At 44.3% G+C, this 57,671-nt stretch carries 53 protein-coding genes and 1 pseudogene (1 of these 54 running past the window's edge); 24 read left to right on the top strand and 30 right to left on the bottom strand.

Annotated features, from left to right (window positions below; translation table 11 throughout):
* Window positions 1-134, top strand: the final stretch of a protein-coding gene (locus F6K46_RS14985; protein ID WP_293053641.1) for a 3'-5' exonuclease. 427 nt of this gene lie to the left of the window's left edge; only the last 134 of its 561 coding nucleotides appear in the window; its start codon lies off the left edge, out of view; the stop codon is at window positions 132-134.
* Here the strand turns inward: F6K46_RS14985 and F6K46_RS14980 are convergent.
* Window positions 124-309 carry a hypothetical protein gene (locus F6K46_RS14980; RefSeq protein WP_293117119.1) on the bottom strand — a complete coding sequence of 62 codons (186 nt, stop codon included), beginning with the start codon at window positions 307-309 and terminating at the stop codon, window positions 124-126. The two genes, F6K46_RS14985 and F6K46_RS14980, sit on opposite strands and share 11 nt — an antisense overlap.
* Before the next feature lie 264 nt (window positions 310-573).
* Between F6K46_RS14980 and F6K46_RS14975 the strand changes: the two genes are divergently transcribed.
* Complete coding sequence (locus F6K46_RS14975; RefSeq protein ID WP_293053645.1) at window positions 574-1,170, top strand: RNA 2'-phosphotransferase; 597 nt, start codon at window positions 574-576, stop codon at window positions 1,168-1,170.
* On the opposite strand, the gene F6K46_RS14970 is transcribed toward F6K46_RS14975, so the two are convergent.
* Complete coding sequence (locus F6K46_RS14970) at window positions 1,124-1,423, bottom strand: hypothetical protein (protein WP_293053647.1); 300 nt, start codon at window positions 1,421-1,423, stop codon at window positions 1,124-1,126. The genes F6K46_RS14975 and F6K46_RS14970 overlap by 47 nt on opposite strands.
* A 16-nt stretch (window positions 1,424-1,439) precedes the next feature.
* Window positions 1,440-2,162: a phosphoribosyltransferase family protein gene (locus F6K46_RS14965; RefSeq protein WP_293053649.1), complete on the bottom strand. Its 723-nt coding sequence runs from the start codon at window positions 2,160-2,162 to the stop codon at window positions 1,440-1,442.
* A gap of 164 nt (window positions 2,163-2,326) precedes the next feature.
* Between F6K46_RS14965 and F6K46_RS14960 the strand changes: the two genes are divergently transcribed.
* From F6K46_RS14960 to F6K46_RS14950, 3 genes are all read left to right on the top strand, one after another.
* Window positions 2,327-3,025, top strand: a complete 699-nt coding sequence (locus F6K46_RS14960; protein ID WP_293053651.1) for a uracil-DNA glycosylase — start codon at window positions 2,327-2,329, stop codon at window positions 3,023-3,025.
* A gap of 429 nt (window positions 3,026-3,454) precedes the next feature.
* The gene (locus tag F6K46_RS14955; RefSeq protein ID WP_293053655.1) at window positions 3,455-3,580 is read left to right on the top strand and encodes a hypothetical protein; all 126 of its coding nucleotides are present in this window, start codon (window positions 3,455-3,457) and stop codon (window positions 3,578-3,580) included.
* 33 nt (window positions 3,581-3,613) lie between these two features.
* Complete coding sequence (locus tag F6K46_RS14950; protein WP_293053657.1) at window positions 3,614-4,078, top strand: NUDIX domain-containing protein; 465 nt, start codon at window positions 3,614-3,616, stop codon at window positions 4,076-4,078.
* Window positions 4,079-4,375: 297 nt separating this feature from the next.
* On the opposite strand, the gene sodC is transcribed toward F6K46_RS14950, so the two are convergent.
* The 9 genes from sodC to F6K46_RS14905 form a co-directional block, all read right to left on the bottom strand.
* Window positions 4,376-4,906, bottom strand: a complete 531-nt coding sequence (sodC, locus tag F6K46_RS14945) for a superoxide dismutase [Cu-Zn] SodC (protein ID WP_293053659.1) — start codon at window positions 4,904-4,906, stop codon at window positions 4,376-4,378.
* Window positions 4,907-5,266: 360 nt separating this feature from the next.
* Entirely contained in the window at window positions 5,267-6,016 is a 750-nt protein-coding gene (locus tag F6K46_RS14940) for a class I SAM-dependent methyltransferase (RefSeq protein ID WP_293053662.1), read from the bottom strand.
* 182 nt (window positions 6,017-6,198) lie between these two features.
* Entirely contained in the window at window positions 6,199-6,540 is a 342-nt protein-coding gene (locus tag F6K46_RS14935; RefSeq protein ID WP_293053663.1) for a hypothetical protein, read from the bottom strand.
* An 85-nt stretch (window positions 6,541-6,625) separates the two neighbouring features.
* Window positions 6,626-7,177 (bottom strand): hypothetical protein, encoded by a 552-nt coding sequence (locus F6K46_RS14930; RefSeq protein WP_293053664.1) that lies wholly within the window; start codon window positions 7,175-7,177, stop codon window positions 6,626-6,628.
* A gap of 300 nt (window positions 7,178-7,477) precedes the next feature.
* Entirely contained in the window at window positions 7,478-9,037 is a 1,560-nt protein-coding gene (locus F6K46_RS14925) for a hypothetical protein (protein ID WP_293053665.1), read from the bottom strand.
* The gene (locus F6K46_RS14920) at window positions 9,034-9,396 is read right to left on the bottom strand and encodes a hypothetical protein (protein ID WP_293053666.1); all 363 of its coding nucleotides are present in this window, start codon (window positions 9,394-9,396) and stop codon (window positions 9,034-9,036) included. The genes F6K46_RS14925 and F6K46_RS14920 overlap by 4 nt, the downstream gene beginning before the upstream one ends.
* Window positions 9,397-9,430: 34 nt before the next feature.
* Window positions 9,431-13,591: a CHAT domain-containing protein gene (locus tag F6K46_RS14915; RefSeq protein ID WP_293053667.1), complete on the bottom strand. Its 4,161-nt coding sequence runs from the start codon at window positions 13,589-13,591 to the stop codon at window positions 9,431-9,433.
* 45 nt (window positions 13,592-13,636) lie between these two features.
* Complete coding sequence (locus F6K46_RS14910) at window positions 13,637-13,861, bottom strand: hypothetical protein (protein WP_293053668.1); 225 nt, start codon at window positions 13,859-13,861, stop codon at window positions 13,637-13,639.
* Between the two features lie 33 nt (window positions 13,862-13,894).
* On the bottom strand, window positions 13,895-14,233 hold the full coding sequence (locus F6K46_RS14905; RefSeq protein ID WP_293053669.1) for a hypothetical protein: 339 nt from the start codon (window positions 14,231-14,233) through the stop codon (window positions 13,895-13,897).
* A gap of 1,392 nt (window positions 14,234-15,625) precedes the next feature.
* Between F6K46_RS14905 and F6K46_RS14900 the strand changes: the two genes are divergently transcribed.
* The 3 genes from F6K46_RS14900 (at window position 15,626) to F6K46_RS14890 (ending at window position 21,484) form a co-directional block, all read left to right on the top strand.
* A complete protein-coding gene (locus F6K46_RS14900) occupies window positions 15,626-16,051 on the top strand; it encodes a hypothetical protein (RefSeq protein ID WP_293053670.1) in 426 nt (141 codons plus the stop codon).
* A 555-nt stretch (window positions 16,052-16,606) separates the two neighbouring features.
* Window positions 16,607-18,202: an efflux RND transporter periplasmic adaptor subunit gene (locus F6K46_RS14895; protein WP_293053672.1), complete on the top strand. Its 1,596-nt coding sequence runs from the start codon at window positions 16,607-16,609 to the stop codon at window positions 18,200-18,202.
* 54 nt (window positions 18,203-18,256) lie between these two features.
* Window positions 18,257-21,484, top strand: a complete 3,228-nt coding sequence (locus tag F6K46_RS14890; protein ID WP_293053674.1) for an efflux RND transporter permease subunit — start codon at window positions 18,257-18,259, stop codon at window positions 21,482-21,484.
* On the opposite strand, the gene F6K46_RS14885 is transcribed toward F6K46_RS14890, so the two are convergent.
* Window positions 21,458-21,607, bottom strand: coding sequence for a hypothetical protein (locus tag F6K46_RS14885; protein WP_293053676.1), 150 nt, complete (start codon window positions 21,605-21,607; stop codon window positions 21,458-21,460). The genes F6K46_RS14890 and F6K46_RS14885 overlap by 27 nt on opposite strands.
* A gap of 139 nt (window positions 21,608-21,746) precedes the next feature.
* On the opposite strand from F6K46_RS14885, the gene F6K46_RS14880 reads away from it, so the two are divergent.
* Complete coding sequence (locus tag F6K46_RS14880) at window positions 21,747-23,837, top strand: heavy metal translocating P-type ATPase (protein WP_293062319.1); 2,091 nt, start codon at window positions 21,747-21,749, stop codon at window positions 23,835-23,837.
* A 331-nt stretch (window positions 23,838-24,168) separates the two neighbouring features.
* Here the strand turns inward: F6K46_RS14880 and F6K46_RS14875 are convergent, their stop codons facing one another.
* Window positions 24,169-24,456 (bottom strand): hypothetical protein, encoded by a 288-nt coding sequence (locus F6K46_RS14875; RefSeq protein WP_293062317.1) that lies wholly within the window; start codon window positions 24,454-24,456, stop codon window positions 24,169-24,171.
* A gap of 140 nt (window positions 24,457-24,596) precedes the next feature.
* Between F6K46_RS14875 and F6K46_RS14870 the strand changes: the two genes are divergently transcribed.
* Complete coding sequence (locus F6K46_RS14870; RefSeq protein WP_293062315.1) at window positions 24,597-24,731, top strand: hypothetical protein; 135 nt, start codon at window positions 24,597-24,599, stop codon at window positions 24,729-24,731.
* Here the strand turns inward: F6K46_RS14870 and F6K46_RS14865 are convergent.
* Window positions 24,712-25,380 (bottom strand): adenylate kinase, encoded by a 669-nt coding sequence (locus F6K46_RS14865; RefSeq protein WP_293062313.1) that lies wholly within the window; start codon window positions 25,378-25,380, stop codon window positions 24,712-24,714. The genes F6K46_RS14870 and F6K46_RS14865 overlap by 20 nt on opposite strands.
* On the opposite strand from F6K46_RS14865, the gene F6K46_RS14860 reads away from it, so the two are divergent.
* On the top strand, window positions 25,369-25,587 hold the full coding sequence (locus tag F6K46_RS14860; protein WP_293062311.1) for a hypothetical protein: 219 nt from the start codon (window positions 25,369-25,371) through the stop codon (window positions 25,585-25,587). The two genes, F6K46_RS14865 and F6K46_RS14860, sit on opposite strands and share 12 nt — an antisense overlap.
* Here the strand turns inward: F6K46_RS14860 and F6K46_RS14855 are convergent.
* The 3 genes from F6K46_RS14855 to F6K46_RS14845 form a co-directional block, all read right to left on the bottom strand.
* Window positions 25,493-31,336: a tetratricopeptide repeat protein gene (locus tag F6K46_RS14855; protein ID WP_293062309.1), complete on the bottom strand. Its 5,844-nt coding sequence runs from the start codon at window positions 31,334-31,336 to the stop codon at window positions 25,493-25,495. The genes F6K46_RS14860 and F6K46_RS14855 overlap by 95 nt on opposite strands.
* Before the next feature lie 257 nt (window positions 31,337-31,593).
* Window positions 31,594-32,169, bottom strand: a complete 576-nt coding sequence (locus tag F6K46_RS14850; RefSeq protein WP_293062307.1) for a Uma2 family endonuclease — start codon at window positions 32,167-32,169, stop codon at window positions 31,594-31,596.
* A 113-nt stretch (window positions 32,170-32,282) separates the two neighbouring features.
* Window positions 32,283-33,581 (bottom strand): P-loop NTPase fold protein, encoded by a 1,299-nt coding sequence (locus tag F6K46_RS14845; protein ID WP_293062305.1) that lies wholly within the window; start codon window positions 33,579-33,581, stop codon window positions 32,283-32,285.
* A gap of 279 nt (window positions 33,582-33,860) precedes the next feature.
* Here F6K46_RS14845 and F6K46_RS14840 point away from each other — a divergent pair, with 279 nt between their 5' ends.
* Complete coding sequence (locus F6K46_RS14840; protein WP_293062303.1) at window positions 33,861-34,811, top strand: Rpn family recombination-promoting nuclease/putative transposase; 951 nt, start codon at window positions 33,861-33,863, stop codon at window positions 34,809-34,811.
* Window positions 34,812-34,851: 40 nt separating this feature from the next.
* On the opposite strand, the gene F6K46_RS14835 is transcribed toward F6K46_RS14840, so the two are convergent.
* A complete protein-coding gene (locus F6K46_RS14835; protein WP_143727844.1) occupies window positions 34,852-35,268 on the bottom strand; it encodes a transposase in 417 nt (138 codons plus the stop codon).
* A gap of 205 nt (window positions 35,269-35,473) precedes the next feature.
* A complete protein-coding gene (locus tag F6K46_RS14830; RefSeq protein ID WP_293062300.1) occupies window positions 35,474-35,851 on the bottom strand; it encodes a hypothetical protein in 378 nt (125 codons plus the stop codon).
* A gap of 721 nt (window positions 35,852-36,572) precedes the next feature.
* Between F6K46_RS14830 and F6K46_RS14825 the strand changes: the two genes are divergently transcribed.
* The 3 genes from F6K46_RS14825 (at window position 36,573) to F6K46_RS14815 (ending at window position 41,002) form a co-directional block, all read left to right on the top strand.
* Entirely contained in the window at window positions 36,573-37,649 is a 1,077-nt protein-coding gene (locus F6K46_RS14825) for a hypothetical protein (protein WP_293019821.1), read from the top strand.
* 347 nt (window positions 37,650-37,996) lie between these two features.
* The gene (gene secA, locus F6K46_RS14820) at window positions 37,997-40,813 is read left to right on the top strand and encodes a preprotein translocase subunit SecA (RefSeq protein WP_293062298.1); all 2,817 of its coding nucleotides are present in this window, start codon (window positions 37,997-37,999) and stop codon (window positions 40,811-40,813) included.
* A 57-nt stretch (window positions 40,814-40,870) separates the two neighbouring features.
* The gene (locus tag F6K46_RS14815; protein ID WP_293062296.1) at window positions 40,871-41,002 is read left to right on the top strand and encodes a hypothetical protein; all 132 of its coding nucleotides are present in this window, start codon (window positions 40,871-40,873) and stop codon (window positions 41,000-41,002) included.
* 2 nt (window positions 41,003-41,004) lie between these two features.
* Here the strand turns inward: F6K46_RS14815 and F6K46_RS14810 are convergent, their stop codons facing one another.
* Both F6K46_RS14810 and F6K46_RS14805 read right to left on the bottom strand, forming a co-directional pair.
* Entirely contained in the window at window positions 41,005-42,762 is a 1,758-nt protein-coding gene (locus F6K46_RS14810; RefSeq protein WP_293062294.1) for a protein kinase, read from the bottom strand.
* A gap of 431 nt (window positions 42,763-43,193) precedes the next feature.
* Window positions 43,194-44,027: a DUF3153 domain-containing protein gene (locus tag F6K46_RS14805; RefSeq protein WP_293062292.1), complete on the bottom strand. Its 834-nt coding sequence runs from the start codon at window positions 44,025-44,027 to the stop codon at window positions 43,194-43,196.
* 137 nt (window positions 44,028-44,164) lie between these two features.
* Between F6K46_RS14805 and F6K46_RS14800 the strand changes: the two genes are divergently transcribed.
* Window positions 44,165-44,488, top strand: coding sequence for a PepSY-associated TM helix domain-containing protein (locus tag F6K46_RS14800; RefSeq protein ID WP_293019827.1), 324 nt, complete (start codon window positions 44,165-44,167; stop codon window positions 44,486-44,488).
* On the opposite strand, the gene F6K46_RS14795 is transcribed toward F6K46_RS14800, so the two are convergent.
* The 4 genes from F6K46_RS14795 to argB all read right to left on the bottom strand — a co-directional run bounded on the left by F6K46_RS14795 (window position 44,489) and on the right by argB (window position 46,632).
* Complete coding sequence (locus F6K46_RS14795; RefSeq protein WP_158069568.1) at window positions 44,489-44,632, bottom strand: hypothetical protein; 144 nt, start codon at window positions 44,630-44,632, stop codon at window positions 44,489-44,491.
* Window positions 44,633-44,752: 120 nt separating this feature from the next.
* Window positions 44,753-45,268: a hypothetical protein gene (locus tag F6K46_RS14790; protein ID WP_075899460.1), complete on the bottom strand. Its 516-nt coding sequence runs from the start codon at window positions 45,266-45,268 to the stop codon at window positions 44,753-44,755.
* 10 nt (window positions 45,269-45,278) lie between these two features.
* Window positions 45,279-45,407, bottom strand: coding sequence for a hypothetical protein (locus tag F6K46_RS14785; protein ID WP_293062289.1), 129 nt, complete (start codon window positions 45,405-45,407; stop codon window positions 45,279-45,281).
* 331 nt (window positions 45,408-45,738) lie between these two features.
* The gene (gene argB / locus F6K46_RS14780; protein WP_075899458.1) at window positions 45,739-46,632 is read right to left on the bottom strand and encodes an acetylglutamate kinase; all 894 of its coding nucleotides are present in this window, start codon (window positions 46,630-46,632) and stop codon (window positions 45,739-45,741) included.
* A gap of 572 nt (window positions 46,633-47,204) precedes the next feature.
* Here argB and F6K46_RS14775 point away from each other — a divergent pair.
* The 4 genes from F6K46_RS14775 (at window position 47,205) to F6K46_RS14760 (ending at window position 51,975) form a co-directional block, all read left to right on the top strand.
* Window positions 47,205-47,858, top strand: a complete 654-nt coding sequence (locus F6K46_RS14775) for a hypothetical protein (RefSeq protein ID WP_293062286.1) — start codon at window positions 47,205-47,207, stop codon at window positions 47,856-47,858.
* A gap of 228 nt (window positions 47,859-48,086) precedes the next feature.
* Window positions 48,087-50,192, top strand: a complete 2,106-nt coding sequence (locus tag F6K46_RS14770) for a PAS domain S-box protein (protein WP_293062284.1) — start codon at window positions 48,087-48,089, stop codon at window positions 50,190-50,192.
* 20 nt (window positions 50,193-50,212) lie between these two features.
* Window positions 50,213-50,662, top strand: a complete 450-nt coding sequence (locus tag F6K46_RS14765) for a response regulator (RefSeq protein ID WP_075899451.1) — start codon at window positions 50,213-50,215, stop codon at window positions 50,660-50,662.
* Window positions 50,663-50,664: 2 nt separating this feature from the next.
* Complete coding sequence (locus tag F6K46_RS14760) at window positions 50,665-51,975, top strand: ATP-binding protein (protein WP_293062281.1); 1,311 nt, start codon at window positions 50,665-50,667, stop codon at window positions 51,973-51,975.
* A gap of 39 nt (window positions 51,976-52,014) precedes the next feature.
* Here the strand turns inward: F6K46_RS14760 and F6K46_RS14755 are convergent, their stop codons facing one another.
* Window positions 52,015-52,842 (bottom strand): ABC transporter permease, encoded by an 828-nt coding sequence (locus F6K46_RS14755; RefSeq protein WP_293062279.1) that lies wholly within the window; start codon window positions 52,840-52,842, stop codon window positions 52,015-52,017.
* 885 nt (window positions 52,843-53,727) lie between these two features.
* Here F6K46_RS14755 and F6K46_RS14750 point away from each other — a divergent pair.
* From F6K46_RS14750 to F6K46_RS14735, 4 genes are all read left to right on the top strand, one after another.
* Window positions 53,728-54,132 carry a hypothetical protein gene (locus F6K46_RS14750; protein ID WP_293062277.1) on the top strand — a complete coding sequence of 135 codons (405 nt, stop codon included), beginning with the start codon at window positions 53,728-53,730 and terminating at the stop codon, window positions 54,130-54,132.
* Window positions 54,133-54,137: 5 nt separating this feature from the next.
* Complete coding sequence (locus tag F6K46_RS14745) at window positions 54,138-54,422, top strand: hypothetical protein (protein ID WP_293030644.1); 285 nt, start codon at window positions 54,138-54,140, stop codon at window positions 54,420-54,422.
* Between the two features lie 98 nt (window positions 54,423-54,520).
* Window positions 54,521-54,805: a hypothetical protein gene (locus F6K46_RS14740; protein ID WP_293062275.1), complete on the top strand. Its 285-nt coding sequence runs from the start codon at window positions 54,521-54,523 to the stop codon at window positions 54,803-54,805.
* 213 nt (window positions 54,806-55,018) lie between these two features.
* The gene (locus tag F6K46_RS14735) at window positions 55,019-55,195 is read left to right on the top strand and encodes a hypothetical protein (protein ID WP_293062273.1); all 177 of its coding nucleotides are present in this window, start codon (window positions 55,019-55,021) and stop codon (window positions 55,193-55,195) included.
* Here the strand turns inward: F6K46_RS14735 and F6K46_RS14730 are convergent.
* The 3 genes and pseudogenes from F6K46_RS14730 to F6K46_RS14720 all read right to left on the bottom strand — a co-directional run.
* Entirely contained in the window at window positions 55,167-56,498 is a 1,332-nt protein-coding gene (locus F6K46_RS14730) for a TRAP transporter large permease subunit (protein ID WP_293062271.1), read from the bottom strand. The genes F6K46_RS14735 and F6K46_RS14730 overlap by 29 nt on opposite strands.
* A 4-nt stretch (window positions 56,499-56,502) precedes the next feature.
* Window positions 56,503-57,042 carry a TRAP transporter small permease subunit gene (locus F6K46_RS14725; RefSeq protein ID WP_293062269.1) on the bottom strand — a complete coding sequence of 180 codons (540 nt, stop codon included), beginning with the start codon at window positions 57,040-57,042 and terminating at the stop codon, window positions 56,503-56,505.
* Window positions 57,043-57,507: 465 nt separating this feature from the next.
* A pseudogene (locus tag F6K46_RS14720) lies at window positions 57,508-57,671 on the bottom strand (IS4 family transposase); the annotation flags it as partial.

The raw sequence follows: 57,671 nt of genomic DNA, 5'->3' as shown, positions 1-57,671 counted from the left end.
AAGTTGGTATGGCACAAGCTTTGGATTTACTCAATCTACCGCTGGAAGGTACTCACCACCGGGGAGGAGATGATGCTTGGAATATTGCTCGGATATTCTCAAGGTTACTTTCCCAATTAAGAACTACAGGATGATCTCGACTAGACTTGTTCCAGAAGTCGGGAATCGGGAATCGGGAATCGGGAATCGGGAATCGGGAATCGGGAACAGGGAATCGGGAATCGGGAATCGGGAATCGGGAATCGGGAACAGGGAATAATAATTGACGAAAAGCGATGCAGCGCGGTCTTTAATAATGTTTATCACCACTATTATAAAATAATAGCGATTTGCAGATAATTTAATTATGAAAATGAAGTTAAAAAAATAAAATCGACTTATTAATTTGCAATAATAAATAACTTAGTTTGCATACAAACTGCTCTATTCCCTGTTCCCGTCTTGATGCAGTCGCTCATGGGGGAAACCCCCAAGACCGCGCTGCATCGCTGTTCCCTGTTCCCTATTCCCTGTTCCCTGTTCCCTAAAAAAACCTAAATATGTACTTAAAAAATAGCAAACTACTATATCAATATGAATCCGTCTCGGTTAGTCAAAATTAGTAAATATTTGAGTAAGCATCTTCGGCACCAGCCTGAGGGAATTGGGATCACACTCGCTCCTGGTGGCTGGGTTGGTGTTGAGGAACTACTGGCGGCCTCTAAAAAGCATTCTTTTCGGATCAGCCGTGCTGATTTAAATGAAGTAGTTGCCAAAAATGACAAAAAGCGCTTTTCTTTCGACTCCACAGGTACCCGAATTCGTGCCAATCAAGGTCATACGGTTAAAGTTGATTTACAGCTAGAACTTTTGGTTCCACCAGATGTGCTTTATCATGGCACAGGTCACCGCGCAGTTGAATCAATTCTGCGCGAAGGTTTGTGTAAAATGTCGCGACACCATGTTCATCTATCGACGGATATGGCAACTGCAAAAAAAGTGGGAGCAAGGCATGGTCGCCCTGTAGTTTTTGCTATTGATGCTGCAGCTATGCACAAAGCCGGTCACAGCTTCTATTGTTCTGATAATGGCATTTGGTTAGTGGATTCGGTATCACCAGAGTATTTACAGTTTACATTTCAGTCTAGATGTAATCGACAAGGTGAGAAAAAGCATAAAAGCTGTAGATGATCAACAGGATAGCTATTACCTGCACCATACGGGAATTAGCGGAAGGCATGGTTGTACCCCTTACCCACATGGATACGGCTGCTCCCATGGCAAAGCTAGAACTGAGTACCAGATAGGGCCAGTCATCGGTATAATATCCCCAGGTGGCTAGTAAAGCCATTGCCAATGAGGTCATCATTAATTCAACGAACTCTGGTGGATTGTACTGGGTTGAAAGCACTAATGTTCGCCACCAAAACTGCCAAAGTCTCATAGATTAAAACAGCTAGTTAATGATCCAAGCTACCTTTGACTGAGGTCTCTGATATTTTAATATATTTATCCTGATAGTTATGCTCCTGTAAATAGCTTAGAGCTTCTTTGGTTTTAACTTGAGGAAAGTTGAGGTAGAAGCGGCTAACACTCAGAAAGGGTTCTGGTGTTTGTAAGATAACCATGCGATCGCACCACTTTGATAACCAGCCTATTAATCCTCCTGGTGCAACTGGTGTGCAAATCCAGACCTGTGCTGGATTGTGGGCTTTTACTGCTTCCGTTGCTGCTGCTATGGTCATGCCAGTGGCAATGCCATCATCAACCAGCAAGGCTAGGGAACCAGTAGGATTGGTTTTCGGGCAACCCGGTTGCAGTTGAGCTAGCTGAGCTTGGGCTTTTTCTTGAGCTTGAGCTAATACTATTTCCCGCCATTGAGCATTTTTGTTTCGCCATCGCCTTTGCCCAGACCAAAGTACAACTCCGGAGGAAGTCACTGCACCGATTGCTAATTCTGGGTTGCGAGCCGTGGTAATTTTTTTTGCCACCACAATATCTAGCGGACAATCCAGTGCCCGAGCTACTGGTGCTGCTACTGGGATACCCCCCCGAGGGAGTGCGTATACAATAGGCGTTGCATCAATACCTGTAGCGTGCAGCCTGCTCACCAAGGGGATAAGTGCTTGAGCGAGCTGCTCACCGGCATCAGCGCGATCGCTAAACAGCGGGGCAGTGTACATGGCTTCCTCCGGCATGAAGTTGCCTGATATATATTATAATTACGGATTTTTGTCAAGATTACTGTATCAGAAGAAATAATTGTAATAATTAGTTGCTCACAATCTCCTGAATCTACTATTAGTAGTAAGGTGCCTTATGCCTGCAAAAATTTCTGTGAGTCCTCATGTCCAACGGAGAACAACTTAGTCTTTTTGACGAGTCAGAGTTAACCCCATCACAACCCAATAATGTCCAAAGGGAGCTAATCCCCACTGATGCCAAAATCCCTATTCCTGCTGGCACTTACGACACCATGGAATCCTTGACAGAACACTGTCAATCTTGCCAACGCTGCGAATTAGGAGCTACCCGCACTCAGGCTGTTATTGGACGTGGCAACCCTAAAGCCCTAATTATGATTATTGGAGAAGGACCGGGTAAACAAGAAGATGAGACTGGTAAGCCCTTTGTAGGCAGAGCAGGGAAACTGTTGGAGAAAATTTTGGCATCTGTGAACATCGATAGTGAACAAGATGTCTATATTTGTAATATGGTCAAGTGCCGACCTCCTGGTAACCGCACCCCTACTCCTGATGAAATTGAAGCGTGCAAACCTTACTTGTTGGAACAAATTCGCCTAGTAGACCCCCAAATTATTCTGTTTACTGGTGCCACAGCGGTAAAAGGCTTAACTGGTAACAAGCAGGGCATTACTAAGATTCGCGGCACCTGGATGGAATGGGAAGGGCATAAGTGGTGTATGCCAATTCTCCATCCTGCTTACCTACTGCGGAATCCGAAACGAGATCCAGGTAGTCCAAAGTGGCTGATGTGGCAAGATATCCAGAAAGTGCGTGCTAAGTTAGACGAGATTCGATCTTAGATGCGATGGATATTAGGGAATAGGGAATAGGGAATAGGGAACAGGGAGTAGGGAGTAGGGAGTAGGGAGTAGAGATTAGTTGAGTGTTAATTGTTAATTGTTAAGTGGTAAGCATATGCGCTACGCGCAGGCTACGCCAACAGCCGTCAGCCGTCAGCCGTCAGCCATTCGCGTTCGCGCAGTGTGGCCACAGGCCAAGCGTGGCCTTTGGCCAATGTTCACGCTACTTGAGGTGCTCACGTAACATAAATTAAACCAATGCTTACTTGTTTTATTCAAAAGCACCTCAAGTAGCGTGCGCGTAGCGCATGAGCTGAGAGCTGAGAGCTGAGAGCTGAATGCTTATGTTAAGTGCTAATTGTTAATTGACAACTTTCAATGGTAAATTAACAATTTTCATTCCCATTTTAACTTCACGAACAACCAAGAATGATAAGTAGTCAACCGGATAGGATACAACCTCATTATACTATTTTTAATAGTAATGACGTAGAGTCAATTTTATTCCCCCTACTCCCTACTCCCTACTCCCTACTCCCTAAAACCCAGGACTAAAGTACCTCATAAGTAGGAAAAACGCTATATAAAATGATTATTGATGAAACTTGGTACCAACGACCACCTGGAGTTCCTGACGCTACCTCCGCTGGTGGTATTGTTGCCCGCCGTTGGGAGCAGCAGATATACATTGCTCTAGTTCAAGAAGGCAATAGACTGGAATACGTTTTACCCAAAGGTCATGTAGAACCAGGAGAAAGCTTTTTAGAGGCAGCAGAGCGAGAAATTGCGGAAGAAGCGGGCTTAAATGACCTGAAATTTATTGCTGAACTGGGAGTTAAGGAACGATTAGACTTTGCCAAACAGTGTTGGAAAAAGACTTACTATTTTTTGTTCATTACTGACCAAATTGACGGTACTCCTACTGATCCACATCTCAGTTACCAGCTGCGGTGGTTTCCAATAGATGAATTACCAACATTATTCTGGCCAGAACAACAAGAACTGATTAAAACCAATAGTAAGCTGATCCAAAAGTCTTTAGGGATTGAATAAGAAATGGGGAATATATAGCAATTATCATAGCTATGAGCGACATTGCTTATCCCTTGAAGGCAAGAGGCAAAAGGCAAAAGGCAATATTCATTCATGGTTTTAAGCGATGCAGCCTCAAATGAAACTGTACCTCATAAGTACGATAAACGCTATAATCCTCTTCTGTCATTTTGGGACAATCGAACGAATTTGCGTCATTTCAGCCTAAGAAAAATCAAGGTTTGACCCCAGTTTGACAGAACAGGGATAAAATCCTCCATGATTTATATCCGTTCACTAAAAAGCACAAGACTGTGGCTAAATCACACCGCAAGCCGCTCGAGCACCACCCCCTCCCAAGGGTTTGGGAGTATCTGAATAATTGTCACCTTGGGCGTGAATGATCAGAGAGTGACCCTTAAGGTTAGCAAGCTTTAACCGTGGGGCTACTACTGGAGTGTTAGCAACACCCTGTTGATTAACCACTAGCCGTGGTAAATCACCTAAATGACCATTACCGAATGGTCCTTCATGTTTGCCGGTATTTTCTGGATCATAATGACCACCAGCAGCTAAGCCAGGAACTACTTTACCCTCCTTCTGGGCTGTATCACAGTTGGGGTTTGTATGGACATGGAAGCCATGTTCTCCAGGAGTTAATCCAAACAGATTCGAGGTTAGCTGCAGACCCTTCTCGGTTTGGGTTGCTTCGACAATGCCAATCTCTTCACCAATGCCTTTGGTATCAGTCAAATGCATGGTCACCTTTAGTGGTGTTGACGCAGATTGATTTGAACAAGCCGAGATTAGAAATATTGCGATCGCAGCTAATAGGCTGATAATTTTCATACTCAACGACACCCCACTTACAGATAGGTCTCCAAGGATTTGAGATCCTTTGGGATTTCCGTTTCCCTATTCCCTACCCTACCTGATTTCTGAGGATTTATGAGCTTGAGCTTAGTTTTCTGGCGTTGCTGAATAATGCCACGATTTCAAGAGTGAGGTGGAATGGGCATCTTGCGTGGAAGCGATGCAGCGCGGTCTTGGGGAGGCAGCGCGGTCTTGGGGGTTCCCCCCATGAGCGACTGCCGTGGTTTCCCCCACTCGCTATTGCATCAAGACACTGGCATCTTGCCAGTTTCAATATATTTCCGAGCGGGCAGGATGCCCACTCTACTCCTATTCATTCAAAGCTTAGGTAAACTGTCACACAGCCCCTAGCTGGAGTGGGCTTTTAGCGCTACTTTTGTAAAAGCACAACACTTGGCTAGTGTTGAGGGGATCCCGATACAGACACTCAACCCGATTAAAATCATGTTTGTGGGCAAGGGATTGCAGGGTTGTTTGGGTTTCGGGAAAATCACTAGACAATATATGACCCTCGACCATGGAAACTTCTTCCGGAGTCAGTTGAGCCCAGTCTTGGTAAACACCCTCTAGGTAACGTCTTAGATAGGTGTCTCGGGTTTCTCCATCTGTGGAAACCATATCGATCAGAATAAAAACACCATCAGGTTTTAGGAGATGGCTCAGCTTAGCCATAATACTATCTTTTTGCTCAAAACTGAGGTGATGGAACGCAAAAGAACTGAAAATCCCGTCGAAGCTATCCTGCTGGTTTTGTGCCAACTCAGAAACTACTTCAAAGAAGTCGCCCTGGATCAATGTCTGTTCACAGGGGATAGAATTGATGTTATCACGAGCAATTTCTAGTGCTGGCTCAGACAGGTCAATGCCTTTGTAGGAAGCAATCCTGGTATTGGCTAAAGCCTGGGCCGTGAAGCTAGCATCACCGCAGCCGAGGTCAAGTATAGAGAAGGGGGTTGGAAAGTAGCTGACTAGAAATGCGTGCAAGATCCCGTAAATTTCACGGTGTTGCATGTAATTGTTAGTCAGTATTTTTTGATAGAGTTGCCACTGACTCTCAAAGATATTAGGTGACTGTTCTGTTTTCATAAAACACCTTTTTTGTACTTTGGTAAAACCACTTATGATAACTTCTTAAAAAACACATAGTGAAATCCAAACCCCAGCCAGGATTTGAGATTTCGTCAGCTATCAGCTTATGCGCTTTTAGCTGACGGCTGACGGCTGACTGCTGAGGGCTGACCGCTGACCGCTGAATGCTTACCTAAGTATTAATCCCGATCCAGGTTGGATAGTTCAGTGTTCACATAAGCTATATAGCTATAATCATTGATGGTTTCTGGGGATAATCTTCCTCTTTCAATAGCACTTGCTACTAGGTCTTTGGCGGTAATTCTCTTGGTTTTTACAGCGCTGATGAAACCAGCATTACTGGGAATACCTTGGTCAGCAAAGTAGCCTTGATAACCGAGATAGACCAGGTTAAACGGTTGAACTTCGACAATATTGTTACGGCTGGTGGTAGAATTGGCAGCGATTTCTGATGCTAAGACGGGAGTGGTAGCGGTAGCAATCAATAACGTGCCTAAACTGCCAAGTACAATACCTTTCATGTTTGTTTCTCCTAAGATTTATTTGCTTAATTGGTTAACGGCTTTTTTTTAATTACTAGAATGTAGCTCTTAACTTATGTAAGTATTAATCCCGATCCAGGTTAGATAGTTGACTATTCACATGAGCCAGATAGGTATAATCATTGATGGTTTCTGGGGATAATCTTCCTCTTTTAATAGCACTGGCTACTAGGTCTTTGGCGGTAATTCTCTTGGTTTTTACAGCGGTGATGAAACCAGCATTACTGGGAATACCTTGCTCAGCAAAGTAGCCTTGATAACCGAGATAGACCAGGTTAAACGGTTTAACTTCGACAATATTGTTACGGCTGGTAGTAGAGTTGGCAGCGATTTCTGATGCTAAGACGGGAGTAGTAGCGGTAGCAATCAATAACGTGCCTAAACTGCCAAGTACGATACCTTTCATGTTTGTTTCTCCTGGGGTTGATTCGCTTAACTGCTTTCCTGTAATTACTAGAATGCAGGTCTTAACTGAGGAGGCAGTGACCCTTAACTGAGAATTTGATAAGGTCTTGCTTAGGAAACTGAAAGGGAGTCGGGAATCGGGAATCGGGAGTCGGGAGTCGGGAGTCGGGAGTCGGGAGTCGGGACTTTGGGGAGGGTGAAGCTCGGCCATAGCATGCTTTGGCTCAGTAACATCATGTTTAGTTATAAAAAACCATTACCCTTGGAACCTTACTCCTTTACTTCTGCCTTCTGCCTTCTGCCCTCTGCCTTGCTTTCGCGCCTAGTATAGCGTTTCTAGGACTCATGAGGTACACATTATTTTTTCCCTCTTCCCTCTTCCCTCTTCCCTCTTCCCTGCTCCCTGCTCCCTGCTCCCTGCTCCCTGCTCCCTAAAAACCCTAAAATGTACCTCACAAGTCGTAGAATTGCTATATAAGTATTCAACCGGAAATGATATAACGCCCTGTTTTCAACCCCTGGGAGGCTTGGAAATTCCACTTCCCTTCGGCTTTCTTCGCCACCACCAAAGAATAATGCCTACAGGAGTTGCTAAGATAACTCCTACTAGGAGATGAAATACTATATCTAGGGAACTGCAGCCCAAATAACTGGGAAGATTAGGGTCTTTAGCGTCTTTAGCTTGTTGGCAAGCTGGTAAAATTTTCTCGATAGCATCAGAGGCAACTTGGGACGAAATACCGCTGACCGCTAAGCCTGTACCAACTGTGGTAATCACTAGTTCTAATTTTTGTTCCCGTTTTTGGGCAGCCGCTTCGTTAGCTTGTAAGGTTTCCTGTAAATTGCGATCGCTTTCTGCTTGCTTAACCTCGATCATGCCGCGAATCGTGGCAGTCATCTGCTCAAATAAATGTTGAGTAGGTCTAAGGTAGTTGAGGTCTACTTGAATCTGAGTTTGAAATTGCTTGCAGGTGCGGTCAAGGAAGGTTTGTAGAAATGCCAGGTTATCCTTTGGCAAACTCAGTTCTTTAATTTTCTCTAACCTGGAGCTATAGTTCTCGATGTTCGTAGTAATCGCAGTGCTGTGGTCTTCCATGTCCCGCAGGTATTTAGCATAGTGAAATGCCCGTTGGGGTATTTCCTTGAGCCACTGGTTGAGTTCCTCTAGGGTTTCTTCAGGGGGTTGGACTAATTGCTCTACCTTTTGCTCTAATTCCCTATAGAGTTCCAAGGCTTGATCATGACAGTAGCGAGATTGAGAATAAGCGTAATGTATTTTACTGCGACAACCGAGCAAATTGAGCAGGGAGTGGTAAGCATCGACGCTTTTGCTCAAGGTTTCAGGATGAGAGTTTAACCACACCAAAATGTGACAGCGTTCCCTGGGCTTCTGTTTGTCGTTATCGTATTCAAAAATAGGACTACCGAAGAGTTGACCCGTTGCTGAGAGTTGGGGATAGTCTGCTGTTTCCTTGACTAAGGCTGCAACACAGTGATTAGCAAAGTCTTCATAGGCGGATTCTTCGACATTAACTGGTTTAGCAAATAGCAGTAGGGTCTGTCCGATGGAGGCTTGGATTTGGTCAGTGGGATTGAGCTGACTTAGCTGGGCTAACTCTACAGTTTCACGGTAACGTAGGGTCAAGTCAAGGGCATAGGTATCGTGAATGCGCAGGGGATAAATTTCTCCCATCAGGCGCAAACCATTTTGATCTGAGTCAGTGTGAAAACGCAGCTGACGGGCTTGATCTGATTGGCGGTCTTTCCTCACCAATTCCAGCCAATCATCTAGATAGGGTTTCTCCTCTGCTGTTGCTTCTTGGTCTTCATTACTAGGATTGTAGTGGTACTGAGAATCTTTGGGATCGTAAGTGTAGCTGCGGAGTTGTTTTTTGAGGGATTTGAGGAGTTGGATGTTGCGCTGTTGGCCAAGGGCAACACATTGTTCCCACAGTTGGTTAGCATTGTCCATCACCTGTTGGTTGCCTTTGGTAATGTCTTGGCGAAGCTGAAAGGCGTAGAGGGTGAGGCTAGGATTTTGTGCTTTCCAAGCTGTGGGTGTCTGGTTCATTTGTTAGTGTCTTGTGGTTTTTGCTCCTTAGTGGTTTCCGGGAAACTTTCCCGCATCTGGTTTTTTATGTTTGTTTTGTAGTCTTCTTTGGGGTTAGCTGCGGGAATGTAGTCAGTTTGACCCCTGTGGTTTTCAAATCTTGAACCAAATAAGCTTTTTCTGGTTTTACTCAAAGCCTTGCGTATGTCGGGGTATTTTTTGCACCAATCGGAGATGGTATTTGAGAGGGATGCAACATCTTCTGGAAACTTGTCTATTTGTTGTTCTAAATCCATCCTATTTTCAGCTAAAAAGACAGATGGTTGGTGTTTGATTAGATCAATAAAAGCTTCGATTCTATTTTCAGGTGTCAGTGACATGATAAAAATTAGTAGATATATTCTGGAGTGAGCTTTATTGACCGATGGCACAAAAGGCAGCCCAGTAATAAGGTGATTGGAAAGGCTGTTCTTTTGTTCCCTCATCCTCAAACCAATCAAACAAGTCATCTTCCTGAGTGGGAGTTAGGGAGAGATGGTTTGTCCACTCTTCTAATGCTTCTTTCCTAACATCCCGCAGCCATATTTGAGCTTGGTTGAGGGCAACGGCAACTGCACCGGTTTCTCTGGTAGGAAACTGACTTAGGTTTTGATAAAATTTAATCATTAGGAAAGCAGTGGCAAAGTCATTCACTATCCAGAGGTCACTGACAACGCTGGGACTACCTGCATAGAGGAAACCACTGGGCAAACTAATGTATTCATCGCTGCTGTACTCATCATAAGTACTACCGAAAACTGCAGTCATGCCTGTTTCACAAGCAGAGAGGGTGACAAGGCGGCATTGATTGAGACTTAGTCCAAAGATTTCCGCTACAGTAAGGCGTCCATCTTCTGGACTTTCATCTTTGGCTAAAATCAGTGCTGATTCTTGGGGTGATATTGGATTGAACTGACCATGACAAGAAAAATGATTACAGTGGGATAGTGACATCTCTTGACTGGTCTTAACAGCAGCTTCGGTTGCAGCCTGCTTGGGTAAGACTTGGGAAGAGGGGAATAATGGGAGAATGTTGTTAATCTCTAAGTCGGTGTAGTATAGGTCGTTAGTCGGGTCTTGGATAGCAAAGAGTTTACTGAAATCGGGACGCTCTTGGTTTTGACTCAGTTGCAGTAATTGGCAACTGGGAGCATATCGAACTCCTTTGGGGAACCGGGCAAGGTCAAGTAAGTAACCATTGTTAGTGTGGGTATTTTGCTCACTGTTGTTTGCCTGTTGCTCCCTATTCTCGATGGGCAAAGCATGAAGGGGGAACAAGTGCAACCAGCGATGGGGAATAAGAATCAACTGGTCGCACTCTTGGGGGAGTTCAGGGAGAATTTCCTCAATATGTAGAATCTGGGCTAATCGGTTTAGTAGCTGATCTAGCTTACTCTTCCACTGGTCTTTTTTCTGGTAGTAAGTAGCCAAATACTCATTAGTCAAATCAATTAGGGCTTGCCAGTCTTCATAAGAAGACTGCCTAACCTGTGGGTGCTGATTTTGACGGGTGATGGTAAAGGTGAGAATCTGATTATCTGTGATATACCACTGAATAATAGCAGTGTGGTCATCAATCAGGGTTTGGATATCACTAAAGGGAATGGGTTCAACCTGTTGGGTGAATTGAAAACTAAGATCTAGTTGGTTGATTTCCTTGAGTAAGTTATCCTGCTCATGTTTTAAGCGGTTTAACCTTTGCTGCTTTGTCTTGATAGTTTCCCGGTATTTCTCCTCTGACTCCCGATTTCTTGTTAATATCTCTAACTCTCGCTGTATTACTGGGATTTCCCGTCGCAGTTGGTCGAGTTGCTGACAGTGAGCTTGGTGAACCTCTGGGTTGGGGTAGCGATCGCGTTTAGGATATAGGTTTTTGTTAGCTAAGAGTTCTACTAGGTTTCTGCCTTTGCTACGTTCAGCATATTCAATTGCTTCGGTGGGTTTGTTGAGTTCCAGGCAGACTTCAACCATGCTGCTGTAGACTTGATTGTATTTTTCAGCTAGTTTTTGTTTGTCTGCTTCGATGCCAGAACTAAAGACAATCTCACCACGCAGGGACTCTACTGTTTCGATAGCCTCAGCAAAAGCATTATAGGCCTTGGTTAACTGTTGGGTATCTTGGTAGACAAGCCCAAGATTAAATAAGGTTTCGGCATGGTTTTGGGGAAAAGCCTCACGGGTGCGAACTTGTAAAGCAGCTTGGTAAGCCTTGATGGCAGCTTCGAGGTTGTCTGCCTTCTGACCCCTGATTCTGTTACTGTAGGCAATTGCCAGATTATTTTGAGTCATTGCCCAATCTTGGGGAAAACCCTCACGGGTGCGCACTTGCAAAGCCCCTTGGTAAGCCTTGATGGCTGCTTCGAGGTTGTCTGCCTTCTCTCCGCTGATTCTGGCAAGGTAGGCACTTGCCAGATTATTTTGAGTCATTGCCCACTCTTGGGGAAAAGCCTCACGGGTGTACACTTGCAAAGCTGCTTGGCAAGCCTTGATGGCTGCTTCGAGGTTGTCTGCCTTCTGACCCCTGATTCTGGCAAGGTAGGCACTTGCCAGATTATTTTGAGTACCTGCCCACTCTTGGGGAAAAGCCTCACGGGTGTACACTTGCAAAGCTGCTTGGCAAGCCTTGATGGCAGCTTCGAGGTTGTCTGCCTTCTGACCCCTGATTCTGTCACGGTAGGCAACTGCCAGATTATTTTGAGTCATTGTCCACTCTTGGGGAAAAGCCTCACGGGTGTACACTTGCAAAGCTGCTTGGTAAGCTGTGATGGCTGCTTCGAGGTTGTCTGCTTCCTGTCCCCTGATTCTATATAAGTAGGCATTTGCCAGATTATTTTGAGTCTGTGCCCACTCTTGGGGAAAAGCCTCACGGGTGTACACTTGCAAAGCCCCTTGGAAAGCCTTGATGGCTGCTTCGAGGTTGTCTGCTTCCTGTCCCCTGATTCTGTTACGGTAGGCATTTGCCAGATTATTTTGAGTCATTGCCCAATCAACAGGAAAAGCCTCACGGGTGCGCACTTGGAAAGCTGCTTGGTAAGCTGTGATGGCAGCTTCGAGGTTGTCTGCTTTCTGTCCCCTGATTCTGTCACTGTAGGCAACTGCCAGATTATTTTGAGTGCTTGCCCACTCTTGGGGAAACGCCTCACGGGTGAGTACTTGCAAAGCTGCTTGGTAAGCCTTGATGGCAGCTTCGAGGTTGTCTGCCTTCTGACCCCTGATTCTGTTACTGTAGGCATTTCCCAGATTATTTTGAGTCTGTGCCCACTGTTGGGGAAAAGCCTCACGGGTGCGCACTTGCAAAGCCGCTTGGAAAGCTGTGATGGCAGCTTCGAGGTTGTCTGCTTTCTGTCCCCTGATTCTATATAAGTAGGCAGCAGCCAGATTATTTTGAGTGGTTGCCCAATCAACAGGAAAAGCCTCACGGGTGCGCACTTGCAAAGCTGCTTGGAAAGCTGTGATGGCAGCTTCGAGGTTGTCTGCCTTCTGACCCCTGATTCTGTCACTGTAGGCATTTCCCAGATTATTTTGAGTGGTTGCCCAATCAACAGGAAAAGCCTCACAGGTGAGTACTTGCAAAGCCCCTTGGTAAGCATTGATGGCAGCTTCGAGGTTGTCTGCCTTCTGACCCCTGATTCTGTCACTGTAGGCATTTCCCAGATTAATTTGAGTGCTTGCCCACTGTTGGGGAAAAGCCTCACGGGTGAGTACTTGCAAAGCCCCTTGGAAAGCTGTGATGGCTGCTTCGAGGTTGTCTGCTTTCTCTCCCCTGATTCTGTGACGGTAGGCAATTGCCAGATTATTTTGAGTCATTGCCCAATTTTGCGGAAAAGCCTCACGGGTGCGCACTTGCAAAGCTGCTTGGTAAGCTGTGATGGCTACTTCGAGGTTGTCTTCCTTCTCTCCCCTAATTCTCTGACAGTAGGCAATTGCCAGATTATTTTGAGTCATTGCCCAATCAACAGGAAAAGCCTCACGGGTAAAAACAGTGCCAACCACCTCATAGCCAGTAATGGCAATCTCTAAGTTAGTCGCTCTACTGCCTAGGGGAAACTGCTGAATCAAATTACTGAAATTGACAATCTCTGCTGCGATACTTTGGGCTTGTTTTGGTTCTACTTCTGTCAGTTTCGCCTTTGCCCAGTCTCGCAACAGCAGCGCCAAGTTATCATCTATGTGATCTAGGTTTGTTTGCAGTAGGGGGTAAACCACTTGCGGGTTACCGTTGCTTTTTGCAGTTGCCCGCAATACCTCCCTCAGGAAGTTAAATTGTGAGTCGGCAGTGGGCAATTGCGAAGAGGTAGGACTTGTTGATGACAATCCCAGGGTCTTAGCTAGCTGACCGGCAACATTAGTTAAAAATTCAGCATTATCTTTATTGCCCTCCTTTGCCAACCACTCCGCCACCTGTTGCATCATCTGCACCAACCCCCCATCTACCAAATCCTGGTGGGAGTTCAAAACCTCTGGTTGCTTGCCACTGGTACAACTCAGCAGCTCTTGAATCAGACTGAGATAGGCTTGGAAGCGTTCTTCATCCATGGGGCAAAGCAGGTGTTAAGCAATAGCTGCAGCGATCAATTATTATTATTTCTTAAATATAGCAATTCTACGACTTGTGAAGTACAAATTTCTGGTTTTTAGGGAGTAGGGAGCAGGGAGCAGGGAGCAGAGAAGAGGAAAGAGGGAACAGGGAAAAGGAAAGAGGGAACAGGGAAAAAATAATCTGTACCTCACAACTGCGATAAAGGCTATAGCACTACCCATTAAAGTTAGGATATTGATGAAAGCACCGAAAGCTGTTGTAGTCAAAGTTCCCTGTTCCTTCCGACTTTTGTAAGAAGTCTAGTTTAGCTCTGATTCAGCACTGTCAATAGTTCGACGAATCCGTCGTTTGCGCTCACTTTTACGCACACCCCCTGCCATTTCGTATTCAAAGCTGTTTTTGCCATACTTAACAGCAACGGCCAATAGCATTTTCTCACTGATGTCTGTCAATACCTCTTCTGCTTCTAAAAGATTATTATAGGCCGCATCAACAGTTGAGAGGATAGTGTTATAAGTTTCTAATTTTTCTCTCACAGATTGGATAGAAGCTTCCAACTCTTGAATTGTCATACCATTGCCTAAATCGAGCCTAGCGTTAATAGATTTAAGACTAGCAAGTCGCCGTTCTGCATTCATCAATTTTCTTGAACTTCGCTTGAGTCGAGCCATAGATTATCTTGCCATAGTTAAGCTTACATCAACTATAGTGCTCCAAAAAAACTAGCAATGTAATCAGAAAAATCCTCATAAAAACTGGGAGTAATTGATAGAATTTTTTTGAGGCGTTCAGTGAATTTATTGATATAGCGCTATGGGCAAGGGCATCGGGAATCGGAACCCACCCCTAACCCCTCCCAGGAGGGCATCGGGAATCGGAACCCACCCCTAACCCCTCCCAGGAGGGGAACGGGAATCGGGAAAACAATCCCTTGTAAGCTACTCCCTACTCCCTACTCCCTACTCCCTTTGCTATAGCACTGATAAAACAGCAAACTGTACTGGCATGTGAGAAAATAGTACTCGTTAAGAACAAACAGGTGCCTTTTTTTAATACATAAGTACTATTTTATTAGCAACAAGTACTAGTTACTGAGAAACGAGTACTGGTATATGAGAAACTAGTACTCGTTAGTGAGAAACGGGTACTCGTTAACGAGAAACGGGTACCCGTTTGTTATACACCAGTACTGGTATGTGAGAAACGAGTACTAGTATGTGAGAAACGGGTACCCGTTTGTTATACATAGGTACCCGTTTGTTATACACCAGTACTGGTTAACGATAAACGAGTACTGGTATGTGAGAAACAAGTACTAGTTAGCGGTAAATAAGTACTCCTGTGATAGAAGTCAGTACCCGGTTTGGTTTGTGGTTGACCGTTGACCGTTGACCGTTAACCAGAGACTTCGGCGTAAGCATTCAGCCGTCAGCTGTCAGCCGTCATATCATGTCCGGTTGAATACTTACAACTCTTTTATCTTCATAACTGCGAGAAACGCTATATATTGACTGAATTATCTCTTATCAAAATATTTTTCATCAAAACTTTATTAAATTAAAGATTGAGTAAAGTTTACTTTTCCTAGCTCAATGAGTACTGATTTATATGTAATAGTATTGTTGGAAAATAAATCAGTCATCAACGTTAACTAGTTCATTGTTGTCATAGTTGCCAACCTAAAGCCGTCAAAGAAAAGACCCCCTCTGGGGATAATAATCAACAATAAACTCTATTTTGAGAGAGCGCTGCTTAAGTTCGTAGCGATTTTTATCATTAGTTACATCCAGGCTTAGACTAGTTGGCTTGGATGGGTCAGATCATGGTGCTTGCTTATTAAGAGGCTCTAGATTTTAGAATTAATTGATTTGAGCCCCTTGATGTTTAGATGATCTGACTTGTTAAGGAATTTTTCCAAACCAAAATAGTGCTAGCAAAGACTAGCAAAGATAATAGTTAAGCGTTGGTGATATTTTTCACCCGATTTGCATCCGTTAGTTACTAATTTAAGTAAAGAGCAAACTAGAATCATGAGTAAGCTAAAACAGAGTTTCTTGATCGGTTTCAATTATTTGGTTCTTACAGCAATAACCATGTTGCCAGGCGAGCCGTCCTTTGCAGCTAATAACTGTCGTCGACGTGACTGCATCCACCATGAACTTCGCACTCAAGCAGTTTGTAGATTGGTAGGATCGGACAAATCGCCTCTACTACCAAAAGGCAAAGCTCAAGGATGGGATAAAGGACTCAATACTGAGATCGACAATAAGAATTTGAAGGGTGATGTTGTTGCCTATAAAATTCGTTGGTTCAATGGTTCATGGTCACACTGGTATGTCACTGGAGTGAATGACATCGATATTAAGTTTAATACTTCGACTAACGACATGCGCCGCATGTGGAGCTATTTCACTGACCACCAACATCAATACATTATTTGCAAAGAGCCGAATTAGTGATGGTATTTTTTAGTCTGGTGAACGTAAGCATTCAGCTATCAAATCCTCAGAATTAACCTTTTGAATCAAGGAATTGAATCGTTGTAATTAGTTTCAATTAATCCTCAGCAAACCCCACTGGTTTAAAACACTGGTGGGGTTAATTTATGATTGGTAATTTGTTTACAAATTAACCAAAATTTAAATGCAGCCATTAATTTATCCCGTCTGGCGTATAGCTGAAAGCCTATAGAGGGATAACCGCTCCTACTCCCTACTCCCTACTCCCTACTCCCTACTCCCTACTCCCTTAATAAAATAATCTTATCCCTCGGTTTTAGTACTTATCCCGATTTCAACAGAGGTTTTGAAGCTGTATACTTGACAAAACTTCAGAGAATGCTATACCACGGGTTTATGGCAGGGTTGCTCTAACTGATATATGGTAGATATCTCCTTCTTATGATGCGCGCCTGTGGCATTTCTATAGAAACAGACTCCTTGGTGACAGGCGATCTCCCTATACTAAGCTACCCAAAAGTCCTTAATACTTGACGCTACAGGAAATAAACAATGAAATCAAATCCTTTGCCTCAAAAGCACTTGTCCTCACCTCAACCAATTCAGGAAGATATTGATCAAGGAGTTGAACAGCAACCACAAGACTCATTACCCGAACTAGAAACGGAAGCTGCCAGGGAAGCAACCAATACCCCCGCCCATCCCTCCCGCAAAAAGCGACCGATGTGGCCTTTTCTTCTGCTCGGTATCGGTATTCTAGCATTGGGTGCGATCGCTTTCAAACAGTTCCAACCTAATCCTGAGGTATCACAAAACACCATCACAGCAGCCCCAGCTGAACCTAACCGGTTACCTGTACGAGCCACCCCAGTCAAAATTTATCCACTGCAACAGTTAGTTTTTGGCAATGGCTTCGTTTCAGCAGTGCGAGGCAAACACCTGACCTTCCAAACCTCAGGAACTATCACCTATCTCAAAAAAGTTAATGGACGGGATCTGCGAGAGGGAGATTTTGTCAAAAAGGGTGAATTACTAGCAAAATTAGATGACCGCAGACTGCGAGCAGATCTGGCACAAGCTCAAGCCCAAACTGCTGAAGCTCAAACCCAACGGGTAACAGCACAAGCCAACTTGTCTCAAGCTCAAGCAAATGTAGAACAAACCAAATCACAAGTAATCAGCGCCCAAGCCCAGTTTGAAGCAGCAAAAAATGATTTTGATTTAGCGATATCTGAATTCAAACGCCGTCTAGAACTTTTCGATGCCGGTGTAATCTCAGAGAGTGATGTTGATGTCTACAGAAATAGAGCCGAGGATGCTCAATCCCAAGTCAGAGCAGCACAAGCTGAAGTTAATGCTGCCTTGAGCAATGTCAAAGCCGCTGAAAGTCAGTTAACATCTGCCCAGTCACAATTAACTGCTACTCAAGCCCAGATTTCTTCAGCCAAGGCTGGGCAAACTCGCTCTACCATTAGTTTAGAAGATACGGAGATTGTAGCACCCTTTGATGGCATTGTAGCCCACCTTAATATCCGAGAGGGAGACTTCTGGACAACCCAAATTTTAAACAGTTTAAACACTGGTGATTATCAGACTGTAGTCGATTCAGTGCCTATCATTGTCAATGACCCTAGCGCTTATGAAGTTATTGTCGAACTACCCACTTTTTATGGCCCATTGGTGCAACCGGGTCAATCAGCTTATGTGGTGTTAGATCAAGACATGAGTACTGCCTCTAGTAGAGGCATGACCCAACAGGAATTGTTTCGCCTTGCTAAAGCCCGAGGCACAATTTTTTCAGTCAGTCCTTCGGTTAACCCTGGTGAGCGTTCTGTAAACGTGACCATCCGCCTGTACCAAGGAAGTAAGAATGTACTGGATGGGGAGCGAGTTTCTCTTTGGATCGCTGTGGCAGAAAACCCCACAGCCCTAAGTGTTCCTCTTAATGCAATTGTCTACCGAGACCAGAAACCCTATGTATTTGTTGTAAATCAACAAGAAAAAGTCGTCAAACTGCGTCCGGTAACAGCGGGGATTAGGGGGATTTCTATGCAAGAAATTTCAAGTGGTGTTGAAGTTGGCGACTTAGTGGTCACAGAAGGACTAAATCGCTTAGTTGATGGCACACCAGTTGAAGTGATTGACTAGCAATTTGGAAAGTTTGTAATTGGTCAGATGACGTTTTCCTTTGGTAGGTAATTGATGAGTAGTAAGCTGGTTTCATCCAACCCTAAACCTGAGGGTTTACAGGATAAAATACATCATAATGGGCATAATGGCCATGATGTGCCTGATGTTAACCGAGCCTCAGGTTTAGCTAAATTCTTTTTCCTGAAAACAGTATTTGGTATTCTCTTGATCGTTTTGCTAACCTTGGGTGGATTGATGGGTTATCAGTCGATGGTCAAAGAAGCCGATCCAGATGTGGAAATTCCCATGGCGATAGTGACTACTAGTTGGCCAGGGGCTGACCCAGAAACCATAGAAACTCAAGTCACAGATAAAATTGAAAAAGAACTCAAATCCCTAAAGGGATTGAAGAAAGTTGAGAGTGCTTCTTTCAACGGTTTCTCCCAGATATCAGTGGAATTTCAAGCGAATGCCAATGTTCAGGAGTCGATGGCACTGCTGCGGCAAAAAGTCGATGATGCTGAACCAGAGATTAATTCAGAGGCTAATCAACCAAATATAGAGCAAATCTCTGCCCAAGATGTCCCAATTTTCTCGATTGCTTTATATGGTAATCTCGATCCGGCGGTGTTCAGTCGGGCGGCGGAAGATATTCAAGAAAGACTCGAAAAAGTCTCGGGTGTACGGGAGGTTAATGTAGCAGGACAACGGAAAGAAGTTATCAATGTCCAACTTATCCCCAGCCGCATGATTACTTTGGGGATTTCCCCAACCACAGTAAGTGACCGCCTCAGAGTTGCTAACCAGGATATGCCCTGGGACCAGATTGAAAATGAACAGATTGGAGCCCAGGTGCGATTGTACGGTAGGTTTCGTACCTTGGAAGATTTACGTAGCTTGCCTATCACTCGTTTGGGTGGTAGTTATGGTAGGGTAGTGCGCCTAGATGAAGTTGCCTTAGTACGTCGGGATTTGGAAAGGGAAAAGACTCGTGCTTTCATTAGTTGGCGGGGTTCTGAGTTTGAACCCACCGTCAGCATGGATGTAGTGAAAGTACCAGGGTCTGACTCAATTAACGTCATCGAAAAAACCTTAGAAGAACTGGAGTCTCTCAAGCAAGACCTCAATGTCTGGCCTTTTGGGATGGATTATCGGATTACCTACAGGCAGGACGAACAGATTCACGATGAGCAGAATAACCTGATCATTAATGTGATTCAGGCAGTGGTTGGTGTTTTTATCATCTTGTTCATTGCCCTGACCTGGCGAGAAGCCATAATTGCTGGGTTATCGATTCCTTTAACCTTTCTCGGAGCTATATTTCTGCTCTGGCTTGGTGGGTACACCCTCAACAATATGATCTTATATGGGATGGTCATAGCACTAGGATTGCTGGTGGATGTATTCATCTTAATGATGGAGGGGATGCATGATGGACTGTTTGTGGAAGGGTTAACCTTTAATCAGGCAGCCCTTAAGACTGTGAGAACCTATGCAGCACCAGCCTTTTCCGGTCAGATGACAACTATTCTAGCTATGGCACCCCTGCTGGTAATTAGTGGCACGATGGGCAAGTTTATACGCTTGATGCCGATCACAGCAATTATCTGTCTGTTGCTAAGTTATGCGATCGCTTTATTAATCGATATACCCTTGTCTCGCTTTGTGTTAGGTAATGTCAAAGGCGGGATTAAAAAAACCCGCATTGATAAATTAACCGAATCCGCCTCTGAATGGTTTAAAAACTGGAGTCTCAAGTTTACAGTACGTAACCGAGCAATAGCTGGTGCTTGGATTGTCGGCACTGTAGTTCTTTTTATGACCTCTTTGGTTGCGGTTGCGCAATTACCAGGAACGCTTTTTCCTGATGCTGACACCCGGCCTATCAGTATCAATGTGGAATTACCCCCCACAGCCACCTTGGCAAAGTCTCAACAAGTGGCAGATGATTTAGGAGAAATTTTGCGTTCCAAGGATTATTTTGAAAGTGTCACCAAATTAGTTGGTCAAAAAAGTGCTTTAGTGGCAGAGAGTGGTCTTAAGCCCACACAGGATAACTATTTACTAGGTTTCTCAGCACTATTTACCAAAAAAAACGAGCGCGACCAGTTCTCCTATGACTATATAGATGACTTGCGAACAGAACTGAATCAGGCGATCCGTAATTATCCTGGAGCATCCCTAGTCATAAATGTTCCTGGTACTGGTGAAGGCGGAGACCCCATTGCCATTGAGCTAAAAGGCAATGACATGAACACACTGCGGCAGATTTCCGGTGAAGTCCAATTAGCACTGCGCCAGATTGATGGGACCGAAGATGTCCGTGATGGCTTGGGAGACTTGCGCAACGATATCAAACTTCGACCCAAACGGGAAGCTATGGATTTTTATGGCATCAGTGAAAATGACCTAGCCCTGCAGGGACGCTACATTATGACCGATAACGAGATTACAGACTCTGCCATTAGAGCAGGAAAAGACGACTTAGAAATTCGTCTGAGTACTGCGTGGCCCTCCCGCAATGGCGCTGTAGGTGGTCCGACTCGTCGTGATGAGTTGAGAATGATTCAACTGTTTTCATCAGACCACGGAGCAATATCGGGAGAGGCGATATTGGATATTGAGCAGAGCATGGCTCCCCTATCGATTACCCATACAGATACCGAACGCACAGTTACTGTTTATTCTAAAGCTAAAGGTCGCACGTCTGGAGAGATTTTGGCAGAGTTACAGCCAAAATTAGAGCAAATGAAGAAAACATGGTCCCCAGGTTATGATTACAAATTTGGCGGAGAGGCTGCAACTCAAAGTGAGACCTTTGGTTCCGCAGTTAACATGTCCTATGTATCACTTTTCTTAGTTTTTTCGGTACTGGTGCTGCAATTTGGCTCTTTCACCCAGCCTTTCATTATTATGCTCTCTATCCCCTTTGCTTTGATTGGCACCTTTAGTGGTTTCTCTTTGCTCGGGATACCCCTTTCGTTTCCTGCCATAATTGGGATTATTTCTCTAGTGGGAATTGTAGTTAATGATTCCATCGTTATCGTAGAAACCATGAACAACCATCGCTCAAGTGGAATGAAAGTGCGACAAGCTGCAGCTCATGGTGCTTCTGACCGACTGCGCCCGGTACTCACCACCAGTATTACCACCATGGTTGGTTTGATTCCTTTAGCACTAAGTGATCCCATTTGGTTTCCTTTGTGTATGGCAATTATCTTCGGTTTATGTGCCTCAACCTTGAGTGCGTTGCTGGTGATTCCTTGTTTGTATTTACAGTTGACGCCCAATAAGAGATAGGCAAGAGGCAAGAGGCAAGAGGCAAGAGGCAAGAGGCAAGAGGCAAGAGGCAAGAGGCAAGAGGCAAGAGGCAAGAGGCAAGAGGCAAGAGGCAAGAGGCAAGAGGCAAGAGGCAAGAGGCAAAAAATATTGTGTACCTCATATTACTGAAAAAATGCTGTAAATAATTTATTTTGCACAGCTACTTACTATATAATTTGAATAATCTTTCATCTGAATAGTCTTTCAGATATTCAGGAGATGTTCACAGTTAGGTATTGCTATGGCACAACTCCATCATCATCAAGACTGCTGCAACTCTGGGCATTGCATTGAAGCGGTTGCTGAGGTGACAACCCATGATGACTGCTGCGGGAACAGTCAACAAAAGGAGGTGACAACCCATGATGACTGCTGCGGAAACAGTCAAGGAAAGGAGGTGACAACCCATGATGACTGCTGCGGAAACAGTCAAGGAAAGAATGAATTTAACTTGTGGCGCGAGTTAAGAGCGGTCGCGATCGCTACTCCCCTGTTGTTAATCGGACTGATTTTTCAAGATAGTTTACATCAGACTCCTTTTGGCATAGCTGAATATGCCATTTTGATTCCTGCTTACTTACTCTGTGGTTGGGGAGTGCTAACCACTGCGGGGCGAAATATCCTGCGGGGTCGGATTTTTGACGAAAACTTTTTGATGACCATTGCCACCATAGGCGCGATCGCTATTCACGAACTACCAGAAGCAGTGGGGGTGATGTTGTTTTACCAGCTGGGGGAATTGGTACAGGGGTCTGCGGTGGGGCGATCGCGTCGTTCGATTCGAGCCTTGCTGGAAGTGCGTCCCGATACTGCTAATCTGCTAGTTAACGGCGAGATAAAAACCGTTTCCCCTGATCAAGTTGCTGTTGGGGAAATGATTCGCGTACGCCCTGGGGAGAAAGTTCCCCTGGACGGTGAGATTATTGAGGGACGTTCCCAACTGGATACGTCTGCACTCACAGGAGAATCAGTGCCCCGTACTGTTCTAACAGGAGATCTGGTCTTAGCAGGGATGATTAACCAGTCTGGAGGGCTAACCATTCGCGTTACTAAGCCCTTTGACGAGTCTTCCATTGCCAGAATTTTGGACTTGGTGGAAAACGCCAGAAGCAAAAAAGCCGACACGGAAAAGTTTATTACTCGCTTTGCCCGCTACTATACTCCCGTTGTCGTTTTTCTTTCCCTAGCAATTGCCCTGTTACCACCTTTGCTAATTTCGGGAGCAAGCGCCAGTACCTGGACTTATCGAGCCTTGGTGCTGTTGGTGATTTCCTGTCCCTGTGGATTGGTCATTAGTATTCCTCTGGGCTATTTTGGCGGTATTGGAGGGGCAGCCAAGCGCGGTATTTTGATTAAAGGTTCTACGTTTTTAGATGCTTTAACTCAGGTGAAAACCGTCGTCTTTGATAAAACTGGCACCCTTACTCAAGGAAACTTTCGAGTCACCGATATTATTACCCACAATGGTTTGAGTCAAGAGCAATTACTAGAATTAGCTGCTCATGTAGAATCTGGGTCAAATCATCCCGTCGCCCAATCGATTCGACAAGCTCATGGCAAACCGATTGATACTTCTAAGGTTGACAATTATCAAGAAATTGCGGGACACGGTATGCGCGCCCAAATTGATGGAAAAGTTGTCATCGCAGGAAACGATCGCTTACTCCATCGAGAGGGGATTTCCCATGATGTCTGTGTGGCTGATAGTACGGTAGCTCACTTAGCGGTGGATGGTGAATACAGTGGGCGTATCTTAATTGCCGATGAACTCAAAGAAGATGCCATCAATGCCATCCAAGCACTGCACCAACAGCAGATTAAAACTGTGATGCTGACAGGAGACAGTCAAACCATAGCTAATACTATCGCTCGAAGGCTAGGGATAGATGATTTTCAAGCGGAACTCTTACCAGAGGATAAGGTGAATGCTTTAGAGAAAATCCTCACAGCAGTAAACCAAACTAACCATAAAACCGCATTTGTGGGAGATGGCATCAACGACGCACCAGTAATTGCTCGTGCTGATGTGGGCATAGCTATGGGGGGATTAGGCTCAGATGCTGCTATCGAAACCGCCGACGTGGTAATTATGACCGATGCTCCCTCTAAAGTAGCAGAAGCGATCGCCATCGCCCGCCGAACCCTAGGTATTGTTTGGCAAAATATTATTATTGCTTTGGGAGTGAAAGTCGTCTTTATTGCCCTGGGTGCGATGGGGGTAGCAACTCTCTGGGAAGCTGTATTTGCCGATATGGGAGTGGCTCTGTTAGCGATTCTTAATGCTAGTCGGGTATTGCAGATAAGGGAGCAGGGAGCAGGGAGTAGCTCGTAGGGAGTAGGCAATAGGTAAGATGGTAAAAATTTTGTGTACCTCATTAAAATAAAAACCGCTATAGAAGATTAAATGATATAACGGTGAAGTTAGTTGGTGCGACATTGATTACTCAAAAGTACTAATCTATAGCAATTCTGTTTCCCATGAGGTACAAAGGGATCCCCCTAAATCCCCCTTAAAAAGGGGGACTTTGAAGTTGATAATTTTACCTCATACATGCAATCAACGCTATACATTACTGACCAGTCTTCGAGGGTTAAACCTATGACACGCTCAAAGTCTTTTGGATTACGTGTGATTAGGGTTGCTCTGCCAGGTGCCCCATCTCTTAATCGATTTCTTGCCGATAGGCAGCAATTTCAGCCTGTAGATTGTCAAAGGTCGGGTCATCCTTAAAGCATCCAAATTTATCCAGCCAAGGATTTCCTGTCTTCCCTAGTAGGGGAATGTCAACTTCAACAACTTCAACCTGATTAGTTAGATAGTCAAGTAGTTGAGCTTTAAGCTGATTGATGGCAGCATCACGGCTATTTTCTACAACCATGACTTCGGGCCATTCTTTGGCACGAGCAATATATTTATCGTTTTCTCTACTGAGGATAACTTCATAAATCATGACCCCATCTCCTGCTCATATTAAGTCGCTATTTCAATTTTAGCTGAGGGGGTAACAACAAGGCTATTAGCGATTCTTAATGGCAGTCGGGTGTTGCAAATAAGGGAGAATTGAATATGTATATAGCGTTTCTAGGACTCATGAGGTACACAGAATTGTTTGACTATTGGCTCTTGCCTCTTCTGTCTTACCTGCTCCCTGCTCCCTGCTCCCTGCTCCCTATTTCAACAGTTAATTTTACTTTTGTCCGACTAATTACCTTTCAAATTCTGTAACCATAGTTTGCAAAAAATGCTTTACCTCTTGGGGCGATCGCAAATGGTAAACCTGCTTTGTTGCTTTAGCCGCTTCCACATAAGTCCGGTATTTGGGCGTTAGCTTTTTATGACACAGCCAGACCGTGTTATAGGAATTCAGTGTGCCTTTTACTAGGGGACTATTTTCAGGCCAGCCTTCCGGTGGCACCCAAAGACCTTTAACAAATCGCTTTGTGACCCACCAGTAATGTCGCAGCACAGCCATATCCAGATAGACCAGGGTATCGGCTACATCTAGCCGTTGCCACACCGTATCGAGTGAGACAAATCCATCAACGATCCATTGCTCCTGTTGCAAGAGGTGATCATGGGCAGCTTTAAACTCGGCATGGGGCACCTCAACACCGCCCGGTCTATATTTCATGGAATCGAGGTGTACCAGGGGTAATCCAGTTATTTCGGCTAAACGTTTGCTGAGGGTCGATTTGCCAGCGCCAGCATTGCCAAATACTGCAACTCTATTCATAGTTAGGGAACAGGGAGTAGGGAGTAGGGAGTAGGGAGTAGGGAGTAGGGAGTAGGGAAGAGATAAGAGGGAACAGGGAACAGGGAACAGGGAAGAGATAAGAGGGAACAGGGAAGTCGGAAGTCGGAAGTGGATAAACAATGTGTACCTGATAGTTATGCAAACCGCCGTAGTACTGAAATAGTCAAATATTATTACTACTCCCGATTCCCGATTCCCGATTCCCTGTTCCCGATTCCCTACTCCCTACTCCCTACTCCCTACTCCCTACTCCTATTAACTGTTGCTCCAATTCTATCACTTTTCTCTGAATATCTAAGCTCCGGTAAAGTTCTAAACTTTCAGTAAAAAATTGGTAAGCCATGGCTTTAGCATTCGCTTGATTACCCTCAACACGACGCAAGTAAATTTCCCCTAAGAGCTGGCGAGCAGAGGCTTCTAGTTTTCGACGGTTGTAGTCTAAGAAGACTTGTAGGGATTCCCGGGCTAACGCTTCCGCTCGGTCAAGGTTTTCTAAGACATTCACCTCTAGGTAAGCCCGGGAGATATCTAGAATTTCTTCCGCCCTATTGACATGTTGTCCAAGTTCTGAAAGTAACCTTAAGCCGATAGTGTAGTTGCTTTCAAATTGCTCAATCTGTTCTGGTAGAGTAGGGTGGTTGGAGGGTAATCGGCGCAAGCGTTCTGAATAAAGTAAGCTAAGAGCGCTATAGTTGTAGGCTAGGTTGGCTTTGTAGTCGTTGGCTTGACTAATTTCCATGGCTTGACGAATACTTTGCTCCCCTTGGCTGAGTAAGTGGAGGGCTTCGGTTGTGTCTGGAGTATTTCTGGCTAGGAGGCGTTGGCTGTTACCAATTTTTCGATACCGATTAGCAATATATTCATTTTGACCAAGTTGTTGATGGAGATTTAGGCTTTGCTGGTAATAGTCAATGGCTTTGGTGTAATCACCTAATTCTCGGTAACAATTAGCTAGCCAATACCACGAATCTGCGACATCTATTTGTAAATCCAACTGGTGATAAAGCTCACGGCTTTGTTGGTGGTATGAAATCGCTTGATCATACTTGCCCCAATCTTGATAAATTCTACCGAGCTGATAGTAGGCATCAGCAATATTTGGTTGATCATCAAGCTGCTGACGGATGGCTAAGGTTTTGAGCTGATAATCAACAGCTTGCTGATATTTGCCCCAGTTTCGATAACAATCAGCTAGCAAATACCACAAACTGGCAACATCTTTCTGTAAATCCAACTGGTTATAGAGTTCAAGGCTTTGTTGGTAGTATACGATCGCTTGATCATACTTACCCCAAGATTCATAGATTCTACCGAGCTGATAGTAGGCTGATGCTATCCTTGGTTTATCATCAATCTGTTGGCGGATAGCTAAGTCTTGAAGTTGACAATCGACTGCTTGCTGATATTTACCGGATAGTCGATAACAATTAGCCACCAACGACGACAAACTGGCTACTATTTCTTCTTGACCCAACTGCTGATAAAGGTCACGGCTTTGTTGGTAGTATTGTCTCGCTTGATCATACTTATCCCAACATTGATAAATGTAGCCTAGGTTAAAGTAGGCAAATGCTATTCTTGGTTGGTCATCAAGCTGCTGACGGATGGCTAAATCTTTGAGTTCACAATCGAGAGCTTGCTGATATTTGCCCCAGTTTCGATAACAATCAGCTAGCCAATACCACTGATTGGCGACATTCTTTTGTTTATCCAAATGCTGATAAAGCTCACGGCTTTGTTGGTAGTATAGTATCGCATCTTCATACTTACCCCAACCTTGATAAATGTAACCTAGTTGATAGTAGGCATCAGCAATATTTGGTTGGTCATCAAGCTGTTCACGGATGGCTAAGTCTTTGAGTTCACAATTGAGAGCTTGCTGATATTTACCCCAGTTTCGATAACAAGCAGCCAGCCAGGACCACTGATTGGCAACATTCTTTTGGTTATCCAACTGCTGATAAAGGTCACGGCTTTGTTGGTGGTATCGAATCGCTTGGTCATACTTACCCCAAGTTTGATAAATTCTACCGAGGTGATAGTAGGCTAATGCTATATCTGATTGCTGATCAAGCTGCTGACGGATGGCTAAGTCTTTGAGTTCACAATCAACAGCTTGCTGATAGTTGCCCCAGTCTCGATAACAAGCAGCTAGCCAATACCATGAATCGGCGACATCTTTCTGTTTATCTAACTGCTGATATAGGTCACGGCTTTGTTGGTGGTATGCGATTGCTTGATTATATTTGCCCCAATCTTGATAAATTCTACCTAGTTGATAGTAAGCTAATGCTATTGCTGGTGTCTCATCAAGCTGCTGACAAATAGCTAAGGTTTGGAGTTGACAATCCACCGCTTGCTGATATTTACCCCAGTTTTTATAACAATCAGCTAGCCAAGACCACTGATTGGCTACATTCTTTTGTTTATCCAACTGATCATAGAGGTCACGGCTTTGTTGGTAGTATGCGATCGCTTCGGAATACTTACCCCAACCTTGATAAATGTAACCTAGCTCAAAGTAGGCACTTGCTACACCTGTTTGGTCATCAAGCTGTTGACGGATGGCTAAGGTTTTGAGTTGACAATCGACCGCTTGCTGATATTTGCCCCAGTCTCGATAACAATCACCTAGCCAGGACCACAAATTGGCTAGATTCTTTTGGTTAGCCAACTGCTGATTGATTTCAACGCTGTCTTGGTACAATGCGATCGCTTTATCATAGTCCTGCTTTTTCCGGTAACAGGTAGCTATTGCCCAAGCAATGTAACCCTTGAGCGGACTATCTGGCTGTTGGTTAATCTCCTCTAAAATCCCAATCGCATGATCATAGTTATCTGGACGAAGGTAAGACAGTGCTGTGACAAATTCTATCCCTTGTTGATTTCCCTGATCCGGAATCGGATATTGTCTGGTTGCTTCCAGAGCTGGGGTCATCTCTTCCCCTAGTTCTGTCACCAAATCGATCAGATTAGCAAATAGCCTAAGCTCTGGCTGTTGAACTAGCTGTTGAACAAATTTATTTACAGCACTAACTAAGGTTTCTCCAGCTTGACCACAAGCTACGTATAAACTTGCTAACTGAGTCTTTACCCATTGCTCTTCACTTAGCTTTATAGTATTAGCCGCTTCTTGGAGGAACTTAATTACTTCATCCTTCTGATTAAACCTTTCAATCTCCCGTAATCTGGTCAACAATTCCTTAATCGTTTCATTGTAAAAGTCTTCATCTAACCCCAAGCAAGTCCAGACTAACTGCTGAATCACCGTGGATCGAATCTTGCTGTTGACATCAACATCCGCCAAAACTTTACCTGCAAACAGTAAATCCTGCAATACCGATGGCGATTCCTGATATGAAACGGTTGAATCTTCCCCTAAGACTGGCCAAACTAAAACCACATCCTTTGATGGGCGTTGCTGAATTGAAGTATGAATGCGCGATTGTTTGGTGTTGGTCAAGCCCCCTAAATCCCCCAACTTTGGGGGACTTTGAGAGTTTTGTTCCCCCCAAAATTGGGGGGCTAGGGGGGCAAAATTATACCCAGAATCAGCAACACTCTTTGATGATGTTTTTCTAATCTTAATTTCGCCATGGTCAATCCTAGGATCATAGTCATCTAAGGGTTTAAACAACTTTGTAACTAACTTATTAATCCGTCTGGGATTCTCATTCCCCAAATACCCTAAGGCTAACAAAATTGGTTCATGCCAACGGGCTTCATATCGATGCTGATTAATACTATCGAGAATCTCACTAACATCATGATCCGCAATATCCCGAGCGGCAAAATATTCTTCAAAGGTCAGATGCATAAACCCATAACTACCAGGGGCACGTTCCACAAACAAACCGGTTGTTTCCCTGACCCTGCGCAAAAAATCATTAATTTGCCACTGCACGCTCTGGGAATCCGGGTCCTCACCATTCGACTCCCCATGGATTTCGGCTAGTTTTTCCCTAACTTCTGCTTCACTGACTAATCCCGAGGGTTTCTCTTTATGCATCCAGTAAGCCAAGGGAGCCAAAAGTTCCATCACCTGACTTTCTTTTAGCACTACGGTCTCAACACCAGGCAATTTTTTGCTCAATTGCCAATCTTCGGTCAAGGTCTGGACCGCTAATTCATAGAGTTTTACCCGTTGATTGGGCAAGCGAGAACCATTGCGGTGAATTAATGCCAAAATCGTTAACAATAAGGGATTGCCAGTCATACGCTTGACTCCCTCACTGGCTGCGATCGCCTCCTTCAGTTCCCGACTTTGATGATCCGCTTCCTGCTGCCAATAGTGCTGACTAGCATCCGGTCTTTGAGCTTTCTCTACCGCTAGACACCATCGGTCCAAAAACCGCTCCACCTGTTCCGGTTCCATCTCAGTAATGGTGAAATGGGAAAAGCGTTCGCTTAATTTAACCTCCCGATAGCCAGCAATCCGGCTAGTAATCACAAACTTGTTATTGTGGAATTCGTTAACAAAGTCTTCAATTTGCTTAACTATCTGTTGGCGTATATCCTGATTAAATACTTCATCTAAGCCATCCAACAGCACCAGACACATCCCACTATAAAGTTTGTGAATTAAATGCTCAAAAATGGTTGTAGTATTATCGGATCTACAAAGTTGACTTGGTTGTGCCCCCCTAGGGCGTGTCTTCAAACTCGGAGATCCCCCTAAATCCCCCTTAAAAAAGGGGGACTTTGAGAATGGCTCCCCCTTCCGCGCGGGGGGCTGGGGGGGATCTAAATCTTGCGGAAAACTTTGAAAACACGCCCTAACCCCCCAATCTTGGGGGGAAATAGTCTCAAAGTCCCCCAGAATTGGGGGATTTAGGGGGCTATTGCTCAGTTCGTTATCAGTCTTATTTGTAAATTCACTTTGCCACTGCTCAGAGAATTCCCTAAGAAACTGTTGCAAGCTCAAGTCCGATTGGGTTGCCAACCGTTCCGCATAGTCAGCAATCCGAAAGAAAACCGGTAAGCGAGTTTGCCCCAAATCCTCGTTAGCTTCCCCTGCCAATACTGTTTCCTGGTGATCCCGTTGAGCGGTGGCAAAATGGAGCGCTAGATATTTCAGAAGGGTGGTTTTCCCAGCACCAGGGTCTCCCAAAATCACGCTATACTGACTATCCTGTATGGCTTTCGCTAAATCAACCTTTTCCGGAATAGTTTTAGTACTGCTAGAACTATCGATATCCTGAGTTATCCTTTCCAACTGATCTACCCGAATCGAAGGGCTAGGGCGTGTCTTCAAACTCGGAGATCCCCCATTATCCCCCTTAAAAAAGGGGGACTTTGAGTATGGCTCCCCCCTTAATAAGGGGGGCTGGGGGGGATCATAATCTTGCGGAAAACTTTGAAAACACGTCCTAGATAAATTAGCTTTAGATAAATGCCTAGCATCGGAGGTATCAACCACCAGCTTCTGACGTTCAGCCTTGAGGGAAATATAGACCTGATCCAGAAAAATATCGACTTGGCGCTGCACCTGCATCACGCCACTAAACTTGAGATAAGAATTCTGGGCAATTAACCACTCCAGATAGGGATAGAATAACGGTTCCAGGGGGGGATGGGTTTGAAATTCCACAATCTGCTCCCGCCAATCCCAGAAATCCGGAGCCCGGAGGCGAAACTCATCCAAAAATTGGGGTTTATTGAGCCAAAACATCAATACCATGTCTCGCTCAAACAGGGATTCTCTACCGACATTCAGTCGTTTTAGCTCATTGATGCGACGAGGTGTGTCCAACTGCTCAATCCCGAAGGCCATGATTAGAGGACGACTGTCAGCAGGAGTGTTGACAGAGGTACCTTGATCGAGGGGATTGAGACCGTAGAGAAAATTAATTAAAGAATCCTGACTGTAGAAAAAGTTGCTAACCTGAAACCCTTCCTCACTCAAGGCTTCTTGATTAACAACAGATTTAAACTGCTCCACCACCGGATGGTTGGGACCACTTTCGGGAGCGATCGCAAAAATAATGGTGGTGCCACTAGATAGTGCGAGAGTCGTGACTAAGCTATCCAGCTCATTATGGTCAGCGGGAGTCAATGGATCAGGGGCTGTTTTCATGGGTGAGTATTGAGTGAGAGAGGGAAGATGGGGAGATGGGGAGATGGGGAGATGGGGAGATGGGGAGATGGGGAGATGGGGAGATGGGGAGATGGGGAGTTTGGGAGGGAGGATTAGTATTCACAAAAATCGTTAATTTATTGGATTGATGAGGTTGATAAGAGTACCTCATAATACATGGAAGAAACCCTATCAATTCTAAATTCTAAATTCTCAATTCTCAATTCTCAATTCTCAATTCCCTATTACCATCGCGACTACTCAGAAATTGCCTTTCTGAAAAACCTCATTGCCTCAACTGTAGACGCCATTACTACAGACCTAGTTAACAACTCCATATCTAGGTCTGGTAACACCTCTGAGGTATAAATTCGTTCGTAACCGTCTGCTCTGAGATGATGTAAGGTAAATAGACCATCTTCCCAGAACCAGACTTCAGGTACACCCAACTCCCGATAGCGATTGAGTTTGGAGAGATTACCACTGGTAAAAACCACTTCGATAGATAAGTCTGGAATTTTCTTTGGCTTTCCGATACAATAAGACTCATCCGCTTGTGCTGAGGCTACCCCTGGTTTTTCTTGGGTAAAGCTTCCTGTAGGGGTGAACTCAATTCCCTTTTCTTCAAAGTAGATAGCTAACAGAATCCCGATCAAGCGGCTAAAGGTTTCGTGGTCTTGAGAAACTGCCAAGATTTCTACTTCTCCTCCGTAGTAGAATAACCGTATTCCTGGTGAATCGGCAAAGCTCTGTTCCAGTAATTTGAATTGTTGCCAATTCATCCCAGAGTGAATCAGCCGTTGGTCTTTTGGTTTTGAGAGTGTCTGTGTCATTGCTTCCATTCCCGATTACCCATGCCCTTCCCCCCTTTTTAAGCAGGGCTGCTTTATTCTAACAAAACCCAAAGCCTAGACCATCAGCTGATAGCTGAATGCTTACCTGAAACCTAAGAGCTGACAGCTGAATTCTGACTCCCTTGCCACTGTTCCAAGTCTTCGATAATAATCGGATGCACATCAAACCAGGTATGGTCACCGTAATACCCTAAGACATACTTATTTTGTAAAAGTTCATCACAAATGACAAATTCCCCTTGCTTGGGCAAATGATGGGTATTGGTAGTTAAGCGACCAGTTTCGTGAACAGTAGCCAATTCTTTAAAATGATAGTCGTTGATAGTATAGGCTTTGCGTTCTTCTTGAATCGCCTCCTTAGCAATGGTTGTGTCTACATATTCCTTTTTTTTCTTCAGGGCGACCTGACAAGCCCCCCGCGCTAGTCGGATTAAATCCCGGAGCACACCACCACTCTTTTCAGATAATAGCTCTAGGGCATCGGGAGTGAATAGGTCTGTCTCGTTAATTTTAGCTAATCGTTTGGTAATCACAGACTTCAACCTATCTCGACCAGCTTGGTTAGGGGTTGAGGTGGGACCAGAATTGCGATCGCATTCAAATACAGGCAAATTATACAAATCCAAACATTGAAAGCTTTCCATCGGTTGGCGAAAGCTAGGGGAATATCGTAAGGAAATTGGAATGGTGTAAATAATATGACACTCTAATTCTGTCAGCAGCGGACTAGCAAACATTTCCAAAGCGGTTCTCAAATCATGGCGATCGAGACCATCTACAATTACCAATAATTTTTGCTTACGATCTTTCTCAGCAGCTTTGATAATATCGTTAACTCGATCAATGATGTCACTAACAGCAGGGCGAATGTTAAGGGTTTTAGTCATATCCCGAGTTAATCCCCGTTTCAGAATTAACCCCAATTTTTTCAAAACCTCTGGTAACTCTAACTGTTCAGTCTCCGTTTCTTTATCTTGATAAATTACTGTTGTTAGGCTATTTTCTAAATCATCCAGTAAGCGCTGATCCCGATTTGACCACCAGCCTGGTTTAATGGCTTGGCGACAAACCTCCATTCCAATCAACACCACCACCTCAGCATAACCAATGTTATAGCGGTCAAGAGCTGTTGCCGTATCAACCCAGATTACGGCGTAGTTTTCTGCTAGCTCCTGTTGAATTCGTCGCAATTCCGTGGTTTTTCCACTGCCCCGATGACCAGCTAATAAAAACTTAGCTGGTTCATCTTCCATTTCCAGAATAGCGATTAAATTTTCTACTGGACTATCCTCTCGCTGGATATAAAAATCTTTCATTTCCTCTGGTGTGGTCAGGGGTTGCTCTGGGTTAAACAGTTGGTAAGCTGGTTTCCAATACTTGGCGTTGCTCATGGTTAAGGGGAATAGGGAGTAGGGAGTAGGGAGTAGGGAGTAGGGAGTAGGGAATAGGGAACAGGGAACAGGGAACAGGGAATAAAATTTAGATTTAGATCATAACTATAATATTAAGCAGTCAGCGGTCAGCGGTCAGCGGTCAGCGGTCAGCGGTTAGTCGTCAGTTGTCAGTTGTCAGTTGTCAGCCTAATGCTTACAATAAAAATTGTGCGCATTAGCTGATAGCTGATAGCTTACGACTGACCGCTGATAGCTTACGATTCCCCTAGCACTATCATGGTCTATTATCTCAAAGATAAGTATATTATTTTACTTACGGCTTTTGGCTTTAAGCGTGTTTTTGGTACGGAAGAAAATAAAGCACTACTTATTGATTTTTTAAATACCCTTTTACCACCTCATCATGAAATTGAAGATGTTACCTTCAAGAATACAGACAAGGTAATTTTTGAAATCTACTGTCAAGCCAAAACTGGGGAAGGCTTTATTGTTCTACTTCAAAAAGCAAAACAAAACTTCTTTAAAGATAGAAGTGTTTACTATTCCACATTTCCAATCCAAGAACAAGCGCAAAAAGGCGATTGGGATTATCAGTTAAAGGCGGTTTATACTGTCGGTGTCTTAGATTTTGTTTTTGACAACCATAAAGATGATGAGACAATCCTACATACTGTGGAGCTAAAAAATCAGGATTGTCAGGTGTTTTATGACAAACTCAAATTCCTGTATATTGAATTACCCAAATTTACCAAAACCCTAGACCAGTTAGAAACACATTTTGATAAATGGCTGTTTGTCCTTAAAAATCTATCAGAATTACAGAATCGCCCTCAACCTTTCCAAGAGTCGGTCTTCAATCAACTGTTTGACGTGGCAGAAATTGCGAATTTTTCTCGCACTGAACAGGATAACTACCAAAACAGTCTCAAATATTACCGCGACATGAATAATATTGTCGAGACTTCTAGACAAGAAGGGTTGCTACAAGGTCGAGAAGAAGGTTTACAAGAAGGTAGAGAAGAAGGGCTAAAACAAGGTCGAGAAGAAGGAGCACAACGAGAACGAGCACTGATTCTCCGTCTGCTATCCCGTAGCTTAGGAGAAATACCGAGTGAACTGCAACAGCAAATTCTTCAACTATCACTGGACCAGTTGGAAGGGTTGAGTGAAGCCTGCTTAGATTTCTCGAATCTTGATGATTTAAGGGTTTGGTTGAATGAAACTTAAGAGTAATACAGCGGTTTTTAATTCGGTCAGGTACAAATTTCTAGGTTTTAGGGAGCAGGGACTTCGGAGCAGGGAATAGGGGATGAAAAGGGAGATTAGCTACCAGAAGTAAGCCAAGAATAAAATGCCCATCCTTGGGAAGGTAATTAGGAATCCTAACTTTTTCCTGGTAGCCTCCACTAGATTTAAGCTTGATCAAACCAAAGAAAGATTTAAAGGATCTATCGACAATCTTTAGGGTTTGTTGAGCAATATCCGTCGGTAATAACTTGTAATTCTCATTCTCTTTCGAGTGATAATAGTTGCTCTCGTATCGTAGATGCTTTCGTTCCTGAAAAAAGTACTGACGGACATTATAGAGTCCCACATTGAACATATTTTTGCTCAAGTGACACATCTGCCTGAGAGCTTTGATCTGCTGCTTGTCTAAACGAAGATTATTAACTTGAGTTAGCATCCAGTATTCCCGCTACTGAAACTAGTATTTTAGCGGAAATGTCTAAGACACGCAACAGATCCAATCTCCAATTCCCAAGGGGCTGTGTGCGGAACCTGCGTCCGCACTTTATACGCCCCGTCTCCCGCGCTTCATGCGCGGGTATAACGGGAGTCCCCTTGGAGTTGAAAGATGGTTAATTTGAATCCTCAAAAGTTGCAGTTAACTACCGATAGTCATGATAAAAAATCCCATCATGTCTGCGCCTGGGAGAATAAATTCTGACTCCCCTACGGTTACGATAGTAGATTTCATCGTCCCTGCGCTTGGGAGAATAGACTCGCCCGCGCCCACGCCTAGGAGAATAGATTCGCACCCGCCCACGCCTAGGAGAATAGATTCGCACCCGCCCACGCCCACGCCCACGCCTGGGATAATAGATGCGCCGATGCCTGCGGTGTGAACGATGCCTGTGTTTACGCCCGAATGAAGAGATGACAACGTCTAGGTTACTATCTCCAACAACGATGCGACTTTCAGCGTTAACTGGAGCTACAGGCACTAGAGCCATCAGTCCTGTGAGAAGCACAATTGAGAATTTCATCTTGCTAACGTCTTGTGGAAGAGCAATGCTATTTAAGCTAGCGATAGATTAGGTAAAAGCGTCAGCTATCAGCTAAAGGGGTTTAGTCAGGTTTGTGACACCTTTTTAGTCGGGTGTTTTTGTCGAACTAAAGATCCATGCTTGATAGCTGATAACTGATCGCTCAATACTTACACAGATAGACGAGATAAACGTAGCTTACCTTAATGAATGTTCCCATACCCCCCTCTCTGGTGGTATTTTTATGCGATCGCTCTTAGCGGAAGCTTCGCTTCATCGCGAAGCGGTTCCAAAGGAACATAAGCATTCAGCTATCAGTTATCAGCTATCAGCTAGCAGGCGCTTTAACTGAACGGGGTCGGATGAGTAAAACGAGCACAGATTTTCAACCAGTCGCACCAGCACCGTAAACTGTTTTCTTACCTCCCGTTGATTAGCTGACGGCTGACAGCTGATTGCTTAATGCTTACGATTACTGACCACTAGGGCGTGTTTTCAAAGTTTTCCGCAAGATTATGATCCCCCCCAGCCCCCCTTAAAAAAGGGGGGAGCCATACTCAAAGTCCCCCTTTTTTAAGGGGGATAATGGGGGATCTCCGAGGCAAGAAAACACGCCCTAACCCTCACCCCTCACTCAAACAGTTAAGAAGTGTGAAGTTTAGAGCTCAAAGATGGTTAAAACAGTAGATAATAATAAATTTGGCAGAAAAAGGATAAAACTATGGCAGATTACCAGCACTGGGAGGAATCACTCGTCGCACCAATTATACGTCAGGCTCAGCAAAAACTGATGTCTCCCAGGAAATTTCATGCTCTCTGCCAACAGGTGATCAAATCAACTGGTCAAAAAAAGCTATACTTTTATCCACCACCTTCCGAGCTACTGGATGTAACTAACGGGATTACCATCAAAGAGTTAAGACAATTTTTAGATAAATTAGCCAAGTATGTCAGTAGTACCTCCTCAGAAGGACACCGCGTCACACTCTACCTAAAAAGAGTGCGGCTTAGATTAGGTAGGGTAAACAAGACAGTTGTTTTAGTAAAAAAAACCAGAGTATGTCAGCACACTCCAAAATCTGTTGTAGAGGCGAAGCCTTCTAGGAAAAAATTAGAGGTCAACTCCAAAGGGTTGTATGCCAAGGCCATGCTTTCCCAGGATTTGCCCTCCCAGGATTTGCCTACACAACCAGCTCCAATTCATCCTGAAATGCTATCTACAGGGGGAATGAAGGTTGAGGTAGAAATAGCTGGAGCTGGCATGGTTGGTCGGGTAGCTCGCCTGAGAATTAATGGCAAAGACCTGGCATTTAAAGCATTTTTTGACCCAGATTTCGTATGGCAACATGGTCCTTGGGCTGAAATTCCCATTGGGATTAGATTGAAATATGCTCAGGTAACGAAAAACTGTGCAGAATTCTTGTTTGCTAGTCAAGATTGGATGGTATCGGAATGGATTTATCCCGATACTAATCCCGAGTTTCGGCACAATGGCATCACTTATGAACAGTTTGCAGAGCAAGAAGGTCTAACTCAACTCAATTCATTAAATATATATAATTACAATCCATACAATATACGTCTTGATCCAGGGGGAATTCAGAAAGAATACTGGGGCAGACGCTGGCAGGATTTTTTAAGAGGAATTGTCTTTTACCTCAGAAAAGTCCAGCGAGAAGGATTAAAATCCCTGACACCATACCTTTCAAAAAGAATGATTACTTACCTATTCCGGCGATTAATTGTTTTAATTTCTCCTTGGAAGAGTGGCTCGATCGGAGGAAGGGAAAAGCGATGATGAGATGATGGGATAATGAGATGATGGAATGATGAGAGAATCGGTATCCCAAGTCAGACAATCAAGCCAGAGAATAAGGTATAGTTGGATCAGTATTCAATTATCTATTAGAGTCAGACTAATTAACCTTAATAAAAATCTCCCCATCTCCCCATCTCCCCATCTCCCCACACCTCCCACCCTCCCCACCCTTCCCACACTTTCATTTTTATTGACAAATATCTTCACCCTTGCCCATTACCCGATCTTCCCCCATCTTTTGACACAGGAGTTTGGTAGGATATCTATAAAAGTGTCCCTAAACGCACAACTATACATCCCACAACTATACATCTCCCTCTCCTGCTATGCTTAAGAGACTAATTGGTGATCCCAACGCACGTAAACTCAAACGGTACCAACCTGATGTTGTAGAAGTTAACCTCCTCGAAGAAGACATCCAGCACCTATCGGATGAACAACTCAGAGGCAAAACCGCAGAGTTCAAACAGCAGCTGGAGAAAGCCAACACTAGTCAAGAGCGTGATGAAATTCTTGATCAAATTCTGCCAGAAGCCTTTGCTGTAGTGCGGGAAGCAGGAAAGCGAGTTCTGGGAATGCGTCACTATGATGTCCAAGTCATGGGTGGCATTGTCCTGCACAAAGGGCAAATCGCAGAGATGAAAACTGGTGAAGGAAAAACCCTGGTGGCTACTCTACCAGCTTACCTCAATGCCATCGATAGTAAAGGGGTTCACATTGTAACCGTTAACGACTACTTAGCCCGTCGGGACGCGGAATGGATGGGACAAGTTCATCGCTTCCTAGGTCTGAGTGTCGGGCTGATTCAATCGGGAATGTCCCCGGTCGAGCGGCAAAAGAACTATGCCTGTGATATTACCTATAGCACCAACAGTGAATTAGGCTTTGACTATCTCCGGGACAACATGGCCACAGCAATGTCAGATGTGGTGCAACGTCCATTTAACTATTGCATCATTGACGAAGTAGACTCAGTACTGATTGATGAGGCCCGAACCCCACTGATTATTTCTGGGCAAGTGGAGCGACCGACTGAGAAGTACATTAAGGCAGCAGACATTGCCCGCATGCTCTATCCAGAAGATCCAGACAATGGTGAACAACTAGGACACTACGAAGTTGATGAAAAAGCCCGTAACATCTTGATGACCGATGAAGGCTTTATCCGAGCGGAGCAACTTCTAGGGGTTAAAGATTTGTACGACCCCAAAGACCCTTGGGCTCATTATATTTCCAATGCCCTCAAGGCTAAGGAACTGTTTCAGAAAGATGTCAACTATATCGTGCGGAATGGGGAAGTAGTGATTGTAGACGAGTTCACTGGCCGAGTTTTGGCAGGACGCCGGTGGAGTGATGGTCTACACCAAGCCATAGAAGCCAAGGAACGGGTAGACATTCAAAATGAAACCCAAACCCTGGCAACCATTACCTATCAGAATTTCTTCTTGCTCTATCCCAAACTCGCCGGTATGACAGGTACCGCGAAAACAGAAGAAGCGGAATTTGAAAAAATCTACAACTTGCAAGTTACCATTATTCCCACTAACAAACCCTCTAAACGTCGAGACGTCTCTGATGTGGTTTACAAGACCGAGCCAGCTAAGTGGAGGGCAGTAGCAGAAGAATGTGCTGAACTCCATGAACAAGGACGTCCGGTGCTAGTGGGAACCACCAGTGTAGAAAAATCCGAGTTGTTGTCGGGTCTGTTAGCCGAAAAGGGGGTACCCCATAACCTGCTCAATGCTAAACCCGAAAATGTGGAGCGGGAATCAGAAATTGTGGCTCAGGCAGGACGCAAAGGAGCCTTGACTATTTCCACTAACATGGCCGGGCGAGGAACAGATATTATTTTGGGAGGTAATGCTGACTTCATGGCACGGCTGAAGCTACGGGAATATTTTATGCCCAAAATAGTGCAGCCAGAGCAAGACGAAGCCTTTGCCCCCATAGGGGTAACTACTGCCAAGCCTAAATCGGACGCCGTTGGGTTTGCTCCAGGAAAGAAACCGAAAAGCTGGAAGGTTAGCCCTCAGATTTTCCCTACCAAATTGTCCCGGGAAACGGAACAACTCCTAAAAGAGGCAGTAAATTTTGCAGTTGAACAGTATGGAGAGCAGAGTTTACCGGAACTAGAAGCAGAAGAGAAATTAGCGATCGCTTCAGAAAATGCTCCCACCAATGACCCAGTTATTCAAAAGCTGCGGGAAGTCTATAAAGCAATTCAAGGGGAATATGACGCATTCACCACCCGAGAACATAATGAGGTGGTAGAAAAAGGTGGCTTGCACGTTATTGGCACTGAACGCCATGAATCCCGCCGTATTGATAACCAGCTCAGAGGACGAGCTGGACGGCAAGGTGACCCAGGTTCTACCCGATTTTTCCTAAGTTTGGAAGACAATCTCCTGCGGATATTCGGAGGCGATCGCGTAGCAAGGATGATGGATATGTTCCGGGTTGAGGAAGATATGCCCATCGAATCCGGGATGCTCACCAGCTCCTTAGAAAATGCCCAGAAAAAAGTGGAAACCTTCTACTACGATACCCGGAAGCAGGTATTTGAGTATGACGAGGTAATGAACAACCAACGGCGGGCAATTTATGCAGAAAGACGGCGAGTGCTGGAAGGACTAGACCTCAAAGAACAAGTCATCCAGTATGCCGAAAAGACCATGAGTGATATTGTAGATGCCTACGTTAACCCAGAGTTACCACCAGAAGAGTGGGATTTAGAGAGCTTGGTAGGAAAGGTCAAAGAATTTGTCTACTTACTGCAAGATCTAGAACCACAGCATCTAGAAGATATGACTGTCGGGGAAATCAAAACCTTCCTCCATGAAGAAGTCCGGAAAGCCTATGATATCAAGGAAGCTCAAGTCGATCAAATCCAGCCAGGACTAATGCGACAAGCTGAGCGATTCTTTATCTTGAATCAAATCGATAACCTCTGGCGAGAGCATTTACAATCCATGGACGCCCTACGGGAGTCAGTGGGATTACGAGGTTATGGGCAAAAAGACCCCCTGATTGAGTATAAGCAGGAAGGCTATGAGATGTTCTTGGAAATGATGATCGATATCCGCCGGAATGTGGTATACTCCCTATTCCAGTTCCAGCCACAAATGCAACCCCAAGCAGTGTAATGCCTTTTTAAGTTGAAGGTTTAAGAAGTTGAAGGTTGAAGGTTTAAGGTTTAAGGTTTGCTGCTGCCCTTAACCTTTTGCCTCTTGCCTTTTGCCTTTTGCCTTTTGCCTTGTTTAACTATAGTTGTCACTAGTCAACCGATTCCCAATTCCCGATTCCCGATTCCCGATTCCCGATTCCCGACTTAACTTTATGGTCGAATCAACTTGCGTTCTGCCTGACGATACTCAGCAATCTTTCTAGCTCGTTGCAAAGGAATATAAGTAATCATTGCCACTAAGGGGATACCGGTTACTACCAGAGCGGCTGGTACCAATGGATCAAGCAATCCCAGGATAAAAATTAGACCCAAACTACTCCCAAAAGCTGTACTCACCAGTGACAGCCAGATCGAAAAATGCCTAGTCAATCCCCTATCCATAAACTTTTCTACCACAATACCGATTGCTACCCCACTCATCAATCCACCCACTAGTCCAGCTACAGCCCCAACCACTGTTGTAGCTTCTCCTGTTGCTACCAATCCAGTCAAAGCCGTTACCCAGGTAAGAATACCAACTAAAATACCAGCCGTTGCTCCCGCCATTGCCCCTGAGGTACGACCAGCTGTTGCAGTTAACCACGCTGCCAATTCCAAACCTACTGCTGCCCCAGCTAAGGTACTAAAACCAGGTGTAGCACTAATTCCCATTAGAGTTCCGTAGATCATCAGACTAGAGGCTATAATCCAATCAACAGCTACAGCAAATAGTAACAATAGGGCGAGGTAAGCGTAGGGGAGTTTTTTCCGAGTAATTGGGATAGGAGCAGTTTTTAAATTAATATCTAACGAATAGGTCTTAGGGGAAGAATTTGTCTGCAGTAAAACCTTTCTGTGGTAAGTTTTATCCGCCATCAACTTTCCAGTATCAATGGTGATTTTGCACTCAACTTGATTCCCTTCAAAGGTGGCTGGTTCAAACGAAATCCAGCTATGGTAATCGGGGGTATGAGGTGGATCGTGAAGATGAGGCGCAACTTCCCACTTTCCGGTTAACGTTGTCTCAGGTATAGGATTCTTGATCGAGATCGAGTGAGTCAGTTTTTTGCCCAAGCTAGTCCCGGTGAACTCCAGACTGCTGTGACTCAAGTCAACCTTTGGTAAACAAATCGGGTCAGTAGGTATAGCGGCTAGAGCAGCTCTAGCATTGGGATAGCGGTTCTCCAGTTGGGGTTCCACCATTTTTTCTAACCACTTCACCCAATGGGGACTCACCTTCGGAATTAAATGCTGAAAATTAACGTGATAGCGGATATCAACTAAATCATCAATATCCTCTGCTTTGGTATTACTCAATAAGCAAATTAATGTGATACCTACACTATAGAGATCTGATGCTTCGGTGAGTTGACGCCGAAATAATTGCTCTGGTGGCATAAAGCCTAAGGTTCCTTTAACCAGGCTACTAACCCCTACTTCTCCATCCCCCAGTCGCGCAAAACCAAAATCAATCAGATAGACATTGAGATCATCATCTACCAAGATATTAGCTGGTTGAACATCCCGATGAATTACTGAGGGAATACGGTTTTGGAGATAGACAAAAATTTCCAGCAAATAAATCGCAATTCGCTTAATGTCATCAGGACTAAAACTTCGCGGTTTGGCCAGGGATGAGGCTTGTTTATACTCCTGAACTAGGCAAAAGCCATCTTCAGTTTGGAACGAATCTAGATAGCACGGTATACCCGGATGTTCCAATCCTCGCAGCACTTGAATTTCACGCTCGTATGTGTCATAATTTAACCAGTTTGTGTTAGTTTGAATAAACTGAAACTGCTTAATCACAACATACTGTTGAGTTTTGAGGTTTATCGCCAGGTAAGTGTATCTGCCGACGGCTTGATTGCACGTTAACTCCCTGATGATCTGATAGCCATGAATTTTAAATTCTAGACAATTATTCATAAGCTTATAGAAAGTTAACGTAAGCATTCAGCTATCAGCTATCAGCGATTAGCGCTACGCGCACGCTACTTGATGTGCTTATGGGCTATGGGCACGCTACTTGATGTGCTTATGGGCACGCTTTGCCAAAGGCCAATGGTTGACTACTGAATGCTTAGATGGGCTTTTACCCAGACTTTCAATTTGATAAAATCTCGAACTCTTAAATTTTTGGGTTCGAGGTTTATTTTAAGCATTAGGCTGAACGCGCACGCGTGAGCCATTCGCTTAGCGTGGCCCAAAGGCCAAGGCTCACGGCTGACAGCTGACGGCTGTTCGCGCAGCGTGCGCGTAGCGCATATGCTTACCAGTTAATGTTGATAAATTTAGTCGTTAAGAAACCAATAGCTATTACTGGTTTCTCTAACTGGTCTAACTTTAACTGGTCTAAACTACATCACATTTGATGGTATTGCTGGTTGATTAGTTTCAGTTCTTTCCCAGGGGAAAGACTTGTATTTTACGTAGAAACCACCTAATACCACCAGTATGATAATAATCATACCAATACCTAGGGAGCTGGGTAGCCAAAATGCCACTTCGATATGGTTGATTTGACCAGGTTGCAGTGTCCAAACTAGCTGATGTCCATCATCGTAAATCTTGGGACTAATGGCATTGGGGGATTTCTCAATACTGTTTGCTCCCCAAGGGGTCTCTAGGCTAAACTGCAAATCCAACAGTGAACCAGCAGTAACCACAACCTTGCCATTATCAGAGTTGATTACCCCTAGGCTGCGCAAATCCAGGTCATAGCTTAAGTGATTTCGTTGCACCACAAAAAAGTTGTTTTGATCTAGGCGTAAATTAGAGTTAAAACTTGGGTTACTATCACTGTCTGGTGCTAATGGGGCATCTTCTGGGTGACCAACTGGGTTAAAAAACTGCTCAAACTTGGATACTAATTCCTTACCGTTGTTAAAGGGAATTGCGATCGCAATTTCTCGGTCTGAGAGGCGCTGGGTTTTGCCCTGAAGCTGCTTTGCCCGACTTTCGAGACTTCTGAGCCATTTGGTCGCCTCAGCATCGCTCAACTTTGTCAGCTGTTCTCCAAGCTTGATCTGCTGGACAATCTTGCCATGGTGTTCACCGTCAAACCTGACCCCAAGATCATAGTTGACACAACCAGACAGTAGCACTGATGCCAGCACAATCACCCCCAGAACCCGTAAATGCCTCAGAGTTCCACTAACCAACTGCCTTAAACTCACAAAATTTAACTTCACCAACCCTTCTCCTTTTTTTCTTAGTGTCCTTAGGGATTTATGAAACAATAGGTCGATTTGTTACATATATAACCTAAAACCAATACAATAGCATGTTGTAATCATGTTATAGAATCTCATAAACCAGCCCAAATCCTATGAATAAGCCTACTTTACGTAAACTGCATAGTACTTTAGCTCCAATCATCGTACTGCCTTTCATGATCACAGCAATCACCGGCATAGCCTATAGATTAGGGAGAGCCTGGTTTGGGCTTTCTAAAGATCAAACCCACTTTTTAATGGCGATTCACGAAGGAGAATATCTTGGTGATCAACTGAGGCCGATTTATGTACTTTTAAATGGTTTAGGATTAATTTTTATGTTAGTTACAGGTATAGTAATGTATTGGAAAAGTATCAGCAAGAAAGGTATTTTTTCTAGCAAAGTGACAGATAAAAAAACCGCCCCAGATAGTTAATTAACTGACTCTAGCAGTTTTTAATTCCGTGAGGGGCTTACTAGAAGTGGGTTTGAGGGAGTCGGGAGTCGGGAGTCGGGAGTCGGGAGTCGGGAGTCGGGAATCGGGAGCGGTGCGACCCACCCAACCCTTGGATTTAAGCAAAGTTCAAGAAACAGTCTCTGCTAAGCTGATGCGCATTTAAATTGGTTTTTCCCAGTTCCCTGTTCCCTTTGAGCAATTTAGGTATCCCAATCTAAATGCTGAACAGCTTAGCTAGTGATATCAAAGCCCAAACCAAATCAATCCACCCAGGGTTAAACTCACCAAACCAACAGCTAGCCAGACGAATTGATTATCCTTAGTGTTAATCTCAGCAGGATCTAGGGGTTCTGGTACCAATCCTAGGTTAGGCTGCTTGCGATCGCTAAAAGACTTATACACATAACTCTCCCGGTCGTCACTTTCTGCGATCGCACCTAAGTCAGGAATGTTGGTCATCCATTCTGCTGGTCTAGTCAGCTGAGGAGCTTGCAGAATATAGAGTAAATCTTTACCTTGTTTGGAGGTATCTAGGTCAGGATGGCTAGTCAACTGTTGGCAAAGTGCGATCGCTTCCGCTTTTTGCCCAGCTGCCTCATAAGCCATCACCAACCACATTTGCACCTCTCCCCCGAGCCCAGAGGATAGATTTACCAGATTTCTGGCTGTGGTCAAATGCTCTATAGAAGCACGATATTCTCCTCGTTCAAATGCGGCTTTTCCTGACTGGTACTCAAGGTAAAATTTTTCATTAGCCATTAGTCATTCTTTAATTATAGCAATTCAACAAATTGTGAGGTACAAATTTACAGTTTTTAGGGAGCAGGGAGCAGGGAGCAGGGAGTAGGGAATAGCGAAGTCGGAAGAGAGAAGAGGTAAAAAATAATTCGTACCTCATAGCTACGATAAACTCTCTATTAATTGTTAATAATTAAAGAATTAATTATTAATTTCCATTTTCAATTAAGGTTCTTCAGTACCTTTGATGCTAAATGTACAGTTAAAAAGCTTATAAAGCTTACTTTACAGGGGTTCTGAGGCTATTTAACTAGCAAAATTTTCTGAATACCGCCTCTTCCGACTACTCCCTGCTCCCTGCTCCGTTCGCGTAGCGTGGCCAACGGCCTCAGTCCCTGCTCCCTGCTCCCTTTGCAAAAGTGTTTATTTAGCATAACAAGTACGGAAGAGCCTCAATTAACAATTTCCTAGTTGCCATTTGCGATTTGTCCTTAGTTGCTAAATTCCGATGCCACAATCATCGAACCGATTCCTTCATCGGTGAAGATTTCCAGGAGCAGGGCATGGGGAATGCGACCATCAATAATATGAGCCGCACGTACCCCTTGAGCAAGCGATCGCACACAGCAGTTTACCTTAGGAATCATCCCACCAGACACTACCCCACTGTCAATCAACTCCCGTGATTGTTGAATATCTAGGTGAGCAATCAGGCTAGATGGGTCTTTAGGATCCTTCAAAACCCCAGGGGTATCAGTCAGCAAGATCAGCTTTTCTGCTTCTAAAGCAGCTGCGATCGCACCGGCAACCGTGTCAGCGTTGATATTGTAAGCTTGGCCAGTATCATCAGCCGCCACACTAGACACTACTGGAATGTAGCCACTATTGACCAAAGACTCTAATAGCCCCACATCCACACTGCTCACTTCCCCAACAAAGCCAATACCCTCTTGACCTTGTGGGCGTGCTACGAATAAGTTACCATCTTTGCCACACAGCCCGACAGCATTACCACCGGCGTAGTTAATCCCAGAGACCAACTCTTTATTCACCCGACCCACCAGCACCATCTCCACTACATCCATCGTGGCAGCATCGGTCACCCGCAGACCATTCTTAAATTGTGGCTCAATCCCTAATTTCCCCAGCCAGCTATTGATTTCTGGACCACCACCGTGAATAACTACTGGTCGTACACCCACAGAAGCTAAGAAGACTATATCCCGGATTACCTGGTCTTTGAGATTGCTGTCTTTCATGGCCGCACCACCATACTTAACCACGACTGTGCGACCAGCAAACTTTTGGATGTAGGGTAGTGCTTCACTGAGTACCCGCACACGGGTTGCTTCAGTTTCCCTTATGTACTCTTGAGTATAGAGCATAGGCAATCACTCAAATCTATAATCACATCCACAGCAGTGTAAATCATTTTCATAGCTTAGGGCTAGATAGAATGGCTCGTTTCTTAAGAATTGGAACAGACAAAGCTTCAGGGGAACAGAGGTATAGCTGTTTTCTTCTCCTAAAAGATAGATGGGTCAAATGGTCAGATGGTGATATAAGTATAATTTTCGACCCGACTCCCTCGGTGCGCTTTCCGTAGGCGAATTAAATTCGCCACGGGTCGCACCGCTCCCGACTCCCGATTCCCGACTCCCGACTCCCGACTCCCTATTCCAATTAACCTAGGAGGAGGTACCTCACCCAGATCTTGAAATCAGAGAGTTTTTAGAAAAAATTGCGGATTTACAAGCAAAACCCAAGACTAATTTAACAGAATAAAACCAGGCTACTAGCTTCAAGCAGGGCTTTATCTTAGATTTACCTTAATGGGTAATTAGTAATCAGTAATTTTTCCTCACTACTACCGAGCAATGACCGATTACCATGAGCTCCTGTGTTAGCTTAAGTATATAGCCCAACAAACAATTGCTTATTTACCTGTTTCACCTCGATGCTGAAAATCCTTCTCAAGCAGCTGCGCCACGATCATTATATTCTTTGGTATAACAGCTTAATTATTATACTATTTTTAATTTTAAGTATTTATGTCAAGATTCAGGACAGGGGTTATATAGTCGTAGGACTTTTTGATGATCCTTTTCTTATAAATCGCCCCTACATCGGCACGTTATCAGCTTTGTCTGAATTAATGTGGTGCGTAGTAGTAACAATTTGTTTATGGTGCTGGTTTTTGCTAAACAAAATTCAGCCGAATCAACGAATAAATCGATTTATTTTATACTCTGCCCTTGGCATTGGAATCTTATTAACTGATGATGTCTTCAGGATTAATTTAATACTAGCAAAGCAAGGGATTTCCAAAGCGCCGGTGTATTTTATGTATGGCATAGGTGCCATCCTGTATGGATTAGCTTTTTGGAGGATAATTCGAGCTACACCATATATACTGCTGATGATTGCGGCAATTTTATTTGTAATATCTGGTTTGGTAGACTTCTCCCATTTGTCAGGACAAGGAACCAGAGCCATGCTAGAAGATGCCACTCGGTTATTGGGTATTATGAACATCACTCTCTATTTCAGCCAGGTATGCTGGCAGGTGATGCTGCAATCTTTGGATAGAAAGAGAAATCGAGCTGTCTAATTCCCAAATTGGGATTTAAAGTTCTCTGGGCAAAGAATTGTTGTGGGGTAATTTTAAATTCCGTAATTTCACAGATTTACAGTCGCTGATCAAAACGTTAAGAATAGAAGAACCAAGTGTGTCTTACTGTCATGGGAGGTGATTACCTTCTCGATACCCAGTTCCACTTCACAAGGGAATTAACTCCAACGGATAAGTTGGAGATCTGCTACTTGGTACGAAACCAAGATGGTTAATCTGACCATTGCTGTTACCATCGGTGCTGCTGGAAATTCTTGCCCAATTGACCAACGGCATATGCTCAAAACCTTACAAGAGATGTTCTCCGGTCATTATATATTCCACGAGCATTGCTATGTCTGGAAGCCTGAATTAGTTGGACTTCATGCTGGATCGGATTTACTAATTGCTCTATCCTATTACTCTATTCTGCTGTTGCTGATCTATGTTTGGTCTCAACACCAAGATCTGCCATTACTGAAGATTTTATTACTATTTAGTGCCTTGGTTTTGTGCTGTGGCACCAGTCACTTGCTGGAAGTCTGGACAATTTGGCATCCCGATTATTGGCTCTCTGGTTTAGTCAAAGGCACTAGTGCCATACTTTCTCTGTCTAGCGCGATCGCACTAGTAGTAGTGATGCCAAAAGTCTTAGCATTCTCCAGTAGAGCTGCACTGGAAGCGACTAACACAGCTCTGGAAAAGGAAATTGCTGAACGTAAGCAAACCCTAGAAGAACTACTGAGATCCCAACAAACCTTGTCCCTCCTGGTAGAGCAAACTCCCCTTGGTTTCATTGAGTGGAGCCTGGATGGTGAAGTGATGCAGTGGAACCATGTAGCCGAAAAAATTTTTGGCTATAAGAAGATGGAAGCCTTTGGGCATCGTGCCCATGAATTGATGAAGCCGCAATCTTCCGTAGAGCAGTTCCAGCGAGTTCTGCAAGACTGTTTGAATTTTCAGTGTAGCAACTGCATTACGGAAAACTACCATCCACAAGATGGCAGTAGTATATTTTGCCAGTGGCACAATGCTCCCTTAATTGAATCTGATGGCACCATCATCGGAGTGGTGTCCGTGGTAGAGGATATCACGAAGCGCAAGCTAGAGGACGATGTCCTCAGCCAAGCCTATGAAGAGTTAGAAAAACGAGTATCAGAACGGACAAAGCAACTAGCAGCAGCTAATGAAGTCTTAAAAGCTGAAATCAGAGAGCGCCGCCAGGTTGAGTCGGAATTAGGCAACAACCTAGAGCTGCTCAACCTATTTTTGGAATATGTACCCGCAGCTATTGCCATGTTCGATCAGCAGATGAGGTACCAGTTTGTTAGTCGCCACTGGTACTCAGAGTACAACATCTCTGATGACAACATCATTGGCAAAAGCTACTACGACGTATTTCCAGAAACTCCTGAGCGTTGGAAGAAAATACACCAATGGTGCTTAGAGGGTTATTCAGCAGAGTGTGAAGAAGATTTGTTTATTCGCGCTAATGGTGAACAACAGTGGCTGAAGTGGGAAATCGGTCCTTGGGTTGACATTGCTGGGAAAATTAGCGGTATCATTATGAGTACTGAGGTGATTACAGAGCGTAAGGAAGCTCAAGAGTCCCTCAAACGACTTAATCAAGATTTATCCCGATCTAACCGTGAATTAGAACAGTTTGCCTACGTGGCTTCCCATGATTTACAAGAACCACTGCGAGCCATTAGTAGCTACACCCAACTCTTAGCTAAAAAATACCAGAGTAACCTGGATGCTCAAGCGGATAAGTATATTCATTACATCGTAGATGGCGCTACTAACATGCAGCAGTTAATCCAGGATCTGCTAAGTTTTTCTCGGGTGGGAACCCATGGTAAACAATTAGCAGTTACTGACTGCGAGGTAGTACTGAATCGGGTTTTAGACAATTTAAATGTGGCGATTATCGAGAGCGATGCCATAGTTACCCATGACTCCTTACCTGTAGTTATGGGGGATGATATACAACTGAGTCAACTTCTGCAAAATCTCATCGGTAATGCTATTAAGTTTCGCAGCCAAGAGCTACCCAGAGTCCATATTTCAGCGGAACTGAAGGGTAAGGAATGGATCTTTTCAGTTCGTGATAATGGTATTGGTATTGAGCCTGAGTACTTTGAGCGCATCTTTACTATTTTCCAGCGCTTGCATACCCGCCGTGAGTATCCCGGCACAGGCATTGGTCTAGCAGTTTGTAAGAAGATTGTAGAGCGTCATGGGGGAAAAATTTGGGTAGAGTCAGAGCTAGGAGTAGGCACAACATTTTACTTCTCAATACCACAGCCTGATCATGAGTTAAACATTATCTAGAAATTTCAGTAACTGGCATCATGAACATTATGACAAATACTCAACCAATTGATATTCTGCTGGTAGAAGATTCGTCGAGTGATGCCGAACTCATTTTAGAGGCCTTATGTGATAGCAAGCTATCCAGTAACTTTCATTGGGTTGATGATGGTGCTAAGGCGATCGCATTCCTCCGTAAGCAGGGCAAATATCAGGAAGCCCCACGTCCAGCTTTAATTGTTCTGGATCTCAATTTACCTAAAAAAGATGGTCGCCAGGTTCTCCAAGAAATAAAGGAAGACCCCAAGATAAGTACAATACCAATTATTATATTAACCACATCTGACTCTCAGCAAGATATTATCAATACTTACAGACTAAAAGCTAACTGCTACATTTGTAAACCCATTGATTTGGAAAGTTTTATGTCGATGGTAAAGCTGATTGAAGAATTTTGGTTAAACCTTGTTAGACTGCCATCATATCAATAAATATGGACACCCATTCCCTAAAAATCTTGCTAGTAGAAGATAACCCAGCTGATGCGGATCTTCTCCAAATCATTTTAACTGATGCCCAAGAGATTCAGTGGTCACTGGTGCAGGTAGAAAAGTTACAAGATGCTATTGATTCCCTCAGTAAACATCATTTTGATATAGTCTTGTTAGACCTATCGTTACCGGATAAACAGGGATTGATTACGGTAACAAAAACCCACGAGGTAGTACCGGATTTACCCATTGTGGTGTTAACGGGTCTAAATGATAGAGTGACCGCCCTAGAAGCATTACGAAAAGGAGCACAAGATTATTTAGTCAAGGGCAAAATTGATAGTGAATTGCTGATTCGCACAATTCGCTATGCCATTGAGCGAGCCAATACTATGAAGCAGCTTCGACAAAGTGAGGAGCAATTGCAACGACTCAATGAGGAATTAGAGCATCGCGTTGCGGAACAAACCGATGAATTAAGGAAAAAAAATCAGTACCTGCAACAGGAAATTGTCAGTCGGAAGTGCTTGGAAGAAGAACTTCGTCAGGCGTTGAATAAAGAAAAAGAACTTAATGACCTCAAATCTCGGATTGTTTCTGTCGTTTCTCATGAATATCGCACCCCACTAGCCACCATCCTATCTTCCGCAGAATTATTAGAACATTATAGTCATAAATGGTCTGACGAAAAAAAGCAACGTCATTTTAAACGGATTCAAACGACGGTTAAACATCTGACTAAGTTAGTGAGTGATGTACTGCTATTCAGTAAAGCTGAGGCAGGAAAATTGGAATTAAAACCATTACCTATGGATTTGTTAGCATTCTGTCAGGAAATTGTGGAAGAATTTAAACTAACAGCTAAGCCTGGGTTGACTATTAACTTTAACTGTATGGATAATACCAAGGAAACCTCCTGCTGTATTAGTCAGGGTTGGTTTGACAAAGCTTATCTAGATGAAAAACTTTTGCGGCAAATTCTGTCTAATTTGCTCTCCAATGGGATTAAGTATTCACCGGATGGGGGTGATATCCAATTTGATCTGATCATGAGTGATCATAGTACTATGTTCCGGATCCAAGATTCCGGAATTGGCATCCCCCCAGAAGACCAAAAACGCTTATTTGAGGCTTTCCAGCGCAGTAGTAATGTTGGTACTATCTCTGGTACCGGACTAGGATTAGCAATTGTCAAAAAATGTGTTAACCTACACGGTGGTGAGATTTGTGTAGAGAGTGAAGTGGGAGTTGGTACAGCTTTTACGGTCACATTGCCATTACACTCAGCCCGTTATTCAGGTGTTAAGTATTAGGTTAATGGTGGTTAAGCTGTTCAGGGTAAGTATGCCTAATCAGTCTTGCTGGTGAGCAAATTGGTGAGCACCAAATAGAGAAAGTGCGATCGCAAACCCCAGCAGAATCGGTATCGCATACCAGGGAAACTCGGACAGGGGTAAGTAAGCAGCAGCCCGGAGTCCAGTGCTGGTATAACTTAGAGGCAATAGATAGACAATAACTTTTAGGGCTGTAGGTAAGGTCCCTGGGTCAAAAAATGTCCCACCTAGGAAGGACATCGGAACAATTAAGAAGTTGTTGAAAAGACCAACCATTTCCAAGGATTTGACATTTAATCCTACTATCACCCCTAAACCGGCAAACACAGCACAATTAAGCACTAGCAACAAGAAAAATAAGGGATTGAGAAAACTCCATACTTTTCCAGTAAACAGCACTGCTACCAAAATCACTGAAGCAGATGTCATTAATCCCCGCAAAATCCCCGCCATCATTTTGCCGACATGCAAGGCTAAGGGATGCACTGGCATCAACAAGGTTTCCTCAAAGGTTTTCGTGTATAGCCGATCACCGCAAATGGAAAAGGTAGTGCCAGCAAAGCTAATGGTCATAGACGACAGCGCCACCATTCCTGGCAGAATAAATTCTAAATAGGATTCACCAACTGGGGGAGTCATTGTCCGATCTAAGGTACTCCCTAGACCCAGACCAAATGCCAATATGTAGATCACTGGGGAGATTAGCCCACTAGCAACGACTTGGGTCGCTCGCACCCGTAACTTTAGCCAGTCCCCCCACAAAACCGTGAGGCTATCTGTGACTATAGTCGGTAACTGGGACCCTTTGAAGGTGTTGTGATGGGGCAGTGATAGATTGGATTTCACAGTATTGGTTTAAATTAAGTTAATTTTCCTTTACATTAGTCAATATTACTACCGACGACCACAAGATTCTATGCATGAGCACCATTGTCATTAATCCTAGGGTAGGCAGTGCCTAGGCTGTTCACTCTAGGACTTGATTGATGGTATGAGTTCATGCATAATCTGTGTGACCAGGTTGCCAGGATCTGCCCATGATACAAGGAGACTTTAGCTCAATTGAGCGTCTGGCCAATTTATTTAAGCAAAGCCGTGATCGTTGGAAGCAAAGAGCGAGTGAGAAGCAAAAGAAATTGCGAGCACAAGAAATCCGGATCCCGGACAAGCGAGAAAAGTCGAGCCCTGTGGTTTCGACGAGCCCAGATAGCGGAAAAGGAGGTGCGAGCGTATCGTCAACAGAGCTCATCCCCATCGGTTAGCCCCCTGTCTGATCAGACAGCAGTCCCCCCCCGTCCGTAGGCGGCTCTGCCACCGTTGGGATTGTTGAAACCCAAAGCACTCTGTTAGCCAGCCACCATTATGGAGCATTGACGATTAGCTTAGCCATCTCGAAAGTGGTTGAAAGTTTAAGCAGTTTCCGGGGAGCCTCGAAAAATTTGGCCCTATTGAGTCGGTTCATCGGTCAAGTATAACCCGAGTTATAGTAGTATTCGGCAATGGGTATTGCGGATGGGACTATACTTGCTACAGCGTCCGGGGCGAGTACCGTCACGACTGGCGTGTGCATTGCCGATCTGACCCTGGAATTAGGGGCTCACAAATGCTTAGTAGTGTTAGGAATCAGCCAAGCCCGGTGGAAGAACATCGTGGAGCAATCATCTGGGAAATTGTGCTATCAGGACTTGTCATTACTAGCGTTAAAGGTCATGAAGAGCACTCTTCGGAGACTTGATCTACCCAATCCTCGAAGCGGTTGGTGACCAGGTCGGGGTTCCCTTACAGCTTGTCTGGGACCAAGGCAGTGATCTCTATAAGGGCATTCGGTTGTACCATCAAGCTCATCCTTCTGTGCAGGTGACCTATGATGTCACCCATCAAAGTGCCCGATTACTCAAAGGTGAGTTAGAGCTCGATCCAATCTATCAACGCTTTGTCAGTCGGTGTACCCGCAGCCGTCAACAGTTGCAGCAGAGTCCATTATCTTTTTTAAGACCACCCGCACAACGAGCCAAAGCTCGATACTTCAATATTGACACCTTATTGGAGTGGGCCGGGCCTCGTATTGGCCGATCAGAAGCAGCAGGATTTCTCAAGGGTCAATCCCGGCTACTGCGCGCGATCCGAGTGCCTTAAAAACCTTGAGTGAGCAGTTAACTGCTGAGGTCAATGGGGCCTTAAAACCCCTTAAACAAAAGCCATTTCCTGACCAGAAAGCCTTTATTGAAGCCCTCAAAGGGTGTCTTTCAGAGGCAGTTTTCTTTGAAGTTGGTTCCTTAATTTGCCAAACCGCTGACCTCGGTAGACGGTACTTTCCGGAAAAATTGGGTTGGGTGTCGGACTATCAGGAGGCCCTCGAACCCTTCAACCAGATGCTTTTCTTAGTGCGCACCCTTCAATACCAGCAAAAGCCATCAAGGGTTTAACCAACACTCGAAAACAGACTTTATCAAACAAACAGCTGATTTAACCTGATCGAAACGGTTAGAGGACTTATCGCCTACGTTAATTGCCTATATTGACCATGAAACCACAGCATTGCCTCCAAAACAGCCCCTACTTGCCTATCCGTGATATCATCGAGTCCCTCTTTGGTAAATATAAACTGTTTTCCCAAAGGTCATCCCTCAAGCATATGGGGCATTTACTCTTGACACTGCCTCTGCTCACCACCCAGTTGACCTCTGAACTTGTTAAAGCTGCCATGGAAACAGTTTCCTTCTGTGATGTCCAACATTGGTATCGACAGCACTTTGGAGAATCTCCCGTGGGCCTTGCGTCGGGCTATTTTTCAGGCTACAAAAATTGACATAGAAACTGCATGAACTTTTATCTGCATAAGGGATTCAAACTCAACAGCCCTTGCAGTGCCTACCAACGCGGTTTGCAAGCTTCATGATCTGTCTGCTGCACTGCCCACCATACATGAACTGGGAATTGTAACAGGCAAGATGCCTGTTCCACTCCCGACTCCCGACTCCCATTAACCCACATTGTTAAGTCATTAATCGTAGGGTGGGCAGTGCCTACCAACGCGGTTTGCAAGCTTCATGATCTGTCTGCTGCACTGCCCACCATACATGAACTGGGAATTCTAACAGGCAAGATGCCTGTTCCACTCCCGACTCCCGACTCCCGACTCCCGACTCCCATTAACCTAGATTGTCAAATCAAGTACTCAATGATGGCAAGAAGCTGACTATACCAGGAAAGGCAATAATTAACACTAACACCAGCAGTTGCAACAGGATAAAGGGAATCGCACCTCGGTAAATTTCCATGGTTTTCACTTCTGGTGGAGCCACACCCCGTAAATAAAACAGAGCAAAGCCAAAGGGTGGTGTCAGAAATGAGGCTTGGAGATTGGCTCCGATAATTACCCCGTACCAGACCAAGTCAAGGTTAAGCTGTTGGGCGACTGGAGCAAACAGCGGTACTACAATAAAGGCAATCTCAAAAAAGTCTATAAAGAAGCCTAGTAGGAAAATAGTTAACATACTGACTACTAGGAAGCCAATGTAACCGCCGGGAAGGTTTAACAGCATCGCTTCCATGACGCGATCGCCATTCAAGCCACGAAACACTAAACTAAATGCTGTTGAACCCAGCAATATAAAAATCACCATGCTGGTAATCCGCATCGTCGCATCAGAGCTCTGTCGCAGGGATGGCAAATTCAACTGACCATTCACACCAGCTAATACTATTGCGCCCAGGCAACCCACAGCCCCTGCTTCCGTTGGAGTGGCAATCCCAAAAAAGATACTGCCCAATACTAATAGAATTAACAATAATGGTGGTACCATTGATTGGATTACCCGCTTTCCCAAGGCTTTCCCACTGATATTTCGGACTTCTAGTGGTAAAGCTGGTGCTGCATCTGGCTTGAGCCATGCTACAATGATCACATGAATGGCAAACGCCCCAGCCATCATTAAGCCAGGAATCACGGAACCGATAAACAGGTCTCCTACGGATATTCCTAACTGATCTGCCAATACCACTAGTACGACACTCGGTGGGATAATCTGTCCTAATGTACCCGATGCCACGATTACCCCAGTGGCTAGTTCTTTGTTATAACCGTAGCGCAACATAATTGGTAGGGAAATCAGTCCCATTGCCACTACTGTTGCGGCAACGACTCCAGTAGATGCGGCCAGCAACGCACCCACAATCACCACCGCTAAGGCCAATCCCCCTCGCAGCCGTCCAAACAGAATTCCCATGGTTTCCAACAGCTGCTCAGCAATGCCAGATTTTTCTAGCATCGAACCCATAAAAATAAAGTAGGGCACGGCTAGGAGAGTGTAGTTGCCCATGATACCGAAAATCCGCTGGGGGATAGCGGTCATGAAAATCGGGTCAAAGATACCCAAACTCACTCCTATGATGGCAAACAAAATTGCCACCCCACCTAGGGAGAAGGCTACCGGGTAGCCGATGGAAAGTAATACTAAGGCACCGCCAAACATGGCTGGACCTAACCAGTCATAACCCATGGTTTTATTCCTCCTCCTGGGGTGCCAAATATCCAGCAAAAATTGCCCAGTTTTTGATGGCTTCTGAGATTCCTTGAAGAATCAGCAACCCAAAGCTGACAATAATCATGGATTTAATTGGATAACGGGGTAACCCTCCTGGATCTGGGGACATCTCTTGAATCGTCCAGGAATTAACAATTGCTCCCCAAGAAAAATAAATTACCATGATGCAGAAGGGAATTAAGAACAATAATGTCCCAATTAAATTAGCGATCGCTTGAGCCTTTGGCTTCAAACTCTTATAAAAAACATCCACTCGCACATGGCCATTATGCTTAAGAGTGTAAGCCGCCCCCAACAGGAATACTAAGTCAAATAAGTACCACTGAGTTTCGATAAACCCATTAGAACTTAAATTTTCTCCTATAAAACGTCCCAAGTAGCGACCAACTACATTCCACACACCAATCATGATCATCAGTGGCAAAATCCAGTAGGTTAAGCGACCGATTCTCTCGTTGAAGCTATCAATTACTCTAGAGATACGTAATAGTTGTTGCAATAGCCACACTCCTCACTTACCAGCTATTGGAATGATATTTTAACATAGCAATTACCCACTGGCTAAGTAGCTGGATAAAAATAAACCTAGCTTTATTAAGTTGTGTAAATTTATAAAAATCCCTCTGTTCCCTGCTCCCTGCTCCCTGCTCCCTATTTCAACAGTTAATTTTAATTTTGTCCGACTACTTATTGCATCAAGACATTGTGCCCAAAAATAGATCAGATTGGATAAGTTCTATCCAAGCAAAATAAGGCGTTGGTGATTCTGGGTATGATTGTGCCCCCCTAGCCCCCCAATTTTGGGGGGAACAAAACTCTAAAAGTCCCCCAAAGTTGGGGGATTTAGGGGGCTTTACCAAAACCAAACGATCGCCCATTCATACTTCAATTCAGCAACGCCCAAAATAATAAGTGTTTGATGAAAGGATAGTGATGAATTACCCTGAGGGGGCGACGAAATAAGCTAAAATGCAGATTCTATAAGCAACCTAGCCCTTATCCCTCGTTGATAATACTTTCGTTTATTAGGATTGAGTCTCATTAATTCGGTTACTAATTCTAGACAACAATCCTTAAACTTTACCCAGGTTTGACCATATAAACCAATGTAAAAACTGCTATGTCTCC

Origin of the sequence: Moorena sp. SIO3E8, from assembly GCF_010692445.1 — a bacterium.
Lineage (GTDB): Bacteria > Cyanobacteriota > Cyanobacteriia > Cyanobacteriales > Coleofasciculaceae > Moorena > Moorena bouillonii.
The sequence above is the reverse complement of the archived record's forward strand: the minus strand, read 5'-3'. Positions and strand labels throughout refer to the sequence as shown.

Bases quoted from the DNA above. Each gene is read 5' to 3' on its own strand.
- F6K46_RS14975 (WP_293053645.1), top strand. From the start codon at position 574: ATGAATCCGTCTCGGTTAGTCAAAATTAGTAAATATTTGAGTAAGCAT.
- F6K46_RS14970 (WP_293053647.1), bottom strand. From the start codon at position 1,423: ATGAGACTTTGGCAGTTTTGGTGGCGAACATTAGTGCTTTCAACCCAG.
- F6K46_RS14965 (WP_293053649.1), bottom strand. From the start codon at position 2,162: ATGTACACTGCCCCGCTGTTTAGCGATCGCGCTGATGCCGGTGAGCAG.
- F6K46_RS14960 (WP_293053651.1), top strand. From the start codon at position 2,327: ATGTCCAACGGAGAACAACTTAGTCTTTTTGACGAGTCAGAGTTAACC.
- F6K46_RS14955 (WP_293053655.1), top strand. From the start codon at position 3,455: ATGATAAGTAGTCAACCGGATAGGATACAACCTCATTATACTATTTTT.
- F6K46_RS14950 (WP_293053657.1), top strand. From the start codon at position 3,614: ATGATTATTGATGAAACTTGGTACCAACGACCACCTGGAGTTCCTGAC.
- sodC (WP_293053659.1), bottom strand. From the start codon at position 4,906: ATGAAAATTATCAGCCTATTAGCTGCGATCGCAATATTTCTAATCTCG.
- F6K46_RS14940 (WP_293053662.1), bottom strand. From the start codon at position 6,016: ATGAAAACAGAACAGTCACCTAATATCTTTGAGAGTCAGTGGCAACTC.
- F6K46_RS14935 (WP_293053663.1), bottom strand. From the start codon at position 6,540: ATGAAAGGTATTGTACTTGGCAGTTTAGGCACGTTATTGATTGCTACC.
- F6K46_RS14930 (WP_293053664.1), bottom strand. From the start codon at position 7,177: ATGGCCGAGCTTCACCCTCCCCAAAGTCCCGACTCCCGACTCCCGACT.
- F6K46_RS14925 (WP_293053665.1), bottom strand. From the start codon at position 9,037: ATGAACCAGACACCCACAGCTTGGAAAGCACAAAATCCTAGCCTCACC.
- F6K46_RS14920 (WP_293053666.1), bottom strand. From the start codon at position 9,396: ATGTCACTGACACCTGAAAATAGAATCGAAGCTTTTATTGATCTAATC.
- F6K46_RS14915 (WP_293053667.1), bottom strand. From the start codon at position 13,591: ATGGATGAAGAACGCTTCCAAGCCTATCTCAGTCTGATTCAAGAGCTG.
- F6K46_RS14905 (WP_293053669.1), bottom strand. From the start codon at position 14,233: ATGAATGCAGAACGGCGACTTGCTAGTCTTAAATCTATTAACGCTAGG.
- F6K46_RS14900 (WP_293053670.1), top strand. From the start codon at position 15,626: ATGAGTAAGCTAAAACAGAGTTTCTTGATCGGTTTCAATTATTTGGTT.
- F6K46_RS14895 (WP_293053672.1), top strand. From the start codon at position 16,607: ATGAAATCAAATCCTTTGCCTCAAAAGCACTTGTCCTCACCTCAACCA.
- F6K46_RS14890 (WP_293053674.1), top strand. From the start codon at position 18,257: ATGAGTAGTAAGCTGGTTTCATCCAACCCTAAACCTGAGGGTTTACAG.
- F6K46_RS14880 (WP_293062319.1), top strand. From the start codon at position 21,747: ATGGCACAACTCCATCATCATCAAGACTGCTGCAACTCTGGGCATTGC.
- F6K46_RS14875 (WP_293062317.1), bottom strand. From the start codon at position 24,456: ATGATTTATGAAGTTATCCTCAGTAGAGAAAACGATAAATATATTGCT.
- F6K46_RS14870 (WP_293062315.1), top strand. From the start codon at position 24,597: ATGAGGTACACAGAATTGTTTGACTATTGGCTCTTGCCTCTTCTGTCT.
- F6K46_RS14855 (WP_293062309.1), bottom strand. From the start codon at position 31,336: ATGAAAACAGCCCCTGATCCATTGACTCCCGCTGACCATAATGAGCTG.
- F6K46_RS14850 (WP_293062307.1), bottom strand. From the start codon at position 32,169: ATGACACAGACACTCTCAAAACCAAAAGACCAACGGCTGATTCACTCT.
- F6K46_RS14845 (WP_293062305.1), bottom strand. From the start codon at position 33,581: ATGAGCAACGCCAAGTATTGGAAACCAGCTTACCAACTGTTTAACCCA.
- F6K46_RS14840 (WP_293062303.1), top strand. From the start codon at position 33,861: ATGGTCTATTATCTCAAAGATAAGTATATTATTTTACTTACGGCTTTT.
- F6K46_RS14835 (WP_143727844.1), bottom strand. From the start codon at position 35,268: ATGCTAACTCAAGTTAATAATCTTCGTTTAGACAAGCAGCAGATCAAA.
- F6K46_RS14830 (WP_293062300.1), bottom strand. From the start codon at position 35,851: ATGAAATTCTCAATTGTGCTTCTCACAGGACTGATGGCTCTAGTGCCT.
- F6K46_RS14825 (WP_293019821.1), top strand. From the start codon at position 36,573: ATGGCAGATTACCAGCACTGGGAGGAATCACTCGTCGCACCAATTATA.
- secA (WP_293062298.1), top strand. From the start codon at position 37,997: ATGCTTAAGAGACTAATTGGTGATCCCAACGCACGTAAACTCAAACGG.
- F6K46_RS14810 (WP_293062294.1), bottom strand. From the start codon at position 42,762: ATGAATAATTGTCTAGAATTTAAAATTCATGGCTATCAGATCATCAGG.
- F6K46_RS14800 (WP_293019827.1), top strand. From the start codon at position 44,165: ATGAATAAGCCTACTTTACGTAAACTGCATAGTACTTTAGCTCCAATC.
- F6K46_RS14790 (WP_075899460.1), bottom strand. From the start codon at position 45,268: ATGGCTAATGAAAAATTTTACCTTGAGTACCAGTCAGGAAAAGCCGCA.
- F6K46_RS14785 (WP_293062289.1), bottom strand. From the start codon at position 45,407: ATGAGGTACGAATTATTTTTTACCTCTTCTCTCTTCCGACTTCGCTAT.
- argB (WP_075899458.1), bottom strand. From the start codon at position 46,632: ATGCTCTATACTCAAGAGTACATAAGGGAAACTGAAGCAACCCGTGTG.
- F6K46_RS14775 (WP_293062286.1), top strand. From the start codon at position 47,205: ATGCTGAAAATCCTTCTCAAGCAGCTGCGCCACGATCATTATATTCTT.
- F6K46_RS14770 (WP_293062284.1), top strand. From the start codon at position 48,087: ATGGTTAATCTGACCATTGCTGTTACCATCGGTGCTGCTGGAAATTCT.
- F6K46_RS14765 (WP_075899451.1), top strand. From the start codon at position 50,213: ATGAACATTATGACAAATACTCAACCAATTGATATTCTGCTGGTAGAA.
- F6K46_RS14760 (WP_293062281.1), top strand. From the start codon at position 50,665: ATGGACACCCATTCCCTAAAAATCTTGCTAGTAGAAGATAACCCAGCT.
- F6K46_RS14740 (WP_293062275.1), top strand. From the start codon at position 54,521: ATGAAACCACAGCATTGCCTCCAAAACAGCCCCTACTTGCCTATCCGT.
- F6K46_RS14730 (WP_293062271.1), bottom strand. From the start codon at position 56,498: ATGGGTTATGACTGGTTAGGTCCAGCCATGTTTGGCGGTGCCTTAGTA.